We start from the raw sequence: 47,488 nt of genomic DNA, 5'->3' as shown, positions 1-47,488 counted from the left end.
GACTGGTACTACACAGGCATCAACCAGAGGGCAGCCTAGATGAGAAGGACTACGATAGGGACACCATCAGGCATGGGCTTTCGCTAGCCAACGCTCGTTCGTGTCGAAGGATCTCAGCCAGTTCACCCAATTTTTGGATTCGCAAGACGATTGGGGGCTCGGTGTCGTATACTGTGTAGCCGTCATGGAGCATGCGTGGAGACACAAAGCAGAATTCGTGGAGGCCTCTTCACATATTCCATGGTAACTGTCGGTAACACGAGAGATTTGTAAGGAGGAAAGATGGTCAGTATCGTTCTAGCTAGCCACGGCAAGTTCGCCGAGGGAATCATGGAGTCCGGTCAGATGATTTTCGGGCCGCAGCAAAATGTTGCTGCAGTCACCCTGACCCCCGACATGGGCCCCGACGACCTTAAGGCAAAGCTGACGGCTGCCGTTGCCTCGTTCGATGAGCAGGAGCACGTGCTCTTCCTCGTCGATCTGTGGGGCGCTACGCCCTTCAACCAGGTCAACGGTCTTCTCGCTGGCGATCACGAGGACTGGGTCATGCTCACGGGTCTTAACCTGCCCATGCTGATTCAGGCCTACGGCGATCGCATGGACGACGGCGCCACCGCAGCGGACATCGCCAAGGACATCTTCACAGAGGCCCGTAACGGCATCCGCATCAAGCCGGAGGAGCTGCAGCCCAAGGATGAGGCGCCTGCCGCCACAGCTGCTGCTGCTCCCGCCGCTCCGACTGGCGCCATCCCCGAGGGGACGGTATTGGGCGACGGCCACATCAAGGTCGTCCTTGCCCGCTGCGATACGCGCTTGCTTCACGGTCAGGTGGCTACCACTTGGACCAAGCAGACGAATCCCGACCGCATCATCGTTTGCTCCGATGGCGTGTCGAAGGATCAGCTGCGCAAGACCATGATTATTCAGGCTGCGCCTCCAGGAGTTCACGTTCACGTCGTCCCCATCTCGAAGATCATCGAGGTCGCTCACGACCCGCGCTTTGGTGCCACCAAGGCGATGCTGCTCTTCGAGACCCCGCAGGACGCTCTGCGCGCCATTGAGGGCGGCGTGCCCATCAAGACCCTGAACCTGGGCTCGATGGCGCACTCCGTGGGCAAGGTCGTCGTCAACCAGGCACTCGCCATGGACCAGGCCGACGTCGACTGCCTCAAGAAGATCCAGTCTCTGGGCGTTGAGTTCGACGTCCGTAAGGTCCCCGCAGACAAGGCAGAGAACTTCGACAGCCTTATCAAGAAGGCCGAGGAAGAGCTCGCCGCTCAAGCTCAGTAAAAGGAGGGAATAATGTCAGGAATTTCCGTTCTGCTCGTCATCATTGTCGCGTTCCTCGCCGGCATGGAGGGCATCCTCGACGAGTGGGAGTTCCACCAGCCGCTGGTCGCTTGTACGCTGATCGGCCTCGTTACCGGTCACCTTACCGAGGGCATTATGCTGGGTGGCTCGCTTCAGATGATTGCCCTTGGCTGGGCTAACATCGGCGCAGCCGTCGCCCCTGACGCCGCTCTCGCTTCCGTCGCGTCCGCCATTCTTATGGTCCTCGCGCTTAACTCCGGCGGAGACGCCACCGAGGCCATCAACACCTCCATCGCACTGGCCGTTCCTCTGTCCGTCGCAGGCCTGTTCCTCACGATGATTTGCCGTACCATCGCAACGGCCATCGTGCACGCAATGGACGCCTGCGCCGAGAAGGACGATATGCGCGGCATCGAGATCTGGCAGATCGTCGCTATCTGCATGCAGGGTCTTCGTATCGCCATCCCCGCCGCTGCCCTTTGCTTCATTCCGTCCGAGGCCGTTACCGCAGCCCTGAACGCAATGCCTGTCTGGCTGTCCGGCGGCATGGCCGTCGGCGGCGGCATGGTTGCTGCAGTCGGCTACGCCATGGTCATCAACATGATGGCTACCAAGGAGGTCTGGCCGTTCTTCGTGCTCGGCTTCGTCCTTGCTGCTCTGTCTGAGCTCACCCTTATCGCCCTCGGCGCCATCGGCGTTTGCATGGCTCTGATTTACCTGGGCCTCAAGGATTACGCCAAGGAGCAGGCTGGCGCTGGCGGCGGCGGTGGATCCGCCGACCCGCTGGGCGACATCTTGGACAACTACTAATCCGCGAAGCCAGAAAAGGAGTGTGAAAAACATGGCAGATAAGAAGGACGCAGCAATCGAGACCACTGAGGACGGCAAGATTAAGCTTTCGAAGTCCACTCGTCTCAAGGTCTTTAACCGCCACCAGTATCTGCAGGGCTCTTGGAACTACGAGAGAATGCAGAACGGCGGCTGGTGCTACGCAATGATCCCGGCCATCAAGGCCCTCTACAAGGATCCTGAGGACCAGAAGGCGGCCCTTAAGCGTCACCTCGAGTTCTACAACACGCACCCGTACGTCTCCGCCCCTGTCATCGGCGTCACGCTGGCAATGGAGGAGGAGCGCGCCAACGGTGCCCCCATCGACGACGTCGCCATCCAGGGCGTTAAGGTCGGCATGATGGGTCCTCTGGCCGGCGTCGGCGACCCTGTGTTCTGGTACACGGTTCGACCGATTCTCGGCGCTCTTGGTGCCTCCCTGGCAATGGGCGGCTCCATCATGGGCCCGATCCTGTTCTTCGTGCTCTGGAACGTCATTCGTCTTGCCTTCCTGTGGTACACGCAGGAGTTCGGCTATAACGTCGGAACCTCCATCTCTCAGGACCTCTCCGGCGGTCTGCTCGGCAAGGTTACCGAGGGCGCTTCCATCCTTGGTATGTTCGTCATCGGCGCACTGGTCGAGCGCTGGGTCTCCATCTCCTTCACCCCGGTCGTCTCTACGATCCCGCAGCAGGAGGGCGCCTACATCGACTGGAGCACCATCACCGGCGATGCAGACGGCATCAAGGAGGCACTGACCCTTTACGATCAGCTCGGCTCCGCTGGCCTCAATGAGTACAAGACCACGACCCTTCAGGACAACCTCGACTCCCTGATCCCTGGTCTGTGCGCTCTTGGCCTTACGCTTCTGTGCTGCTGGCTGCTCAAGAAGAAGGTCTCCCCGATCACCATCATCCTTTGCCTGTTCGCCTTCGGTATCCTTGGTCGTCTCTGCGGCTTCATGTAAGCCTCGACGACGGGTACGCCTAGCGACGATATCCGGTAAAGCAAGGACCGCACCACGCAACTGGTGCGGTCCTTTTTTTGTGCCGCGACAAGCGCCGAGATGGCGTTCCGGTCCCACACAACGGTCAGCTCGCGGTCCCGCTGCCAGCTTCCGCGACTTTTGCAGCATCAGAGGTCGCGTAACCTGGCAGGTGGACCGACCCATGCCAGCTTCCGCGACTTTTGCAGCATCAGAGGTCGCGTAACCTGGCAGGTTGGGCATCAGAGGTCGCGCAAGTTGGCAAAACGGGCATCAGAGGTCGCGCAACCTGGCAGCGCTTAGCATCAGAAGTCGCATCACCTGGTAGGTGGACCGTCGGGACGTTTTCAGAAGCTAAGTAACTTTGTTGAACTGAGTGTCTGGGATTGCTTGTCTTGACGATAGGGAAGGTCACAATTGCGAAAAGACTCGCGGTTACTTCGAAGTAACCTTCAGGGATGAGATCACGTCCGCCTTCGTTGACGACGGTGTGCTCACGTAGTTCATCGAAGGGATGAGAATGCGCGACCGTGACGGTGGCATCCAGCCGCCGTCCCTATTTCTATTGCTCGTCGTGGTGCTTCCTGTCGCAGTACCTTCCCTCGTCCCCGCCGTTCCAGGCGTTGATTGCCTCCCACGGGCGCTCGAAGAAGCATGACTCGGTTCTGGCTAAGCAGTCGACGCACGTGACCCCGTAGTACGTCGCGCTCTTCGCGTCGGCCTTATTCTCGACGAGGTAAATCTTCTTGCTCCCGCAGAACGGGCACTCCTTCGCCACGTCCCCGAGCATCGTGAGCTTCTGCATGTTCCTGCGCTGTTCCATTCCAACCCCAGTCTGTTGTCATCGTCTCGATGGCTCTCGAAATCTTCTGCCGCGGCGCAAAGCCGCTGTCCCTGTTCCTACTGCTCGTCGCGATGCGCCCGGTCGCAGTAGCGCCCCTCGTCCCCGCCGTTCCAGGCGTTGATGGCGTCCCATGGGCGCTCGAAGAAGCACGACTCGATGTTTGCGTGGCAGCTCACGCACCTCACGCCGTAGTACGTCGCGCCGACGCCGTTGACCTTCCTCTCGACGAGGCATATGTCGGTGCCCCCGCAGAACGGGCACTCCCTCGCAACGTCGCCAAGGCTCGTAATCGTTCGCTTGTCCCTGTACTGCTCCATCAGAGTCTCCATCCGACGTCATCTCAATGATTTTGAAAAAGCCTAGCATCAGCGCGTAGAACCTATCGCGATCATCTGTTTCACGTGCTTACTTCTGAGTCTCCTCGTCTGTGCCACCCTTCTTGGATTGTCTTCAGATACATTCTATTGTTCCATGAAAGCCTTGAAGGGCTAGGAGGGTCGGCTTCGGTCCCAGCGGGGAAATTCCCATGTTATTAGGCACGCTGAGTGGGGCTGCTTGCAGTGTGACTAGGTACTTTGGCTGCATTTTTATTGACTTTTCCCGCGAGAAGATCATTTCAGGGCGAAAAGCCCCACACGAAAAAGCCCCACACGATGGGGAGCATTCTGGAGAAGCTGCAGATAGGGAAGGGGCTACGCTTTTCGTCGCTGCCAGGTTGCGCGACTTTTGCAGCATCAGAGGTCGCGCAACTTGGCATGCCGGGCATCAGAAGTCGAATAAACTGGCAGATTGGGCATCAGAGGTCGCGCAACTTGGCAAGCCCAAGCATCAGAACTCGCGCAACTTGGCAGCGCACGTCCTGTGGGCATCAGAACTCGCGTAACTTGGCAGCGCACGTCCTGTGGGCATCAGAACTCGCGCAACCTGGCAGCGCGGTCCGCGGAGGGGCGGGGCTTCGCGGTGCGTTGTGTGGGCATCAGCGGCCTTGAACGACGTATACTATCAAAGTTCCAGTACAGCCGACCTCGGGGGTATCCTAGTGGCTCAATCCCAGAACACAAAAGTCGAATTCACCATCAAGGCAACGTTCTTGCGCGGGCTATCAAGCTACGGCGACGTGATGATTGGCGACAAGGCCTTCGAATACTACAACGAGAAGAACCCCGAGGACTACATCCAGATCCCCTGGGAAGAGATTGACTACATCTCGGCCGAGGTCGTGGGCAAGAAGATCACTCGCTTTGCCATCTTCACCAAGTCGGCCGGTCATTTCGACTTCTCGACGCGCGACAACATCGCTACGCTGCGAGCCGTTCGCGAGCATGTGCCCGAAGACCGCCTTCAGCGCTCCCCCTCGTTTGCGAAGATCATTGGCTATGGACTCAAGGGCGTTTGGAATCGCACTGGTGGTCGCATTGGCAAGCGGGGCGACGAGGCGGAGGAGACCGACGCCTCCGAGACCGATGCCGGTGACGATTCCGAGGACTAATCCTCAGCACCTTCGCGGCAACTAAAAAAGTGCAGCTCAAGCGTAAACGTAGGCATCGTGTGGGATTTCGTGCGAATTTTCCGCAGCTCGTAACGTGTGGAGCGCATATCCCTACTGCATGCCTATAATTTTGTACCGTTCTGTCGACTGACCCCCCGAAGAGGGTCGTGAGGGGAGAGACACCAATGGCAACCATCAGCACCGCAGATTTCAAGAACGGCATGGGCCTCAAGATCAACGGCAAGTACTACACGATCGTGGAGTTCCAGCACGTCAAGCCTGGCAAGGGCGGCGCCTTCGTTCGTTACAAGATCAAGGACCTCAAGGCCGGTCGCACCATCGAGCAGACCTGCAACGCAGGCACCAAGTTCGAGAGCGTCCAGCTGATCACGAAGGAGATGCAGTACCTCTACAACGACGGCGACGCATACTACTTCATGGACAACGACACCTACGAGCAGATCCCTGTCTCCACTGACTTCATTGGTGACAACGCCCAGTGGCTGAAGGAGAACGACAACTGCCAGCTTCTCTACGCCGACACCGAGCTGCTCGGCGTTCAGCCGCCCATGTTCATCGAGGTCGAGATCACCAAGACCGACCCTGGCTTCAAGGGCGATACCGTCCAGGGCGGCACCAAGCCTGCTACTATCGAGACCGGTGCCACGATTCAGGTTCCCATGTATCTGAACGAGGGCGAGAAGATCAAGGTCGACACGCGCGACGGCAAGTTTGTCTCCCGCGTCTAAGCCCTTCGCATTTGTAGATTTTGGGCCCGCACGGTGTTCGCCGCGCGGGTCCTCTTGTCAAGCGGTGCTTGGATGGAACATCATCTTTCAACCGCTATACTGACAGGTGTTTGAAGTTGTCGGCCCGGCTGACATGAGCGGGCAGTGAGCAAGGAGGTTTGCAATGGCCGAAAACGAGCTCTACGTTTCTGGCATCGGCATCTCGAAGGGCGTCATCTCAACGGTCGTCTCGCTTGCCGCTAAGCGCGTCGAGGGAGTCGCCTCTGTCGGCGGAAACGACATTGCTTCGAGCCTGATCAACGTATTCACCAGCCGTTCAGTCTCGCCGGAGGCTGCCGTTGAGTCTGAGGTCGTCGATGGTGCCCTCAAGGTGACGGTGCACCTGGCGGTCTTCTACGGATACCCCTTCACCAAGCTTGCGGCTGACGTGCGCGCCGAGGTTGCCGAAGCCGTGACCGAGCAGATTGGCGTCGATGTCTCAGCGGTCGATGTCTGCATCGACAGCCTCGTCTTTCCCAAGGAGTAACTTGTCCATTCATTTTGGCGGGCGCACGCTCGCACGCAGTCAAGCCCTTCAGCTTCTCTTCCAGGCTGAGGCAAATCGTCGCACGGTCGAGGACGTCCTTTCCGGCGACTATGCTCTTTCCGAGTACCCGCTCGACGACTATGGTCGTGAGCTGGCGCTTGGCGCGGACGCTATGAAACACGACCTCGACGCAGTGATCGCCACCCGATCCACTAGCTGGAGCCTGGACCGCATGCCGGCCGTCGACCGCAACCTCTTGCGCCTGGCCCTCTACGAGATTCTCGAAGAGGATGACGTCGAGCCCGCCGTCACGATCAACGAGTGCGTCGAGATCGCCAAGGCGTTTGGCGGAAACGAGTCCCCGCGCTTTGTGAACGGGCTTCTCGGCCGTGTGGTTGACGACCTGAGCGCGGGAGTCGATGTTGTCGAGAAGGCAAAGCTTGAGCTGGCGGCGACGGGTGGCGAGAAGGGCGAGGCGAGCGAGCCAGGAACGCCTGCGGAGCCCGCCGCATCGGAGCCTGCCTCTACTGTCTCTGCAGACACCTCCGCATCCGTCGAGGAGGGCGAGCCGCGTGGCGAAGACTGATACGTCAAAGTACCAGACCTTCGACCAGATAAGCGATCGTCTCGACGATATCGTCGACGCTGTTCGCGCGAAGGACGTGTCGCTCGAGCGCTCCCTCGACCTTTTTGACGAGGCCATCGCGCTCGGCTCGAAGGCGGTAGAGCTTGTGGATGCGACCGACTTCACTCCCGAGGAGGAAGCGCGCCTGGCCAACCCCTCTGGCGCAAATGGCGCCTCTGCCACGTCTGGCAAGCCAGAAGAGCCCGACAACAGCGCTGAAGGCAGCGGCACCGAAGACGCCCCAGAAACCGCGGGCGCTGACTCATAGTGGCAAAGCGTCACCGGCTCGACGAAGAGCTCGTCGAGCAGGGTTTCTTCCATACGCGAGAAGAGGCCATGCGCGCCGTGCTGGCGGGCGAGGTCTCGACGACCGACCGTCGCCTTGAGTCTGCCGGCGAGCAGGTGCTTCCAGGAATTGCTCTCCACGTGCGCGGTCGAACCCCCTACGTAAGCCGAGGTGGCCTCAAGCTGGAGCGTGGTCTTGACGCCTTTCGCGTAGACCCGGCCGGCCTTGCCTGCTTGGACGTTGGCTGCTCGACAGGAGGCTTCACCGACTGCCTCCTGTCGCGCGGAGCAAAGTCGGTCCTCGCCGTGGACGTGGGGTACGCGCAGTTTGACTGGACGCTTCGCCAGAACCATCGCGTGACGCTTCTTGAGCGCACGAACATCGTTGACGTGCCCACACCCGAGCGTGTTGGCACCATACAGCTCGCCGTGTGCGACGTCTCGTTCACTTCAGTCATCACGGTGCTTCCGGCTGTGCTCGAACTTCTTGAGACGGACGGGGCGTTTCTCACCTTGGTCAAGCCGCAGTTCGAGGCCGCTCGCGACGAGGTGGGGGAAGGCGGCGTCGTTCGTGACGAATCCGTTCGGCTGGAAGCGCTCAGGCGCGTCGCCGAGGCCTTTTCCGAGGCCGGCCTTGGACCCGTCGCCTGCTGCCAAAGCCCCGTGCGCGGTCACAAGGGAAACGTCGAGTACCTGCTATTGGGGCAGCGCGGGTTTGCTCCGACGGCACTTGATCTCGAGCGCGTCGTGTCCGAGGGCGCTGTGGTCGACGCCCGAGGAGCCCTCTCTTAGGCGCCTCTGCGCGGCGCTCCGGCGGTGCCTCGCATTTCCGTTCATCGCTTGATGGGGGAAGCCGGCGGCCTTTCGCCAACATCCGGGGTATACACTCTGATGTCGTCGCGCTTTTTTCGCGTGGCATTTTTGGCACTAGGTTGGAGGCTCTGCGTGAAGGTCCTTATCATTCCGAACCATTCTCGTCCTGACGCAATCGAGGGCGCAAACGTCCTTGAGGAGTGGCTGGAAGGGCAAGGCATCGAGACAAAGCGCGCGAGCAACCTCAAGAGGTTCTCGGATGAGGACGAAACCGCCAATGACTGCCAGCTCGTGGTTTCCCTTGGGGGCGACGGCACGCTTCTTCGTGCCGCGCGCATCGTCGGCTACTCGCAAATTCCAATCCTGGGCATCTCGTATGGGCACCTTGGCTTTCTTACCGCCGACGGCCCTGACCGCCTGATTCAAACCGTCAGCGATGCGCTTGCGGGAAAGATGCACGCATCGCATCGCGCCACGCTGGACATAGAGTCCGTCTTTGAGTGCTCGGACGGCACCAGCTACACAATCAAGAGCTTTGCGCTGAACGACTTTGCCCTCTCGCGCGGCGGGATGGGCGACATGGTGCAGTTTGACGTGTCCGTCTCGGGCAATCACATCGACACCCTGCGTGGCGATGGCTTTGTGGTCTCGACCGCAACGGGCTCTACCGGATATGCGTTGGCAGCGGGCGGTCCCATCGTGACCCCCGAGTTCAATGGCATGGTGTGCGTGCCCATAGCCCCGCACACCATCATGGCCCGCGCCTTCCTTACCGCCCCTTCGGACGTGGTCGTGATTGAGATGAGCCCCGAGCGTCCCGTAAAGCGCCACTTCTTTGCAGACGGGCAGAACGTGCGAAACAATCCTTTGGGCGTTCCCGTGCGCGCAACCGTGCGCAGGGGGCCCGGCGACATCATCTTGCTGGACCATAGCGCCCAGAGCTTCTATGGGTCGGTCTCGCGAGTCTTCTACGGCAGGGTGGGCAAGTAATGCTTGACGAGCTGCACGCAACGAATGTTGCCCTCATCAAGGACGCAACCATTGAGCCGGCGAGCGGCATGACCGTCTTGACGGGCGAGACGGGCGCAGGCAAGTCTGCGCTGCTCTCGGCCCTCAAGCTTCTGGTTGGCGAGCGCGCCGATGCCGGCGCCGTTCGCGAGGGGTCGGACGCCCTTGTGGTTGAGGGCCGCTTTTACGAGCGCGGGGGAGACCCGGACGGCACGGTCGTGCGGCGCCGCGTCTCCCAGGACGGCCGAAGCCGCGTTGAGGTGGACGGTCGCATGGGGTCGGTCCGCGAGCTGGCAAGCGGCGTGGGGTCGACGGTTGACCTCTGCGGTCAGCACGAGCACCAGCGCCTGCTTTCGGTGCAGTCGCATGTTGAGATCCTTGACTCATGGGCAGGAGACGAGGCTCAGGAGGCGCTTTCCGCCTACCGGGAGGCCCTTTCCGCCGCCCGTGACGCGGCCCACGAGCTGGATCGCGTCCGCGAACTGGGGCGCTCCGCCAACGAGCGGCTGGACGAGGCCGAGTTCACGCTCAAGCGCATCGACGAGGTTGACCCCAAAGAGGGGGAGTACGAGCAGATCGAGGCCGCGCTTCCTAAGGTGGAGCACGGCGAGGCGCTTGCAAGCGCCGCTGGCGACGCGCACGAGGCGATATCCTCCGAGGGCGGCGCGGCAGACGAGCTGTCAGAGGCGATTCGCTCGCTTCGTAGCGGCGCGCGTTTTGACGAGGAGCTGGGAAAGTACGCAGACACGCTTGAGAGCTCGCTCATCGATATTGAAGACGTAGCCTCTGAGCTGCGCGAATATGCTGAAGGCGTGGAGTTTGACCCGGAGGAGCTCGAGCGCATGCAAACGCGCCTCTCGCGCCTCGAGGGTCTCAAGCGCAGCTTTGGCCCAACCATGGCGGACGTCTTCAAGCGCCGCGCCAAGGCGGCCGAGGTCGTGGCAGCCAGCGAGGACGACGGCGAGGCGGAGCGCCGCGCGCAAAAAGAGCTCAAGCGCGCGGAGGAGCGCCTGTCCAAGGCGGCGGCGTCGCTCGATGGCGTGCGCAGGCGCGAGGCGCCGCGGCTGGCAAAGGCTGTCACCAAGCAGATGGCACGCCTCGAGATGGGAACGGCCGCCCTTGATGTCAAGGTAGAGCAACTTCCACGCGAGCAATGGACCGAGGCGGGGCCCAGCCGCGTCGAGTTCATGTATCGTCCGGCTGCGGGGCTGAGCGCAAGGCCGCTTCGAAAGATCGCCTCTGGCGGCGAGGTCAGCCGCGTGATGCTTGCCTGCAAGGTTGTGCTGGGCGATGCCGACCGCGTCGAGACGCTCGTGTTTGACGAGGTGGACGCTGGGGTGGGCGGCGCGACCGCCGTTGCGCTTGCCGAGGTGCTCGCTGACCTTGCCCGAACGCACCAGGTGATCGTCGTCACGCACTTGGCGCAGGTTGCCGTGGCTGCCGATCGCCACTATCTGGTGCACAAGTCTTCCGGCGACTCGCCTGAGACGCTCATCGACGAGGTCACGGGGGAGGACCGCGTGGCAGAGATCGCTCGTATGCTTTCCGGGGACACCAGCGAGGCCTCGATGGCGCACGCGCGCGAGATGCTCGGCAACGCGCGAGGATAGAAAAGGGGCGCGCAAGGGGCGCGCGTTCCATCGTGTGGGGCGCTGCTCTTCCGCTGTGTGGGACTTGCTCGCGTTTTTGCAGGTCGTTGCCCCCATCGTGTGGCTCTGCTCGGCGGGTCTTTCCATCGTGTGGGGCTGCCGGGCGACCAGCGCGTCGCCCTTCTCCCTATCGTGAGGGGATTCATGGTATTTCCGCAGGTCGAGAGCCATGTCGTGCGGAACTTTTCGAGAGGTCCCGCACAATGGGACGAGCCGAATCCCACACAATGAAACGTTTCCTTTGACCATGCTGCCGTCGTGTGGGTCTTAGAGGCGTTTCCGCAGAAAAGGCCTTCCATTGTGTGGGTTCGCGCAGGACCGGCGTTTGGTCAGGTCCCGCACAATGGGCCACAGCCCAGTACGGTCCCGCACAATGGGCCACAGCCAATCGATGAGCGTCGCCCCAGGCGCCGCCATGCCTGTCCCGCCCGGGCGTCTGCGGCCGCACCGCTTGGGGCCTTGCCCGCAAGCCTGATCGTTCGAAAAGTGGTAGGGTTTCTGCAGGTTCGAGACGTTTTTCAGCTCTGCGGAGGGGGATTTCATGCCGAGGGACAACAGGCGTGGCGAAAGCCAACAGGGCCATCGAGGGGGCAGGCGCGGTCCCAGCCGCGCGCAGCAGGCAACGGCGCACATCGCGGCGATGGAGAAGTCATGCGCTGGCGAAATCGCGTCATCGCTTGCTGGCGTCAAGGAGTTCTCAGAGCTCCCCGCCACTCCCGAGCACGAGCCCAACGTGCCGACCGTCGAGGTCGTCGACGAGAGCAGCAGCTCGGCGGTGCTTCGCTTGGGCCGTGGCATTGCGAGCCGCTGCGACATGGCAGTGCTCGACTTTGCGTCGTTCGTGAGCCCGGGCGGCGGCTATGAGCGCGGCGCTTGGGCTCAGGAGGAGGCGCTTTGCGCTGATTCGTTCCTCTACAACGTGCTCTCTCAGAAGGCAGACTGGTATGCCGAGAACCGCCGTCACAACATCAATTGCGAGCTTTATCGCAACCGTGGCCTGGCAGTGCCGGCGGTGCGCTTTGAGCGCGAGAAGTTTCACTCGTATTCAGACGTGATCGTGGTTGCGGCCCCGAATGCCAAGCTCGCTCGCGAGCGCTATCACGTGAGCGATGCGCAGCTTTCCGAGCACATGCGCTCGCGCATAGCCTTCGTGATGGGTATCGCCGACTCCCTTGGCCATGACAAGCTGGTGCTGGGCGCGTATGGCTGCGGAGTCTTTGGATGGGATGCGGCCGAGGTGGCCGAGATGTTCCGCGAGGAGCTCGCAAGCGGCAAGCATGTGGCCACGAAGGTGACCTTCTCGATTCCTCGTGGTCGCGCTGACGAGAACCTCGAGGTCTTCCAGCATGCCTTCGCGACCTTCCCCGAGAAGAACGATGCCCCCTACAGAAGTCGCGCCGAGCTTGAGGCCGAGCGCTCTCGCGAACGCGCCGAGCAGCAGGCAGACGAGGACGAGGAAGAGGACGACTGGCGCAAGTACCTCTAGAGAGACCGCCTCGTCTAGAAAGTAACCGCAGCCGGTCGCGCAACGTTGCGCGACCGGCTGCGGTTTTCTGGTTTGAGGGGCGACCTTCTCGCCTACGCCGTGGCGGTCTGCCTTCTCGCTCGGCCGACGGCGATGCCAACCAAGGCGATCGCGGCGGCGAAGAGCAGGATGATGCCCACGTCTGCCGCGATTCTCTGGGCGTTGGGGGTCGTGAGCGCGGAGTCGACGGCGCGCTTGAGCCAATAGGAGGGCGAGAACATCGCGGCGGTCCGCATGCCGTCGCTCATGAGGTCAAGCGAGATCCACGCGCCGCCGAGAAACGACATCACCATGCCGAGGATGTTGCCGATGGCATTGATGAGGTCCTCGCTTGCCGAGAACTGCGACAGGAGAAATGCCACTGCCAGCGGCACCATCGCATAGGCAAGCATGGCGAGGACCGCAAGCGCTACCTGTCCTGCGGTGACGTCCGTGAGGTAGCCCATGAGGCCAAGTATTCCGACGCCGCAGGTAACGGCCCATGCGACGACCGCCATCACGATGCCAGCCCCGAGCGTCGAGGCGTTCGTCTCGCGCGGGGTTATTGGCGAGGCGAGCATGCGGCGCCGAAGGTCGCTGTCGGCAAGCGTCGAGAAGACAACGCCTGCGCACACCACGACGCTCGAACAGAGCGCATAGCTCGAGAAGGTCAGGTACGACCCAAACGCGCTCGCTCCGGTAGTGGTCTGGGTGTTGGCCACGACGCGGGTCTCGACCGACTCGTCGGCGGCGCTTGCCACGTTGTCCACGATATCGGACACGCTCGCCTCTGGCTGGAGCGCCATGTCGGCGCCTATGAGGCGCAGCCACGCGCTGAGCTCGGTGCTCACGAGGGCAGTGGCGTCCTGGCGCGTGCCGCTTGCAATCTGCAGGGCGGGAAGCTCGCCGCCGTCCTTTGCCGCTTGGGCGAAGTCGTCCCCAAAGCCTTCCGGAATCACGACGATGCAGTTGACCTGGGAGGTTGCCAGCGCATCCTGCAGGGCGAAGTCTGAATCTCCCACCTCCACGATGGTCCCGTCCTCGCCGATCTTGTCATAGATGGCGTGCGAGAGCTCCGAGTTGTCCTGGTCGACAACCGCGACGCGGGCGTCGAAACTGTCATGGGTGGTTAGAGCGACGTTTCCGAACGCTGATAGGATGACGAACAGCCCCATAAGCGAAAGCCCAACAAGGTAGACGCAGATGTAGATGGGGTGGTGCGCCGCGACGCGAAGCGCAGCCTTAAAGGTGCTCATAGCGCTGCCTCCTGAAGATGAGAGCCGACACGCCGAGGGTCAAGACGGCAAAGATAAGGCATGCGACGCAGCGTGACCAGAAGGGCGTGAGGACGTCGTAGTAGTACAGGCTGTAGAAGAGGTCCGACGAGAGCTTGACGGGATTGACCCATGCTTCCCAGGGCATATCGCGCACCAGCTGGTCGGAAAACTCCATGACGGCCTCGCCATAGAGACCGGCAAGCGCGCTGCACACGATGTTGATGACGGTCATGATGCCCGATCGTGCCATGGCGTTGCCGATGGGGAGGGCGCCGACCAAAGTTCCGATGCCCGAGGCCATGAGGCTTGCTGGCACAAGGCCGAGAAGGACGAGACCCTCCCGCCCGCCGAAGCCCACGTCGCCAACGAAGCGGATGTAGGCAAAGGCCAGCACCATGCACGCGTAGGAGACGGCCCAGCTGCCGAGGACGATGCCGATGAGCTGCACGGCTCGGCTCGTTCCGGCCACGCAGCGGCGCGCCCCGAGGGCGCTTTCCTGCGGAAGCACGCGGCACACGGCCACAAGCGCGCTCTGGGCGCAGAACAAGGCAACCATGCCGAGCAGCGCGTAGTAGTAGCGCACGGTCTCGTCGGGCACCTCGTGGGTTATCCGGGCGCTCTCGATCGACGTCTCGAGGCCGAGTGCGCTCTCGACCTTGTCTTGGTCGGCGAGCGCCATGGGATCCTCCTCGGCGATGCTGGTGAGAAGCGCCACGTTCTGCAGGTAGGAGTCCGCGACAGTCTGAAGGATGGTGCTGTCGATCTGTATGCTGTTGTCGCTGGCGTCAGGGGGCAGCGTGAGCTGGGGGTTGCCGTCTGCGTCCACCGAATAGACGCCGGCGACCTCTTCGGAGGTGATGAGCTCCTCGCCCTCCTCGAGGCTCGCCACCTCATGAACCACAAAGAGCTGGTCGCTGTCGTCTTCGGCGAGGGTGTCGACGACCTGCGAGAAATCGGACTTGTCCCATGCGTCGTCGGCAACGACGGCGACGTCCACGGGCTCGTCCATGTTCAGCGTCCTTAGCCCTCCGAACATGGAGAAGAAGAGCGTGGCCAGGACCACGGGAAACCCTAGGCACCAGATGTAGGTGTTGGGGTTTCTCATGAGCGTCTTGACCGTGACCTTGAAGGTGCTCCACATGGTCCTCACCTAGTCCCTGAGCTCGCGACCGGTGATCTCGAGAAAGACGTCGTTTAAGGTCGGAGGCTCGCAGGTGATGCGACCGTACGCGACGCCCGCGTCCGTGAGCGCGCTCACGACGTCCACGAGGTTGTGCTCGGCGGTCTCGCAGGAGCACATGAGCTCGCCGTCCGCCCAGCTGGCGGTCAGCACATGCGGCAGCGCGCGCACCTTCTCAAGCACGTCTTCGGCGAGCGGGTCGCACTCGACGGTGATCTTCTCGCCGGTGCCAATCGAGCGGCGCAGCTCGTCGGGGGTGCCCATGGCAAGAGAGCGGCCGTGGTCCATGATCATGACGCGGGTGCAGATCTGCTCGATCTCCTCCATGTAGTGGCTCGTGTAGACGATGGTGGAGCCGGCGTGGTTGAGCTCGACGATGCCCGAGAGGATCGACGCGCGGCTCTGCGGGTCCACGGCCACGGTGGGCTCGTCGAAGAAGATGAGCTCTGGCTTGTGGGCGATGCCGCAGGCTATGTTGAGGCGCCGCCTGAGACCTCCGGAGAGCTTCTTGGGGCGGAACTTCTCAAACTTCTCGAGCCCCACGAACTCGATGGCCTCGTCTACGAGCGCGCGGCGGCGCTTTGTGTCGCTTACGTAGAGCGAGCAGAAGTAGTCGATGTTCTCGCGGGCGGTGAGCTCACTAAAGAGGGCCACCTCCTGCGGCACGATGCCGACGCGGCGCTTGAGCTCGTAGCTGTCGGCCGTCATGGGCTCGCCGAAGAGCTTGATGTCTCCGCGGTCGTAGGTCAAGAGCTGCAGGATGCAGTTGATGGCCGTGGTCTTGCCCGAGCCGTTGGGGCCGAGAAGCCCGAAGATCTCGCCTTGCGCGATGTGGAGGTCCAGGTGGTCAAGGGCCACCAGCTCTCCGTAGCGCTTCACCAGCCCGTCCACTGAGATGATGTCTGCCATAGTCGATTCCTTCCCATCGTGTTGTCTGTAGCGTATGCCCGGGGCGGGCTGGAGGGGAGTGTGCGGCGTCACCTCGTACCTCTATGCAGCCATGACATTTGTCACGAGTTTGCGGGGCTGGCTTGGGGCGTCCTACGGGCAACCTGTGCCGGGAGGGCTTGGCTTACAGCTTGCGGGAGGCGGCAGAGCAAGTATTTCTTGGGTGCTGTTGCATTTGATCAACTTATGTATAGATTTCTTCGCGGTGATGCTCCGAAGCCGTGCACTAAGCGAGCAATACGCCTGTTGTCTGGCTTCTTCAGGTGGTCTAGGACGTCTTGCGCCCAGAAAAATCCATACATAACTTGCTCAACTGCAACTCTGCGCTGGGAAAGTTGCGTTCCGGTGCCTTTCGGCTCGTCGAAAGGGCTTCGATGCGCGGTCGCTGCCTCGCGAATCTTGCGCCCGTCCCGTCACGCTACAATTTCAATCATGGAAAGACTCATCGACAAGGTCATCGTGCTGCTCTGCTGCCTGCCGGCGCTCGCGCTCGTGTCGGTTGACGTGGGGATGGTAGTGTCGTTTCTCGTTGCCGTGGGCTTCTCTGCCCTCGTGGAGGTCTTTGGGCTGGGCGAGCAGCACCGCGCTTCTCGCGTCGCATGCGACATCTTGCCCCTAGCGTACTGTGCCCTTGCCTGTCTGTTTCCGCAGGGGATCGCATTTCTTCCCCTCGCCACCTACGATCTTGCCCGTTCGTCGCGAGGACCTGCCGTCTGCTGCGTTGTGGCCGTGCCGCTTGTCCTTGCCGCCGCGCGTGGCGTTCCGGCTGTCGAGCTCGCCTCGGCGCTGCTCACCTCTGCGGCCTTCGCCATGCTCTCGCTGCGCACGGGTCATGTGATTGGTCAGCGCGAGAAGAACCTCCGCGACCGAGACGAGCTCAGCGCGCGCTCGCAGAAGCTTGAGGAGCGGATGAGCGACCTGCAGGATCGCCAGGAGTACGACGCACGACTCGCCACCCTGACCGAGCGCGCCCGCATCGCGCGGGACATCCACGACAATGTGGGGCACCTTATCACGCGTGCCATTGTGCAGGTGGAGGCCTACAAGGTGGTGCATGCAAATGACTCACGGGTAGAAGGCGAGTTCTCAAACGTGGCGGACACGCTGCACGAGGCGCTCGACACGCTTCGGACGAGCGTCCACGGCATGGCGGACGACGCGTGCGACCTCTCCGTGCAGCTTCGTCACGTTGCCGAAGAGGCATGCGCTGGCACGGGCCTCTCGCTCACCTGCCAGATTGCGGCGGGCGAGGCGAGCCCTGCCGTCGTGGCGTGCCTGCTCGCCGTCACGCGCGAGGCCATCTCTAACACGCTGCGCCACGCGGAAGGCGCCACGAGCGTGCGCGTCGAGCTCGTAGAGCATCCCGGCTTCTGGCGGCTATCCGTCGCCGACAACGGAAAGACGCCGGCGCCTGGCCAAGACGGCGGGCGCGCGGGCGGCATGGGGCTGCAGTCGATGGAGGAGCGCGTGCGCGCGCTTGGCGGCACGCTGAGCGCGGACTTCTCGCCTACTGCCGGTGGCTTTGTGGTGTATGCGAGCATCCCGAGGAAGGGGAACGACCGATGAGAGTCATTATCGTGGACGACGACGCCGTGGTTGTGAGCTCGCTTGCCATCGTGCTGGGCGCGCAGCCGGATATCGAGGTCGTGGGGCAGGGCACGGATGGCTCCGACGCCGTGCGGCTGTGGCCCGAGGTCTCTCCCGACGTGGCGCTCATGGACATCCAGATGCCCGGCATGAGCGGGCTTGACGCGGCCGAGCAGATCCTTGCGTCTGACCCTGCGGCGCGCATCGTCTTCCTCACGACGTTTTCCGACGACGAGTACATCGTGCGAGCGCTGCGCCTCGGCGCGCGCGGCTACCTCATCAAGCAGGACGTGGCGACGATTGCGCCGGCGCTGCGCTCGGTGATGCGCGGGCAATCGGTGATGGAGGGAGAGGTGCTCGAGCGGGCGGTGTCGCTGCGCGGGCGCACGGAGCGCGAGGAGCCCGACCTTGCGAGCATGTTCCCGCAGCTCACGGACCGCGAGCGCGAGGTCGTGCGCCTGGTGGCGGACGGCCTTGACAACCACGAGGTGGCCGAGGCCGCCTACATGGGCGAGGGCACCGTGCGCAACCACATCAGCGACATCCTTGCCAAGCTGGGCCTCAAGAACCGCACGCAGATTGCGGTGGCGTACTGGCGCGCGCTCGCGAGGTAGCACGGGTCGCGCCGATGGGGGTCGCGCCGATGGGGGTCGCGCCGATGGGGGTCGCGCCGCCTGCCGCCCTTCTTGCCGCGCCATTTCTAGACACCCGACAAACAACTTGTGTCCACTCGGTGAGCGGAGCCCCGCGCCCCTTCGTCTCGCGCTAGTATTAAGACCCGTAGAAAAGACAACCTCTTACGGGAAGGCCCCCACATGACAAAGCATATTTTTGTGACCGGCGGCGTCGTATCCTCTCTCGGCAAGGGAATTACGGCGGCTTCGCTTGGTCGCTTGCTCAAGGCTCGCGGCTACAAGGTCATGATGCAGAAGGCAGACCCCTACCTCAACGTTGACCCTGGCACCATGAGCCCCTTCCAGCATGGCGAGGTCTTTGTGACCGAAGACGGCAAGGAGACCGACCTCGACCTTGGCCATTACGAGCGCTTCATCGACGAGAACCTTACCCGCGAGTCCAACTTTACGACCGGCCTCATCTACCAGTCGCTGATCCAGCGCGAGCGCGCCGGAGACTTCTTGGGCGGCACCGTGCAGGTCATCCCGCATGTCACCAACGAGATCAAGAACCGCTTCCTGCGCATTGAGGAGCAGACCCAGGCGGACGTCGTGATTACCGAGCTTGGCGGAACCATCGGCGACATCGAGGGCCAGCCGTTCGTGGAGGCCATGCGCCAGTTCCGCAAGGAGAAGGGCCACGGCAACACGCTCGTCATCCATGTGAGCCTGGTTCCCTACATTGCCGCAGCTCACGAGGTCAAGACCAAGCCGACGCAGCATTCCGTGAAGGAGCTGCGCTCCATGGGCATCCAGCCCGACCTTATCGTGTGCCGCTCCGACCACGAGGTCGAGGCGCCCATCCGCGCCAAGATCGCCCACTTCTGCGACGTCGACGAGGATTGCGTGTTCGAGAACTCCGACTGCCCGTCCATCTACGACGTGCCTATGCACCTTGCAGAGCAGGGCTTTGACGAGATCGTCTGCAAGAAGCTCGGCCTAGACCCGCGCGAGCGCGACATGACCGACTGGAACAACTTTACGCGCTCCCTTCACGCCGCGAACGAGCTGCCCGAGAAGACCAAGATCTCCGTCGTGGGCAAGTACACGCAGCTTCCGGACGCCTATCTCTCCGTCATCGAGGCGCTGCACCACTCCGGCGTCTTCTACAACCGTCACGTCGATATCAAGCTGGTCGACGGCGAGACGATCACCGAGGAGACGGTGAACGACATTCTCGACGGCTCCGACGGCATTCTGGTTCCTGGCGGCTTCGGGCTGCGCGGCACCGAGGGCAAGATTCTCTCCGCGCGCTATGCTCGCGAGAACAAGATTCCGTATCTGGGCGTCTGCCTTGGCCTGCAGATGGCGGTATGCGAGTTTGCCCGAGACGTCGCCGGCCTTCCTGGCGCCATGTCCAGCGAGTTTGAGCCCGAGTGCAACTATCCCGTGATCGACCTCATGCCCGACCAGGAGGACGTCACCGACAAGGGCGGCACCATGCGTCTGGGCGCTTACCCCTGCAAGGTCGTTCCCGGCACGCTTGCGGCCGAGGCCTATGGCGAGGAGCTCATCTACGAGCGCCATCGTCACCGCTATGAGGTCAACAACGCATTCCGCAAGCAGCTCACCGACGCCGGCATGGTCATCTCGGGCCTCTCGCCCGACAACCGCCTGGTCGAGATGATCGAGCTTCCCGAGTCGATGCACCCGTGGTTCGTCGCATCTCAGGCGCACCCCGAGTTCAAGAGCCGCCCGACCAAGCCCGCGCCGCTGTTCCGCGAGTTCGTGCGCGCGAGCATCGGCCACCATGAGGGCGTCGACCGCCACGAGGTAAACCCGACCGACTAGCGTCAGGCGCATCGGGCGGCAGCTGTTGCCGGCAACACGCCGGCTGAATGGATCGAGCCGTTATGGATTTGTCGCAGGCGCTTCAGGAGTATCTGGACTATCTGAGCGTCGAACGAAATTGCTCTGCGAATACGGTCGCGGCCTATGGTCGCGACCTTTCGCGTTATCTGGCCGACCTCGCCGACCAGGGCGTGACCCAGCCCGAAGAGGTGACGCGCCAGATGATCGAGGCCCACGAGGCCGCGTTGGAAGACGTGGGGCTTGCCCCGGCGTCCGTCGAGCGCGCGGTCTCTGCGATAAAGGGCTTCCATCGGTTCATGGTCGCGGATGAGATTTGCCAAAACTTTCCGACCGCAGACCTGCCGCTGCCTTCAAAGCCTCAGCGCCTTCCTGACGTGATATCAATTGAGCAAGCAAGCGCCCTGCTCGACCAGCCTTGGCCCCAGACGGCGGCCGGCCAGCGGGACCGCGCGATGCTCGAGGTGCTCTATGGCTGCGGCGTTCGCGTCTCGGAGCTCTGTGGGCTCGACCTTCGCGACGTCGCGCTAGACGAGGAGGTCATCCGCGTTTTTGGCAAGGGGTCGAAGGAGCGGGTCATTCCCATCTTAGGCACTGCCGCCGAGGCCCTTGGATCATATCTGGGGAGCTGGCGAGGCCTTCTGGTGGGACGCACTCCCACGCAAGCGGTGTTTTTGAACCAGCGCGGGGGGCGCATTTCTCGCCAGTCGGTCCACAAGATTGTCGAGCGAGCAGGGCGCATGGCTGGGATTGAGGGGCTGCACCCCCACACGTTGCGTCACAGCTTCGCGACGCACATGCTTGAGGGCGGCGCCGACCTGCGCGTTGTGCAGGAGCTTTTGGGCCACGCCAACATTGCGACGACGCAGCTCTACACGCACGTGGACCGCACTCACGTGAGGTCGGTGTATCTGGCGGCGCATCCGCGAGCGCACGTTTCGTAGGGAAGGCGGCCGCTGTCGCTGCGGCCGCCTTCACGTACTTCTCTCTGCTATGCCGCCTGGGCACCATCTTTGGATTTTGCCGCTCCTGGAGGCAAATGCTTTCCAAAGTTGGCGCCCAGGCGCCTGGGGGCTACGCTTGCGTGCGAGGGCCCCTGCCCCGTTCGCTTTGGGCTAGTGCTGCTGGCTGTAATCGTTGTGCGCGAGCACGAACGCAGGAGCCTCGTCGGGGACTTTGTAGTAGGGCTGCTGGGGGATTGCGTTGATGCGAGCCATCTCGTCGTCGGTCAGCTCGAAGTCAAAGATGTCCAGGTTGTCGCGCATGTGGGCGGGGTTGTTGGTCTTCGGGAAGACGACGTTTTGCTCCTGCACGTGCCAGCGCAGGATGATCTGCGCCGTTGACTTGCCGTACTTCTCGGCAAGCTCGGTGAAGACGGGCATCTGGAGAAGCGCCTTGTCGCCATGGCCGAGCGGGTACCAGCCCTCGAAGACGACGCCCTTGGGTGCCAGCCACTCCTTCATTGCGTGCTGGTTGTTGCGGGGATTGATCTCGATCTGGAGCACCTGCGGCGTGATGTCCGCCACATCAAGTATTTGCTGCATCTTGGCGCGGTTGAAGTTGGAAAGGCCAATCGAGCGAAGCTTGCCGGCAGCCTTCGCGCGCTCCATTCCCTTCCAGGCCTCGGTGTAGGCGCCGTAGGGCTGGTGGAGAAGGAGCAGGTCAAGGTAGTCAAGCCCAAGGCGCTCGAGCGTGGCGTCAATCTCGGAGTCGATTACGTCCGCGCCGTAGCTCTGGGGGAAGAGCTTCGAGGTGACGAAGAACTCCTCGCGCGGGATGCCGGACTCGCGGATTGCCTTGCCGACCGCGACCTCATTGAAGTAGGCGTTCGCCGTGTCGATGTGACGGTAGCCGGCGGCGATGGCCTCGGGCAGGTGCTCGGCGACCTCGGCAGAAGACATCAGGAATGTGCCGTAGCCGAGGGCTGGGATGCTGTTGCCGTCGTTCATTTTGTAGCTGATCATGTTTTTCCTCCTGTTGGGGACGCTTCTTCGTCTTTCTGTCTCCAATTCTGGTTCAGCGGATGAGCAAAGTACAATGCACATCTCTGCTTTTCGCTATGCACCCGCTGCATACTGAGACGCCGCGCATTCGTCAGTGCGCCGTGGCGTTCCGGTGCCCCCGCGCCCTACGCGCCCTACGCGACCGCTGCCAAGTTCTGCGACTTCTGATGCTCGTCGCTGCCAACTTATGCGACTTCTGATGCCCGTCATGCCAACTTGCGCGACCTCTGATGCCCGTCATGCCAACTTGCGCGACCTCTGATGCTGCAAAAGTCGCGCAACCTGGCAGCGGTCCGTCGTGTGGGGCTGCAAAAGAATTGATATGGCCTGTCGTGTGGCGAAGCCCTTCTTGCCCAGTCCTCCTATCAGCAGCTTCCTTAGGCTAGGCTCCATAGTGCTGGCTGCGGCAAAGGGCGCTGGGCGATTCTTGCATTGCGAGGGGCTTCTCGCCCCGAAGCAGACTCTCGGCGGAATGGCCTCCACAATACCGCAGGCAGAGAATTGGCATGTGGCGCGTAGCATTCTGGGAGAGACCATACGATAGAGTGATGCCTTGCCGCTGCTCGGGCAGTCTCTCGCGGCTAAATGCCTGGCCAGCATGGCTCCTAAGATTCCAAGCTTTTCAGGCAGAGACCTGCGAAGGCGGGAACTGACTTACGAGACGGCCGAGGGGGGGGAGTCGCCAACGATGAGCAGGCTTTCGTTGATAAGGATGAGGCAATCTCTGCTTTGTGGGGCAAGCCTCCACCGCCAGGAAGAAGGGAAGCGCGCCTGAGGTGGCTCGCGCCCTTGCAGTCCGTATTGTGCGGGATGGTCGCGTCGCCTGCATGCGACGCGGCTAAATGTACCTGCATACGTAATAAGACGCGCGCCAATCGCCACGGCAGGGAGGTCACAGGCAAAGAAGGCAAACCTAAGGAGGGCGGGAAGCGCCTGCCTCCGCTGCGTACCCGAGAAGTGCGCCCGCCTCACTTGCCAAGTTGCGCGACCTCTGATGCACGCGTGCAAACGTGTGGGACCGTCGAAAGAATGCCGCTGCCCATTGTGCGGGGCGCAATTATCAAATAGCTCGTCTACCTGCCATCTCGTCGTTTCTCAAACCCTATCGTGTGGGGTTGTCGCGGTGCTTGCGTCTGGCGTTTCTATTGTGTGGGGCTTTTGGCTCGCTCGATGAGCGCCTGGCTAGAAAGGCTTTGAGAAACCGCAGGTAGAAAAATGGCACAGCGAGGATGGCATTCAGGACGGTCCCACACTATAGAGCCGGCAGCCGAGACGAATCGCGCGACCACACACGACACGACTTCCGACCTGCGAAAACGTTGCGGACTTCCACACTATTGAGCAAGCCAATTCGGCGCCGGTCCCACACGATGGCAAAGGGCGTCCCGCGTGCCAACTTCTGCGACTTCTGATGCTCGTCGCTGCCAACTTATGCGACTTCTGATGCCGCTTCTGCCACTTTGCGCGACTTCTGATGCCGCTCCTGCCAGGTTCTGCGACTTCTGATGTCGCAAAAGTCGCGCAACCTGGCAGCGGTCCGTTGTGTGGGGCTGCAACCTCCGTCGCGTGGGCGCCGGGGGCTGCAGCCCCGTCGCGTGGGGGCGGTGGATCTTGGCGCGCCGATGTGTGGAACTTTCGCGACGTCGGCAGGCGGCATCTCAACACAGCTCCGACACACATCTCCCACCGCCTCCCACCTCAAAGCAGGCTAGGGGAGGGGCCACCGCTTGTGAGCCAAACATCTGTTCTCGCAACATCTTGTATTCAAACAACATACAGGTAGCAGCCAGTGTTAAACCTTCCCGTTCGGGGGAGAAAAGTGGGTGGAAGTGTTGAGAAGTGGGGCAGAAATCCCTATAGTTAGTTTCACGCAACGTGGGGGCATGCCCCGCAACCGCGACACCGAAAGGAGGGTGAGATGTACCTGACCGACCACTACAACCGCACACTTGACGCCAAGTCTCGTCTCACCCTCCCTGCGGATTTTCGCAAGCAGTTCGATGATCGCGTTTGCCTGGTTCCCTTCCACGGAGCGCTGTGCGGCTTTACCCCCGAGGGCCATCAGAAGTGGGTCATGAGCTTCTTCCCCAACGGGTTCAACCCCATGGACCGCGAGCAGGACCAAACCCGCCGCAAGCTCTCGGCGCTCACGACCACCGTGGACATCGACTCCGCCGGCCGCATCGCCATGAGCAAGGTCTCTGAGGCCATTCGCAAGAAGTTTGGCCTGGGGAAGGACCTCGAGATCGTGGGGAACGTGGACCACTTCGAGATCTTCTCGGCCGAGAAGTGGGCAGAGCTCCAGTCCAGCTACCTGGATGAGGACCTCGACTCGCTCCTGTTCGACTAGGGGGTGGAATCTTGACAAGCGAATATCGGCACATTCCCGTGATGCTCGACGAGACCCTCGCCGAGCTCGACCCAAAGCCGGGCGAAGTCGTCTGCGACTGCACCTTGGGCGGGGCCGGGCATTCGGTGGAGCTTGCCAAAAGGATTGCCCCCGACGGGCTCTCCATTGGCATCGACCAGGACGACATGGCGCTATCCGCCGCTGCCGCCCGCTTTGACAAGGAGGTCCCCAACGCGGAGTTTCTTCCGTTGAAGGGCAACTTCCGCGACCTGGACGCGTTGCTTCTGAAGGCGGCCGTTCCCGGAGTGGATTGCTTCCTCTTTGACCTTGGCGTCTCGTCGCCGCAGCTCGACATCCCCGAGAGGGGCTTCTCGTACAACGAGGATGCCCCGCTTGACATGCGGATGGATCCGGGGAAAGACACCCCAACCGCAGCAGAGGTCATTAACACCTACAACGAAGCCGACCTCTCCCGGATCATTCGCGTCTACGGAGACGAGAAGTTCGCGTCTCGCATCGCCCACCAGATCGTCGAGACCCGCAAGAAGGCGCCCATCGAGACAACGTTTCAGCTGGTCGACGCCATCAAGCGAGCAATACCCGCGGCGGCTCGCCGCCACGGCGGCCATCCGGCGCGCAAGACCTTCCAGGCCCTGCGCATCGAAGTGAACCACGAGCTCGACGCACTGGAGGAGGGGCTTCGCGCGGCAGTCCGCTGGGCGAACACGGGCGGCAGGATCTGCGTCATCTCCTACCACTCGCTCGAGGACAGGATCGTGAAGCACGTCTTCTCAGACCTCTCCCAAGGGTGCATATGCCCGCCGGACCTTCCGGTGTGCGTATGCGGGCACGTGCCGATAGTCGAGGTCAGGACCAAAAAACCGCTCGTCGCGGACGAGGCAGAGGTCAAGGCCAACCCGCGAGCACGGAGCGCGCTCATGCGCGTGGCGGTCAAGTTGGACGTCACGAGCGCGCCAACAGAGGTGCACCCGGTCGCAAGACCGTATGCATAGCACGGCAAACGCAGCATCACGAAACAAAAACGCAGCTTAAACGCACCACCAACGCACCACACACGCAAGACCGTCATTGAAACACGAGCAGGGGACGCAGGTAACAACATGAGGTATCAAGGCTCAGAGGCACTGAACGAGGCCGGTCTCGAGAGAAGACGCGCCAATCGCGCGACAGAGCTCGAGCCCGAGCAGAGCCCGTCGTTCTCTGTCGTCCCCGGCGGCGGTCTGGACGCCAGGGCTCGCGCGGGCGTCAGCCAGCAGTTCCTCCTTAACATCAAGCGCTTTGCCGTTTGCTTTGCCGTCTTTATCTCGCTGTGCTTCGGCCGCGTGTATCTGTCGACCGCGACGGTCACTGCGCTGAAGAACAACGCCACGCTGAAGGAGCAGATCACTGACGTTCAGGCAGATAATGACAACCTGCAAGTTGAGCGCTCTGTGCTCTCCTCGTCCAGCCGAATCAACACTATCGCAACCCAGAACTACGGCATGGTCCTGTCCACGGATCGCGAGGTCATCGACCTGAGCTCGACCGACGCCACCACCGACGCCACCACCTACGCCACCACCGACACCACTGCCGATTCCACCGACACAACGGCTACCGACACAGCTACGACTGACGACTCGACGACTAATGGGGATGCTGCGCAGGCTTCTGATGCCAGCCAATCGTCGTCCTCCGAAGCGTAGACTTCTATCTGTGATTTACGACAGGGGACAGAGCCGTCCAAGTAGGCGGAGTATGCCTGAGGCCTCGTACGACGAGGCCTCTCGTGCACGTTGGCGCACTCGTACGTCCATTCCGGGCGGTTCGGGCCCGGGCGGCGGCGAGCGTGGGCCGCGCATGATCCTTATCTGCATGCTCGTGGTCTTTGCGTGCGTTGCCGCACGCCTCGTCTATCTGCAGGTGATTGACGCCAGCGAGCTTTCCGCTGCCGCCCAGGAAAACCGTACCAACGTGGTGACGCTTCACGCAAAGCGCGGCACCATCTACGACCGCAACGGCAACGTGCTTGCCATGAGCGTCGACTGCGAGACTATCTACTGCAACCCCCAGGCGGTCTCCAATCCCTCCGCGATTGCCGAGATCTTGGCCGACGAGCTTGGCGGGGAGGTCTCGGACTACACGTCAACGCTCACGAGCGACACCACCTTTGCCTACATTGAGAAGCAGGTGGACACTGACATCGCTGACGAGATCGAGCAGCGCCTTGATGACGAAGACTTGGAGGGCGTCTACTTCCTGGACGACACCAAGCGCGTCTATCCCTATGGAGACGTGGGCGGCCAGGTGCTGGGCGTCGTGGGCTCGGAGGGCAGTGGCATCACTGGCCTTGAGTATTACTACGACGACGTTCTCTCCGGCACTGACGGGCAGATGACCATCGAGACCGGCGCCACGGGCACCCCCATTGCCGGCGGCGTCTCTGAGATACAAGAGGCCCAGGACGGCGAGGACATCGTCATCTCAATCGACATCTCGATCCAGCAAAAGGCCGAGGAGGTCATCCCCGAGGCGGCCGAGACCTACAACGCGGACTCCGGCTCGGTCGTGGTCATGAACCCCAAGACCGGAGAGATCTATGCCATGTGCTCTACTCCGCTGGCCAAGATCACAGACCTCTCTAACACCAGCTCCGAGTCGCTTCAGCTCAAGCCGGTCACCTCGTCGTACGAGCCTGGGTCCATGTTCAAGGTGATTACCGTCTCCATAGGAGTCGAGCTGGGGCTCTTTGATGCTGACACCGTCTATAACGTGCCGGCGGCGCTGCTTGTCGGCGACGACTACGTAACCGACGACGACGGTCGCGACTACGACATGGACATGACGGTGCGCGAGATCCTGCGAAGATCTTCCAACCCAGGAGCCGCGCTCTTGGGACAGGAGGTCATCGGCGCCGAACGGTTCTCTGAAGGCGTCGCGAAGTTTGGCATCGGCCAGCTGACGGGCATCGACTATCCCGGCGAATCCACTGGCATTGTCAAGAGCCTGGACGAATACGACGGCTCGACCTGCGGACAGATGTCGTTTGGCCAGGGGCTTGCCGTCCCGATGATACAGATTGTGCGTGCATTTGCCGCTGTGGCCAACGATGGCATCCCCAATACGCCACACTTCTTGATTTCGAAGGGAGGCGAAGAGGTCGACTGGCCTTCGGGTGACAGGATCATCTCGAAGGAGACGGCCGACGAGGTCACCGACATGATGCGCACGGTTATGACCGAGGGCACTGGCCAGAACGGCCAGGTTGACGGCTACGACATCGCTGGCAAGACCGGCACGGGCGAGCAGGCAAGCGAGGAAGGCGGCTACGCCGAGAACAAGTACGTCTCGTCGCTCTGCGGCTTTGCGAATGCCGACGACCCCTCGGTCCTTGTCTACGTCGGCCTTAACGGCACCCCGCACCTTGCGCTTTCGTCCGCTGCGCCGACCTTCAAAGAGATTATGACGGAGGCGGTCAGCGACCTAGGGATTGCTCCGTCCACCTCATCAACGTCTTCAACGTCTACGTCTGAATAGGCTTGGGAGGAACTTTGATTCGGATTTCGGTCCAGGACCTTGCGCTCGTCACAGGCGCCAGCATCCTCGAGGGTGCCGGCGTTTCTGTGAGCGGGTCCGTTACCATTGACTCTCGCTCTGTCGGGAAGGGAGACGTCTTCGTGGCGTTCCCTGGCGAGAAGGTCGACGGCAACGCGTTTGCCGCCAATGCAATCAACGCTGGCGCGAGCTGCGTCGTGCTCTCTGCGGAACCAGCCGAGGGAGTCTTGGGTCTCGCTCGGGAGAAGGGCTGCGCCGTCGTGCGTGCCCAGCGCGACGACTGCACGGAGTTCTTGCTCCGGCTTGCCCACGAGTGGAGGAGCCGCCATCCAAAGTGGCTCGTCGTAGGGGTCACGGGCTCGGTCGGCAAGACCACCACGAAGGAGTTCCTGCGCGCTGGCATCGCGTCGGGCAAGCGCGTTCACGCCACTGAGGGGAACTTCAACAACTTGATCGGCCTTCCGCTTACGGTGCTGAGCGCGCCCGATGACGCCGAGGTGCTCGTCTGCGAGCTGGGCATGAACCATCCCCACGAGATCGACCGCCTTGCTGCCTGCTGCGCGCCGACGCTTGCCGTTATCACGAACGTGGGCACGAGCCATATCGGCCTTCTCGGCTCCCGCGAGAACATCGCGCGCGCAAAGGCCGAGATCGTCACGGGCATGGTCGAGTCTTGCGGGGTGAAGCCTCTTCTGGTTCTTACCAGCGCAAACGACTACACGCAGTTCATAGTTGACGGCTTTGCGAAGCCTGCGGGGATCTCGACCGAGCTCGTCGGATCCGCCGCGACCGACGCCGTCCGTGCGTCCGACGTCACGGTGACGCCTGAGGGCACGGCCGAGCTTACGGTCTCGATGCCTGACGGCTGGAGCCGCCACGTAGCGCTTTCCGTGCGGGGCAAGCAGGCCGTCCCAGACTTCCTGCTTGCCTTGGCCGTGGTCGACGCGCTTGGCCTTGACCGCGACGACGCCTGCAGCGCCATGGAGAAGATGCAGGCAACGAGCATGCGCCTGGACGTCCAGACCTCAGCGTCTGGCGTACGTGTGATTGACGATTCCTACAACGCGAGCCCTAGCTCGATGGGCGCCGCGCTCGATGTTCTCTCTGAGATGGCCGCAGATGGGCGCCGCGTGGCTGTGCTGGGCGAGATGGGAGAGCTCGGCGACGAGGCAGAGCGCCTTCACGGCTACGTGGGCGCCTATGCCGCAGCCAAGGGGCTCGACATGCTCGCCTTCATTGGCACTGACATGGCAGCCCAGATGGCCGAGGCCGCCCGCACGATGGGCGCCTCCGAGGACGCCATCAACATGTTCCCGACAGTTGAGGCCGCAACCGAGGCACTTGCCCCCGCGTTCCAAAAGGGCGACCTTGTTCTGGTGAAGGCATCGCGTTCAGCTGGCTTGGACGCATTTGCGAGGGGAGTGCTTGCTCGATGATCGGAAATCCCGCCTACCCAACCTACCAGGTGTTTCTTGCCGTAGGCATCTCGGCGCTCATCTGCGCCATCATCATGCCGTTTTTCATCAGGCTCATGAAGCACGAGGGGGTCGGCCAGCAGATTCGCGCTGACGGCCCGCAGCGTCACCTCATCAAGCAGGGCACGCCTACGATGGGCGGCGTCATCATCCTGCTTTCTGTGGTCTTGACCTGCGCCCTTCTCGCGGACTGGACCTCTGATTTGATCTTGGCCGTGCTTGCCACGCTGGTCACCGGCTCGCTCGGCCTTCTGGACGACATCGAGTCAGTCGCCCACCATCGCTCGCTCGGACTTACGCCCTCGCAGAAGATGATCGGCCTGATCTTGATCTCGGTCGTCTTCTGCCTCTGCGCGGTCAACATCTGCAACATCGACCCCGCCATCCGCTTCCCGGGTGGTGGCTCGATTGACTTGGGCGTGCTCACGACCGACTTCCACATAGGCGAGACGAACATCCGCGTCCCCTGGCTCTACGTCCTCTTTGTCTTTCTGCTTATGGCGGGCATGTCCAACTCCGTCAACCTGACCGATGGCCTGGACGGCCTTGCCGGCGGCTGCGTGCTCGTGGTCATGCTCATGATGGCCATGGTCGCCTTCAGCTATGACGAGGTCAACCTCGCCATCTTCGCCGCGTCCATCTCGGGTGCCTGCGTGGGGTTCCTCTGGTACAACAGCTATCCCGCGAGCATCTTCATGGGCGACACGGGGTCTCTTGCCATGGGCGCTGCCTTTGCGGCGCTCGCGGTTCTCACCCGCACCGAGATCTGCTCTCTTGTGATGGGCGGCATCTTCATCATCGAGGCCCTCTCGGTCATCATTCAGGTGATCAGCTTCAAGGCGACGGGAAAGCGCGTCTTCCTCATGGCGCCGCTGCACCACCACTTTGAGAAGAAGGGCTGGAGCGAGACGAAGGTCGTCATCCGCTTCTGGATCGTCTCCGCCGCGTTCGCGGCCCTTGGATTTGCCCTGTACTTCCAGCTTGCCTAAGGGAGGCGTATCTCATGTCTGCTCGTGACGAGAAGAGCGCGCTGCCTCAGCTCGGCGACGTCTGCGTCTTGGGAATCGGTGGCACCGGAGCCGCCGTGTGCCGCTACCTTGCTGCGGTTGGAAGGCCGCGGGTGAGCTCGATTACGCTCTATGGCGGGAAGTCCTCTCACGAGGGCGACGTCACCCGCGAGCTCGAGGCCCTTGGCGTGCGCTGCGTCTTGGGAACCGAGCAGATCGAGGGCTCCTACGACCTGGCGATCGTCTCTCCGGGCATCCCCGAGCCTTCGGCGTTCTTCCGCGCGGCCAAAGAGCACGCCGCTGACGTGGTCGGGGAGCCCGAGTTCGCCTATCGCGAGAGCCCGAGCAACTGGGTGGGCATCACCGGAACCAACGGCAAGACCACGACGACCACGCTCGCCACGCAGATTCTGCGCGCGGGCGGCATGGACGCCGAGGCTGTAGGCAACATCGGCACCATCATCACGAGTCGCCTGGCCGGGCGCCCCGAGAGCTCTTGGTTCGTGGGCGAGCTCTCGAGCTTCCAGCTTGCAACCACAAGCAAGCTCCATCCGCGCGTGGCCGCCATCATGAACGTCACGCCCGACCACATTGAGTGGCACGGCTCCATGGAGGCCTACGCCGCCGCCAAGGAGAAGCTCTTTGCAAACCTGACGCCCTCTGACCTCGCCATCGTCTATGACGGAGACGCCTGGTGCCGCGCCATCGCGTCTCGCCTCGAGCAGCGCGGACTTCGCGTGTGCCATGTTGACGTTGACAAGGACCCCGGCACGCCCTGCGCCGCGTTTACGCATAACGGCAAGCTCGTGGTGCGCCTAGACGGTCACGACACCGCCTTGGTCTTCGTCGACGAGCTGCCCATCAAGGGCGAGCACAACGTGGAGAACGCGCTCGTTGCCTCCGCCATCGGCCTTGAGCTTGGCGTCGACGCCAGCAAGGTTCGCCAGGCGCTTCTCGCCTTCTCGGCGCTCGAGCACCGCATCGAGCCCTGCGGCGAGGTGGGCGGCGTGCGCTTCGTGAACGATTCCAAGGCCACCAACACCGATGCGGTCGAGAAGGCCCTGACCGCGTTTCCGGCTGGCACGGTCGACCTGCTTTTGGGCGGCCACGACAAGGGCACCGAGCTTGGCTCGCTGGCGCGCTCCGTCGTGTCGCATTGCCGCGTGGCGGTCTGCTACGGAGAGGCTGGCGAGCGCATTGCCCAGGCGCTCGAGAAGGAGATTGGCCGCACGCACTCAACGAGCCTCGAGGTCGTGCGCGCGCCGCACATGCGCGAGGCCTTCTCAGAGGCCTGCGAGCGCGCCCACGAGGGAGACGTCGTTCTTCTCTCGCCGGCATGCTCGTCGTTTGACGAGTTCCACAACATGGAGGAGCGCGGCGAGCTCTTTAAGAAGCTGGTCGCCGAGCGGGTGAGCGCAGGAAAGGTACGTGCGTGAGGAACTACTATGACGGCATAGGGGAGGGTGCAGCTGCTCTTGGGAGGAGTGGCTCTACCAGTCGTGCCCGCTCGAACTCGTTTGAGCGCAGCACAACGCGCAGCCGTTCGGGCAGGTCAGGCCGCTCGGCCAGGCGTGCGTCCCGCGACCGTTCTAGACGCGAGGAAGACGTCGACCGTGAAATATTGGGCGTTCCGGCGCGTTTCATGAAGCCGCGCATCATTCTGATCGTTGTTGCGGCCGCCCTCATGTGCTTTGGCTTCGTCATGATCTATTCGGCCTCCTCGATAACGGCGATGAGCTCGTCCAGCACCAACTACGACCCCGCCTACTACCTCAAGCGCCAGGTCTTTTTCGCCATCGCCGGCATTGTCCTCGCATTCATCATTGGGTCGCAGGACTATCACCTGTGGTCGCAGCGCCTGATCTATACCCTCTACGCAATCACCCTCGTGCTTTTGGCCGTCGTGTTTTCCCCAATCGCGGGTCAGGATGCCTATGGCGCATCTCGCTGGATCTCGATCGGGCCCTTCACTTTGCAGCCCTCCGAGTTTGCCAAGATAACGGTCGTGCTCATGGCAGCCAACCTTGCGTCGCAGTACTACGACAGACACGAGCTGGACGGAGCAACGTTCGCGAAGAGGCTCGGCGTCTTTGTCGGCGTGCCGCTGGTCATGATCTTGGTCCAGCCCGACAAGGGCTCCACGATCATCATCGCCATCTCGCTCCTCGTTATGGCATACCTTGCGGGCATGGACCGCAGGCTTGTGATCGGGATTCTCGTCTTGGGCGCAGTGGGCGTAGTCGTCATGTCGCTCAAGGACGACTACTCGCGCCAGCGCATCCTTACGATGCTCGATCCCTGGGAAGACCCCTATGGATCGGGCTACCAGCTCATCCAGGGCTTCTATGCCTTTGGGTCGGGAGGGCTTTTTGGCGTCGGCATCGGCATGAGCCGCCAGAAGTACTCCTACCTCCCCATGGCCTACAACGACTTCATCTACGCCGTGATTGGCGAGGAGTGCGGCCTTGTGGGAACGCTCGGCGTGCTCGTCGGCTTCGGCATCTTTGCCTGGGCGGGGTTCCGCATCGCGCGGTATGCGCCCGACATGTGCGGCAGGCTCATCGCCGCGGGCTGCACGTCGCTCATCATCGTCCAGCTGCTTGTCAACGTCTGCGGCGTGCTCGGCATAATCCCGCTCTCGGGCAAGCCCATCCCGTTCCTCTCGTACGGCGGCTCCACGATCATCTCGTGCGTCATGATTGTGGGCATGCTCGTGTCCGTCTCGCGCTCGTCGAGCCTGCCGGAAACCGACTATGAGAGAAGCAGGAGAAGCTGGCAGATGGCGCGCGGCGACGAGTCGGGGGAGCCTGACATCGACGGCTCGTTTGTCGGCACGCCGACCCCGCGCTCCTCTCGCTATTCGCATGGCTCCGCCGACTACTACGGCAGCGCCGGCACGCCCAGAGGCCGCAGGTCGCTTCCTGATGATTCCGCCAGAGACCGCAGCCGGTCTGATGACGACAGCGAGAGAAGGCGCAGCTTCAGGGTCGTGAGCGGAGGCGCGTCGAGATCTGGATCAAGCCGCTCCGGTCGCTCTGCTCGGAGCTCGACGTCTGCAGGCAGGCGCGAGCGCATAGACCTCGGGCCAAGCGCAACCGAGCGCCTGCGGGGGAGCAGCTCGTCAAGTCGCCGCAGCACTAGGAACAACGGAAGGGGAGACAGGCGTGACAGATAGGAAGCTCGAGGTTGCGATTGCCGCTGGAGGTACGGCTGGCCACATCAACCCTGCGCTCGCTCTTGCCGAGGAGCTCAGCGCGCGCGGCCATCACGTGCGCTTCTTTGGGCAGACGGCAAAGCTTGAGGGAACGCTTGTCCCGCAGGCTGGATTTGACTTCACGCCCATCGTCGTGACTGGTTTTGATCGGTCGCGGCCATGGACGCTCGTCTCGGCCCTCGTGCGCGAGCATCACGCCCGCTCCGTTATTGAGGGCACGTTTGACAAGCTCGGCGTGCCCGACGTGGCGGTTGGCTTTGGCGCCTATGTCGAGCTTCCGCTGATGGACTCGTGCCGCCACCGCAAGGTGCCCTACGTGCTCCACGAGCAGAACTCCGTCGCCGGTCTTGCCAACCGCACGCTTGCCTCCCATGCCAGTCGCGTCTGTATCGCGTTGCCGCAGGCAAAGAGCGCCTTCGAGGGCAAGGCTGCCGACTCTGCCATCGTAGTCACCGGAAATCCCGTGAGAAGGAGCGTCCTTGGCGCCTCTCGCGAGGCCGGTCGCTCTGCGTTCTCAATTCCCGACGACGCAACGATGCTTCTCGTCTTTGGCGGAAGCCTTGGCGCCAAGCACGTGAACGACGCCGTGGCTGCGCTCAAGGACAAGATCTTGGCGCTCCCAGACGTCTATGTGGTGCATTCGACGGGCAAGGAGCTCTACGACGACGTCGTGGACGAGCTGGCGCTCTCTGACCAAGAGAGGAAGCGCTGGCAGGTCGTGCCCTACATCTCGAACATGGGGGAGGCGCTCGCCGCATCTGATTTGGTGCTTTCCCGCGCCGGCGCGTCCTCGATTGCCGAGATCGCGGCCCTTGCCGTCCCGAGCGTGCTCGTTCCCTACCCGCTGGCGACGGCAGACCACCAGACAACCAACGCGCACTTCTTGGTGGACGCTGGCGCGGCGGTCCTTGTGCCTGACGACAAGCTCGACGGCCCCGCCTTTGGCGAGGGGCTTCTGGAGCTTCTTCAGGACGGCGAGAAGCGTCAGCGCATGCGCCAGGCCGCGCGCGGCCTGGGGCAGGCTCGGGCTGCAGCGGCGCTGGCAGACGAGGTAGAGCGCGCAGCAGGCTCTCGCTCCTAGCACGCCATTGCCGGCGCTCAGCTCTTTTATTGCTGCTAAGTCCGTGTTGCCTGCCCTCCGCGAGTAGGAAGGCAGGCATTTTCGGCTAGAGTAGATAGGCTAGATGATAGGTTCCCCCGACGCGGCCGCGTCGGGGTCTCAACTTCAGCAAAGGGGCTTCTCACATGGCTGATACCACCTCTGACCAGAGAATTTCCAAGGTCCACTTCATCGGAATCGGCGGCGCTGGCATGAGCGGCATCGCACTTGTGCTCAACTCTCGTGGCTGCACCGTCACGGGATCTGACCTCAAGAACTCCCACTACGTGCGCGAGCTTGTGGATGCCGGAATAGAGGTCGCCATCGGTCACTCCGCGGCAACTATCGACAACGTTTCGCCCGACGTCGTCGTCACCTCAAGTGCCATCCCCGAGACAAATCCCGAGGTCGTCCGTGCGCGCGAGCTAGGCATTCCCATCTGGCCGCGAGCCAAGATGCTCAGCTACCTCTCGCTCGATCGCGTGACCGTGGCCGTTGCCGGCACGCATGGGAAGACCACCACGTCCTCCATGATTGCGACGATGCTCGACCGCCTTGGCTGGGACCCGTCCTTCCTGATTGGCGGCGTCGTCGAGGGCTATGACACCAACGGCAAGAACGGCGAGGGAAAGTACTTCGTCTGCGAGGCCGACGAGTCCGACGGCTCCTTCCTCTACCTTGACCCCGACGTCGTCGTGATCACCAACATCGAGGCCGACCACCTCGACCACTATGGCAGCCTCGAGAACATCGAGAAGGCCTTCTGCAAGTTCATGAGCCTCGTGGGACCTGAGGGCACCGTCGTGGTCATGGGCGACAACCCCCACTTTGTCGAGCTTGCCCACTCTACGGGCCGCCACGTGGTCACCTACGGCTTCAACGAGGACAACGACTACGTCTGCGTGCCGCGCCCCAAAGAGACCCCTCACTCGCTTGCCATGAGCTTCGACGTGAAGCTCCCTTCTGGCAAGAGCGTGCCTGTCACTATCAAGTCCAATCCCGGACGCCACAACATGCTGAACGCCACCGCCGCCATTGCCGTGGCGGATGTCCTCGGCGCCAACGTGGAAGACGCAGCGCGCGAGCTCTCCGAGTTCAAGGGCGCCCGCCGTCGCTTCACCCACGTGGGAGACGTCGACGGCGTCACGGTCGTGGACGACTACGGTCATCACCCCACCGAGATCGCCGCCACGCAGCAGGCCGCCTCAGAGCTTGGCTTCAAGCGCATCGTCTGCGTCTTCCAGCCGCACCGCTACAGCCGCACCAAGGCGCTGGCGTCACAGTTTGCCCACGCCTTTGACAATGTGGACGTCCTTCGCGTCATGGACGTCTTTTCGGCCGGCGAGATGCCCATCCCCGGCATCTCGGGCAAGACCGTCTACAACGAGGTCAAGTCTGCGGGCGTCGTGCCCGACGTCAAGTACGTCCCCAATCGCCGCGAGCTTATCGAGAACCTCTGCAACACCGTGCAGCCTGGCGACTTGCTGATCACCCAGGGCGCGGGCGACGTCACCCAGATTGGCCCCCTGTTCATCGAGGCCATGCATGAGCGCGACGAGAAGAGCGGTTCGGAGAGCAAGTGATGGGCGTCTATAACGCATACATGAGCCTTTCGGGGGCAATCGAGGCGGACGTTGTCAGAAACGAGCGCCTCTCTCGTCGCACCACCTATCGAATTGGCGGTCCAGCGGCGCTTCTCGTGTGCCCGCACACCTATGAGGCCCTGCTCAAGACGCTTGAGGTTCTGCGAGAAGAGCGCGTCGAATGGGTCATCTTGGGGCGAGGGTCCAACGTGCTGGTGTCCGACCGTGGGTATGGGGGATGCGTGATCGTGCTCGGCCGCGAGTTCTCGCGCATGAACTTCGCAGACGATGGCACGGTCTGCGTGGGCGCCGGCATGGCCCTGATAAAGGTCGTGACCGAGGCCATGAGGCGGTCTCTTTCGGGCCTTGAGCCGCTTGCCGGCGTTCCCGGCACGGTCGGAGGCGCAATCAGCATGAACGCCGGCACGCGCCACGAGTGGATCAGCGAGGTCGTGCAGGACGTCGTGTGCCTCCGCCCTGGAATGGGGCTCGTGCGCTATCCCGCCTCGCAGGTCGAGTGGGGCTACCGAACGACGTCGCTTCCCACCAACGAGATCATTCTTGAGGTAACGCTCGCGCTCAAGCCCGGAGACCACGCCAAGATTTCTGCCGACATCGAGGAGCGCATCCGTCGCCGCAGGAGCACCCAGCCCATGGGCAAGCCGTCCTGCGGTTCGGTCTTCAAGAACCCCGGCGACCGCTCTGTCGCCCTCATGATCGAGGGCTGCGGCCTCAAGGGCTATCGCCAGGGTGGCGCCGTCGTTTCTGGCACGCATGCCAACTTCATCATCAACGATGGGGGAGCGTCCGCAAACGACGTCATTGCGGTGATGACCCACATCCATAGCTGTGTGCAGGAGAAGTACGGCGTTGATCTTCAGCCCGAGGTAAAGCTTCTTGGATTCGGTGCGTAGGGGGATTTGTGGCAAGCGACCAGAGCAGAAAGCCCACGCCGCGTAAGGACACGCGCGCTACCAGGCGCGGCTCGACCTCCTCGTCAAGCCGCTCAGCCTCAACGCTGAAGATGTCTTCCTCCGCAACGAGGAAAAGCTCTCGACCCCAGCGCCAGAAGCGCTCGTCGTCGCTGGAGCTGCCCAAGCGGCAGAGCGTTGCCAGCGCGGCGCGAGGACGCGGCACAGCGAGCAAGCAGGCGCGGCCGGTCGCACAAGACGGCTCTTCTCGCAAGGGCGGCGGCACGCGCCCTGCGTTTCTTGACAACAAGTCCAATCGCGCGAGCGCGCCTGTGACTCGCCCCCAGAGCGGTCGCGAGGCCAGGCAAGCGCGCGCCAGACAGGTAAAGACCGAGGGGCTCGTCAACATCGTTGGCCGCGTGCTTGCCGTGGTGGTCGTTGTGGCCGTGATTGGCCTAATCGCCTATCTCATCCTGAGAAACACCTCTGTCTTCGAGATCACCACCATAGAGACGGAGCCCTCCGAGCACGTGAGCGTGGAGGACATCCAGAACCTGGCAAAGATAGAGGAAGGAACGACGCTTCTCAACGTTGACGAGGAAGCGATTAGCAACAGCCTCAAGAAGAATCCTTGGGTCGAGTCGGTTACCATCACGCGAGAGTTCCCCAACACGCTCAAGATCACGATAAACGAGCGCAAGGTTTCCGCCGTCGTTGTCATGAGCTCGCGCTCTGTTGCATGGTATTTGGGGGAGGGCAACATTTGGATCGAGCCGGCCCAGATCGAGGTCTCTGACGGCCAATCGACTGACGACGCGGCGCTTGAGATGGCCTCGTCGGTGGGTGCCATCCTCATCACCGGCGTGCCCTCTACGGTGAACCCCGTGGCAGGAGCGACCGCGACGGATGACGTGATTGCTGCGGTAGACGAGTACCTCGACGGCTTCTCCTCCGACTTTGCCTCCCAGATCGTGAGCTTTGAGGCGACGAGCGTCGACAGCATCTCGTGCGTGCTCTCCAGCGGGATTGAAGTCTCGCTCGGCTCGCCAACGAACATCTCGGCGAAAGAGACCGTCATCGAGGAGCTCATCTCCGAGTACTCTGGGCAAATCACCTACATCAACGTCCGCGTGCCGTCGAACCCCTCGTACAGAAAGATTGACTCCACCAACGTGACGTCCGGTTCTGGCGCCCTCGGAGGGACGACATCGACCGACTCGTCGAGCACCTCTGACACCAGCACGACCTCCGACACGACGGACAGCTCGACTACGAGCTCGGACACGAGCTCCACCTCAACCACGGACTCGAGCTCGTCTGACACGTCGGACAGCTCGAGCACGTCTGACTCGGAGACGTCCACGACCGACTCAAGCACCACGAGCGACTCCTCGACAGACTCAACCTCAGCCTCTGGGAGCACCGAGTAAAGCCTCAACTTCTGGAGAATTGACGTCCTCCGAAAGGCCCTGCGCGAAGGTCTTGGGAATGGGTACATTCAACTAATACTTGAAACTTTTTGCCGCCTAAAAAATAGGTATCTAGCAGGGGTTTTCACCATTTGCACAAAATTGTTGACGAACGGGGTTGGGTTGTGCAAATATACGCTGCTTTGCAACAGCCATCTGGTTTAACTTGAGGTTTAGGGTTTCTACCAGCGACTCTGCGGGCAGTTTTAGTTGGACCGTAAGAGACGAAGCAGCAGTGCGCCACAGAAAAGATGGCTATGGGGCCAAAGGGGCCCAGCCAACGAGGAGGAAACGATGAAGGACACCGAGGTCCCCAGCAACTATCTCGCCGTGATTAAGGTCGTCGGCGTCGGCGGCGGCGGCACGAACGCAGTCAACCGCATGATTGAGGAGGGCATCCGCGGCGTCGAGTTCGTCGCCATCAACACTGATGCCCAGGCTCTTGCCATCTCTGATGCGGACATCAAGGTGCACATCGGCACCGACATCACGAAGGGCCTTGGCGCTGGCGCCAACCCCGAGGTTGGCCAGGAGGCTGCCGAGGAGAGCCGCGACGAAATCAAGCAGGCTCTTGCCGGCTCCGACATGGTCTTCATCACCGCAGGCGAGGGCGGCGGCACCGGCACCGGGGCAGCCCCCATCGTCGCTGACATCGCCAAGAACGACGTGGGCGCGCTGACCGTCGGCGTCGTCACCAAGCCGTTCACCTTCGAAGGCCGCAAGCGCGCAGGCTCGGCTGCCGAGGGCATCAAGAACCTTTCCGAGAACGTCGACACGCTCATCGTCATCCCGAACGACCGACTGCTCGACCTCTCCGAGAAGAAGACCACGATGCTCGAGGCCTTCCGCATGGCAGACGACGTGCTGTGCCAGGGCACCCAGGGCATCACAGACCTCATCACCGTCCCCGGCCTCATCAACCTCGACTTCGCAGACGTCTGCACCATCATGAAGGGCGCCGGCACGGCCATGATGGGCATCGGCACCGCCTCCGGTGACTCCCGCGCCACCGACGCGGCCGCCGAGGCCATCTCCAGCCCGCTGCTCGAGACCTCGCCCGAGGGCGCGACGCGCGTCCTGCTCTCCATCGCCGGCAACAAGGACCTCGGCATCCAGGAGATCAACGACGCCGCCGACCTCGTGGCAAAGAACGTCGACCCCGAGGCAAACATCATCTTCGGCACCGTCGTCGACGAGTCTTTGGGCGACCAGGTTCGCGTGACGGTCATCGCCACGGGCTTCAGCGACTCCAACATCCAGCAGCCGCTGCCCACCATCACTCCGGCCTCGCGCCCGAGCTCTTCGAAGGGCTCTTCTCGCTCCCAGCAGCGCAGCTACAACAATCCGCCCGCGGCCGCCTCTCGCCCCTCTTCCGGCTCGTCCAACGACAACAAGGAGTTCGACATCCCGGACTTCCTGAAGCACAGCCGCATCTAGAGCCATGACCAGCCCCTCGCTCACACGATACGTCTCGCGCGGAGTGACCCTGATCGGAGACCAGTCGGTTCCCGATGGGGTCACCCTCGCCTTTACGGAGCGAGAGGGAGGCGTCTCTTCAGGTGGCTATTCGTCGCTCAACCTAGGCGACGCATGCGGCGACGACCCTGCCGCCGTTGCCGAGAATCGCCGCCGCGCGCTTGCCGCAATCGGGGCAGAGGGCCTCGAGCAAAGGCTCGTGAACCCCAAGCAGGTCCATGGCGACAACGTGGTCGTCGTGAGGGCAGGCGACGATGCGAGCGTGGCCGCCGCGCAGCGCTCGGCTCGCTCCGGAGCCGATGCCGTCGTGGTGACGGCAAGGCGCGTGCCCGTGCTTCTGTGCTTTGCTGACTGCGTTCCCGTAATCATCGTGGCGCCGGGAGGATTTGCCGTCGCGCACTCCGGGTGGCGGGGGACGATAGCCAAGATCTCGGCCAAGGCCGCTCGCACGCTCATGGACGAGGTCGGCTGTGGCCCCTCCGAGCTTCTCGCCTACGTGGGGCCGCACATTGGCGGCGCCGACTACGAGGTCTCGGAAGAGCTCGCCGTGCGCTTTTCGGACGCATTTGGCAGCCATGTGCTCGTCTCGCCGCGTCACCTCGACCTTGGCGCTGCGGTCATGGATGCTCTTGCCGAGGCAGGCGTCTCGCGCGAGCAGGTCTCTTGCGTCGACGCATCGACGGCCTCGGCGACAGACAGGTTCTTTTCCTACCGCGCCTCCGGCGGCTCGTGTGGCCGCCATGGCGCGATAGCTGCAATGCTTTAGGCGCGCGAACGTGCGCGCAGGATTGGGGGTTTGTTTTGGATAGCGAGAATGCGGAGGAGTATTTCGCGTTTCTCTCCTCGCGCAGACGGCAGATTCTTCAGGCGATCGACGAGGCGGCGCGCCGCGCCGGTCGTGACGCCAAAGAGATTGAGCTTCTCGCGGTGTCCAAGACGGTGGACGTCGACGCTGTCGCGCTTGCTTGGAAGGCCGGATATCGCGCGTTTGGCGAGAACCGCCCTCAGGAGCTTGTGCGCAAGCTTGACGGCGTGGCCGCCCACCCAGAGATGGCCGGCGTGCGCTTTGACATGATCGGCCACCTCCAGACCAACAAGGTAAAGGAGGTTGTCGGAAACGTCACGCTGATTCACTCCATCTCATCCATGCACCTTGCCGAGGCGGTCTCAAAGCGCTCTGTGATGAAGGGCGTTGTGAGTGACGTGCTCGTCGAGGTCAACATACTGGGGGAGCAGTCCAAGTCTGGCTTCTCGCCGGAGGAGGCCCGCCAGTCAATCGAGGCCATGGCCGCGCTTCCAGGCATGCGCATCCGCGGTCTTATGAACATGGCTCCGGCGGCAGATCCCGATGCGGCGAGAAGGTCGTTCTCTGGCCTTCGCGAGCTTCGAGACGAGCTGGCAACAAGGAGCGGGCTTTCTTTGGACGTGCTTTCCTGCGGCATGAGCGACGATTTCCCCATCGCAATTGAAGAGGGGTCCACGATCGTTCGACTTGGCAGGACGGTCTTCGATCCCAACTATGCACCGGTAACGCGTTAGACGGACTTTATGGCAAGCGGGGGCTCAGGCGCCCGCGCGGAGGAATGAGGGCATCATGGGTTTCCTCGATAACATCAAGAATCGTTTGCACCGAGACGACGACTACTACGATGACGACGAATATTACGACGACGAATACGACGACCAAGACGCCCCGCGCGACCGCGGCTACGGCCAGCCTCGTCCTACCAGCAGCGCCACCAAGCTCCTGGGCAACACCTCGCGACCCGAGGCGGAGAGCGTTTCGGTCTATACGCGCTCCGGTCGCCCCGTGTCGCAAAATGGAGGCAGCGACTATGACCGCGGGCAGGACATGCCCTCGCGCGCCTCTCAGTCCGGCTGGCAGGACGATGGGTATAGCGGCGGTTACACGCCCTCAAGCTCCTCTTATGGACAGCCCTCGTCGGGCTCTTCGTACACGGCGCCAACCTACGACGCGTCCTACTCCACCAGCGTGGGCACGCCTACGGCCAGCGAGCCCAAGACGTCCTCGCGCGTGACGTCTGGTCAGCTCCCTGCATACGTTCTGCGCCCGGTCTCCTACGAAGACGTGCAGTCCGTCGTGCGCCGCGTGCGCACCAACCAGCCCGTCATCCTGATCTTCAAGGGGACCAACATCGAGACCGCAAAGCGCATCCTCGACTTCTGCTACGGCCTGTCCTTTGGCATCGGCGGCGAGGTCCAGGCGCTCGGCGACCGCGTGTTCGCCGTGCTCCCCAAGGGCATCCAGCTCTCTCAGACCGACATTGACAAGCTCGTCAATGACGGCGACCTGGAGAGGTAGCTCATGGGACAACTCATCAATGCCACGGTCGGCGTCATCGGCGCTGGCTCCATGGGCTCCGCCATCGCTTCGGGCCTTGTCGCTTCCGGCGCAGCCGATGCGGCCAACGTGCTCGTCTCTAATCCGTCTGCGGGGCGTCTCGAGCCGCTTGCCAAGCTCGGCATCCGCACCTTCCAGGACAACAACGAGATGCTCATGCAGCAGCCCGACGTCGTCGTCCTTGCGGTGAAGCCCCAGATTCTTCCCGACGTCCTCTCCGCGCAGAGGGAGGGGCTTTCCGGCAGGCTCGTCATCTCAATTGCCGCGGGCGTCGCCATTGCCTCTCTCGAGTCTTGCCTTCCCGAGTCGAGGGTCATTCGCGCCATGCCTAACCTTCCCGTCCAGGTGCTCTCTGGCGCCACGGCGGTGTGCGCGGGCACCTGCTCTACAAAAGAGGACCTCGACCTGGCCGTGGAGATCTTCTCAGCGCTTGGCACGGCGTCCGTGCTTCGCGAGGACCAGCTTGATGCCGAGGGAGCCGTCGTGGGCTGTGGCCCCGCCTACGTGGCGCTGCTCGTAGACGACCTGACGCGCGCGGGCGTCGAGCACGGCCTTCCTGCCGCTGCGTGCCGGCAGATGGTGCTCTCCACCATGCGCGGCGTGGCCGAGCAGCTCCTGCGCTCTGGCGAGAACCCTCGCGCCTATATGGAGAAGGTCACCTCGCCGGGTGGCACCACCGCCGCTGGTCTTCGCGCCATGGAGTGCGGCATGTTCAAGTGTGCCTGCGACGGCGTCGATGCAGCTCTTGAGCGCACGCGCCAGCTGGCTTCCCCATCCGACAAGCAGTAGGAGCGTTGATGTATCAGCTTGCCAACCTTGTGGTTAACCTGTTCAGGATTTACAACATCTTGATTATTGTGTGGTGCATCCTCAGCTGGATTCCTCGCGGAGCGGGCATCGTCGATGACTTTCGTTATGCCATCGGAAGGCTCGTCGAGCCTTGGCTGAGCATCTTCAGAAGGTTCATCCCGCCGCTTGGCGGCATCGACTTCTCGCCCATCGTGGCGATTCTTGCGCTGGAGCTGGTTGAACGACTTATTCTGATGATCTTGGTGTAGCGCCTGGGGCTCGGATATGCGCAACGAGTCCTTACAGCAAGTTTTTGGTTGCGCGTTTCGTTAATGAAGTTGCATGTAGATGCATTTGCCGCATATCGGGTATCATGCCCAAAGGGCTATACTTGTTCGATGTGATGACCCGCTTCAGGCGGCGTCTGAAAGAGATAGCGAAAGGGAAAAAGATGGCAATCACACCAGCAGATATCGAGCAGCAGACCTTCTCTCCCTCCAAGCACGGCTATGACACCGAGGAGGTTGACGCGTTTCTGGAGCAGCTCTCCAGTGAGGTCGACGCCATGCTTCAGAAGATTGCAGACCTTAAGGGCCGCCTGAACAACTCTGAGCAGCAGCTTGCCGCCGCGCAGGCTCAGGTCGCAAACCTTCAGGAGCAGGTGAGCAACGCCGCGTCGTACGAGAACGTCGAGGTCACGCCCGCACCGGCGCCTGCGCCCGTTGCCCAGTCCGACAGCATGATTCCTACCGAGCACCAGATCTCTCAGGTTCTCATCGTTGCCCAGCAGAGCGCCGACAAGATGGTTGCCGATGCGCGTGACAACGCCGAGCAGATTCGCTCCGAGGCCGAGCAGAAGGCCCGCGAGGTCATTCGTCAGGCGCTTGCCGAGAAGCAGAACGAGCTGGACGAGATCGATCGCCTGAAGCAGTCCCGCGAGGACTTCCGTTCAGAGTACAAGAAGCTTTTGCAGCACTTTATGGATGATGCTGACGCCGTGTTCCCGCAGCAGACGCTTTCCTCCTCGCTCAATGGCTCTGGCTCTATGGCGTCTTCGTCCTCTTCTTCCGTGAACGTCTCCGCGCAGCAGCCCAAGGTAGCGTCTCCCACGCCGAACGGCTCTGCGAGCGACTTTGGCGACCTTGACTAGGCTCCGCTTCGCCACTGGTCATAACGGCTTGTATGCAAGAGAGGCTCCTGTAGGAGCCTCTCTTTTTTGTTGGCGAAGGTCTTGGCTAGGGGCTGCTGAGGCGGACTGACGCTCCGTCATTCGATCATGCCCCGCTTTCTGCCCGCGGCCTGGCCTGCCGCGTTGTCGCCACGGCTTCTGTTGGCGCCCTCATTTCTATAGCGCTCGGGCACATAGGTGCCGGGATTGTCTGTGCTCGGGTCGAGCTCGGGAAGGCCTTCCCAGAATCGCTTTGGCATGAAGTGCATTCTGAGGTCGTAGCCGCGCCCCTCGATGCCGCGCCCCTCAAAGGAAAGACCGTCGTAGACCCGCTTCCACATGGCGCGGACATAGCGCTCGTCGTCTGCGAGGTCGTTTCTGCCTGAAAGCTGCTCGGCAAGCTCATCGTCGAGTGTGACCAGCGTGGATTGCTTGCTCTTCTCCCTGTGAAACGCAGCGACGTGATGGCGAGGATCGATGATGCAGAATCGCTCCTCTGTCATGCGTCGCACGAAATGGCCAGCCGTCAGCGGGATGGTGTTGTCTTTTGGGCTAAACGTTGCCGCCCACGAGCCATCCGACAGATGCGAGAAGCGCACGAACTGCTTGGTGTGCTCCACCTCGCCCGAGACGCGCCGCGCAAGGTCGGTGAACGCGACCACCGTGGGGTCAGAGACGAGCCAGCGGACTTCCTTTCCGCGTGCGAAGGCCAACCGCAGGTAGCGATGCACTACCTCGGGCATTGACTCGTCATCTGCCGCGCATGCCAGCATGAGGTGATAGGTGGATGCGCCATGGGCTTTTGCGCCCTTGAGCACGCGCTGGGCAAGCCCAAGGGCGCCGTCGTCTATGGCGGGGCCCATGTCGACGGCCTCTTCTCCCAGCATGGGCTGGAAGCAGTCTTGCCGCGCAAGGCGTACGCGCGCGGGATCGGCGTGCGCAAGATAGGTTACGCCTACGGCCGAGAGCACCCCCTCCAAGGAGGGCTGCGTCAGAAGCGCCGCCTGCCCTTGCCTCTCAAGAGCCTGCCTGAGCTGAGTGATCTGTCTAGAACAAGGTGAGCTGCTCTGGCTGCTCAGCGCGCCTTCTCGCTTTGTTATAGGCGCTTTGCTTGGCATCGCTCACCACCCTCTGCCGGATGAGCCCCTCATCAAGCGGGCACGATGGGTCGCGCTGCCCCGAGCAGCTTAGGAAGTAGCGAGCGCGCTTGAGCGTTACGCGCATGCGCTTGAGGTCTTCGAAGGTGAGCCTTGCGCGCGTGCGGGCGGCAACAATGCGCCGCGCGCCTACCGGCCCTACGCCGGGCACGCGCAAGAGCAGCTCGAGCGGAGCGTCCATGACCTCGACGGGGAAGAGGTCAATGTGCCTGAGCGCCCAGGCGAGCTTTGGGTCTATGTCAAGGTCGAGCCAAGGCTCTTCTGGCGTTGCCAGCTCGTCCGGCTTGAACGCGTAGTAGCGCATGAGCCAGTCAGCTTGGTAAAGGCGATGCTCGCGACGCAGGGGAACCGGCGTTCCAACCTCTGGAAGGCGCTCGTCGTCCATCATGGGGATGTAAGCGGAGAAGAACACGCGCTTGAGGTCGAAACGTTGGTAGAGCGCGTTTGAGAGCGTCAGGATGCGGTTGTCGTCCTCGGGCGTGGCGCCGATGATGATCTGCGTTGACTGCCCGGCTGGCGCAAAGCGGCGCTTGCTGGGAGAGATGCCGGGGTTCTGCCGAAGCGTGAGACGAGAGCCGTTGGCGTACAAGGGCGGGGGAGCGCACTCGACTTGGGCGTTTGCGCTTGCAAGCACGCGCTTGCTGGCATTGTCGGCATCTGGCAGCCTCTTTCCTCCCTTGCCCTTAGGGGCGGCAGCCGAGAGCCGCGCGCGACCGCGCGTCTTTCCGTCCGAGAGCGCAAGCGCCTCTTGCTCGCGCGTATGGAAGATCTGCGACATGGGTCTTGTGACCGACTTGGCGTCTTTGTCGGGGCAGAGCAGCGTGAGCGAACCGGAGCTTGGCAGCTCGAGGTTTGAGGACAGGCGGTCGGCTAGGTGCCCCAGCTGGTCGATGAGCTCGGGAGAGGTGCCAGGGATCACCTTGGCATGCACGTAGCCATTGAAGCGCAGCTCTTCTCGCAAGATCTTGAGGCACTCTATCATGCGCTCTGACGTCTCGTCTGGGGTGCCGAGGACGCCGGACGAGAGAAAGAGCCCCTCGATGTAGTTGCGCTTATAGAAGTCGACGGTGAGCTCCGCAAGCTCGCGCGGGGTGAAGGTTGCCCGCTTGCATGACGCGGAGCGGCGGTTGACGCAGTAGGCGCAATCGTAGGTGCAGGCATTGCTCATGAGCACCTTGAGCAGCGTGACGCAGCGGCCGTCCGGCGTGAAGGAGTGGCAGCACCCGGCGGGCGTTGCGACGCCAATCTTGCCCTTGCGGGGCCCGCGGATTGACCCAGAGGACGTGCATGCGGCGTCGTACTTTGCCGCCTCGGCAAGGATGCCAAGCTTATCAAGGGTGTCCACGAAGCCTCCCCTCGGATGCGAACCTCTGTTCGAGACAGTGTACACCCTGCCACTCATACGTACAAGTGTTCTTATCTAAGAATCGGGCGCTAGTTGCCTCTGCGCTGCGCGGGCGTTTATTCCACTGCGACAAATCGGGCGTCCGTTCCTGTCTTTGCGAACAATGCGCCAGGTCCTTCCGGAGAGAACAATCAAGGCTAAAGAGCCCTCCGCTTCGCTCGGACGGGCATGTCGCTAGGGGAGCGCAAACGAAAGGAGAAAAGATGTCAGAGACAGGCGGCATTGACTACAAGAAGAAGGCGATGCGCTCGGTCGTTGCGATGTCCATCAGCTCGATGTTCTTGTGCAGCTTCGGCATCGTCGGCGTCGTTATGCTTGGCGACATCGCGACGCAATGCGGAACCGATACCACCCAGGCGGCATTCTTCTTCACG

The 47,488-nt window shown here is 62.4% G+C and carries 43 protein-coding genes; 35 read left to right on the top strand and 8 right to left on the bottom strand.

Going from position 1 to position 47,488, the window contains the following annotated elements:
• The first annotated feature begins 282 nt into the window (after positions 1-282).
• The 3 genes from ACOYJL_RS09655 to ACOYJL_RS09645 are packed head-to-tail and all read left to right on the top strand — an operon-like array spanning position 283 to position 3,106.
• Positions 283-1,290 carry a PTS sugar transporter subunit IIB gene (locus ACOYJL_RS09655; RefSeq protein ID WP_433570022.1) on the top strand — a complete coding sequence of 336 codons (1,008 nt, stop codon included), beginning with the start codon at positions 283-285 and terminating at the stop codon, positions 1,288-1,290.
• Between the two features lie 12 nt (positions 1,291-1,302).
• Positions 1,303-2,121, top strand: a complete 819-nt coding sequence (locus ACOYJL_RS09650) for a PTS mannose/fructose/sorbose transporter subunit IIC (protein WP_433570021.1) — start codon at positions 1,303-1,305, stop codon at positions 2,119-2,121.
• Between the two features lie 31 nt (positions 2,122-2,152).
• Positions 2,153-3,106 (top strand): PTS system mannose/fructose/sorbose family transporter subunit IID, encoded by a 954-nt coding sequence (locus ACOYJL_RS09645; protein WP_433570020.1) that lies wholly within the window; start codon positions 2,153-2,155, stop codon positions 3,104-3,106.
• Between the two features lie 580 nt (positions 3,107-3,686).
• On the opposite strand, the gene ACOYJL_RS09640 is transcribed toward ACOYJL_RS09645, so the two are convergent.
• Together ACOYJL_RS09640 and ACOYJL_RS09635 are read right to left on the bottom strand one after the other, a co-directional pair.
• Entirely contained in the window at positions 3,687-3,947 is a 261-nt protein-coding gene (locus tag ACOYJL_RS09640) for a Lar family restriction alleviation protein (RefSeq protein ID WP_433570019.1), read from the bottom strand.
• A gap of 77 nt (positions 3,948-4,024) precedes the next feature.
• Complete coding sequence (locus ACOYJL_RS09635) at positions 4,025-4,285, bottom strand: hypothetical protein (protein WP_433570018.1); 261 nt, start codon at positions 4,283-4,285, stop codon at positions 4,025-4,027.
• A 722-nt stretch (positions 4,286-5,007) separates the two neighbouring features.
• On the opposite strand from ACOYJL_RS09635, the gene ACOYJL_RS09630 reads away from it, so the two are divergent.
• The 9 genes from ACOYJL_RS09630 to ACOYJL_RS09590 all read left to right on the top strand — a co-directional run bounded on the left by ACOYJL_RS09630 (position 5,008) and on the right by ACOYJL_RS09590 (position 12,598).
• Positions 5,008-5,457 (top strand): DUF956 family protein, encoded by a 450-nt coding sequence (locus tag ACOYJL_RS09630; protein ID WP_433570017.1) that lies wholly within the window; start codon positions 5,008-5,010, stop codon positions 5,455-5,457.
• Between the two features lie 185 nt (positions 5,458-5,642).
• Complete coding sequence (gene efp / locus ACOYJL_RS09625) at positions 5,643-6,206, top strand: elongation factor P (protein ID WP_433570016.1); 564 nt, start codon at positions 5,643-5,645, stop codon at positions 6,204-6,206.
• Between the two features lie 163 nt (positions 6,207-6,369).
• Entirely contained in the window at positions 6,370-6,732 is a 363-nt protein-coding gene (locus ACOYJL_RS09620; RefSeq protein WP_433570015.1) for an Asp23/Gls24 family envelope stress response protein, read from the top strand.
• 1 nt (position 6,733) lies between these two features.
• On the top strand, positions 6,734-7,318 hold the full coding sequence (nusB, locus tag ACOYJL_RS09615) for a transcription antitermination factor NusB (protein WP_433570014.1): 585 nt from the start codon (positions 6,734-6,736) through the stop codon (positions 7,316-7,318).
• Entirely contained in the window at positions 7,305-7,625 is a 321-nt protein-coding gene (locus ACOYJL_RS09610; RefSeq protein WP_433570013.1) for an exodeoxyribonuclease VII small subunit, read from the top strand. The genes nusB and ACOYJL_RS09610 overlap by 14 nt, the downstream gene beginning before the upstream one ends.
• Positions 7,625-8,434, top strand: a complete 810-nt coding sequence (locus tag ACOYJL_RS09605) for a TlyA family RNA methyltransferase (protein ID WP_433570012.1) — start codon at positions 7,625-7,627, stop codon at positions 8,432-8,434. The genes ACOYJL_RS09610 and ACOYJL_RS09605 overlap by 1 nt, the downstream gene beginning before the upstream one ends.
• 153 nt (positions 8,435-8,587) lie before the next feature.
• Complete coding sequence (locus ACOYJL_RS09600; protein WP_433570011.1) at positions 8,588-9,445, top strand: NAD(+)/NADH kinase; 858 nt, start codon at positions 8,588-8,590, stop codon at positions 9,443-9,445.
• Complete coding sequence (gene recN, locus ACOYJL_RS09595; protein WP_433570010.1) at positions 9,445-11,073, top strand: DNA repair protein RecN; 1,629 nt, start codon at positions 9,445-9,447, stop codon at positions 11,071-11,073. The genes ACOYJL_RS09600 and recN overlap by 1 nt, the downstream gene beginning before the upstream one ends.
• A 580-nt stretch (positions 11,074-11,653) precedes the next feature.
• Positions 11,654-12,598 carry a TIGR02452 family protein gene (locus ACOYJL_RS09590; protein WP_433570009.1) on the top strand — a complete coding sequence of 315 codons (945 nt, stop codon included), beginning with the start codon at positions 11,654-11,656 and terminating at the stop codon, positions 12,596-12,598.
• Positions 12,599-12,690: 92 nt separating this feature from the next.
• Here the strand turns inward: ACOYJL_RS09590 and ACOYJL_RS09585 are convergent, their stop codons facing one another.
• Genes ACOYJL_RS09585 through ACOYJL_RS09575 form a run of 3 tightly spaced genes read right to left on the bottom strand, consistent with a single transcriptional unit; the run spans position 12,691 to position 15,982 of the window.
• A complete protein-coding gene (locus ACOYJL_RS09585) occupies positions 12,691-13,872 on the bottom strand; it encodes an ABC transporter permease (protein ID WP_433570008.1) in 1,182 nt (393 codons plus the stop codon).
• The gene (locus tag ACOYJL_RS09580; RefSeq protein WP_433570007.1) at positions 13,859-15,034 is read right to left on the bottom strand and encodes an ABC transporter permease; all 1,176 of its coding nucleotides are present in this window, start codon (positions 15,032-15,034) and stop codon (positions 13,859-13,861) included. Before ACOYJL_RS09580 ends, ACOYJL_RS09585 begins: the two co-directional genes overlap by 14 nt.
• 9 nt (positions 15,035-15,043) lie before the next feature.
• Positions 15,044-15,982, bottom strand: coding sequence for an ATP-binding cassette domain-containing protein (locus tag ACOYJL_RS09575; protein ID WP_433570006.1), 939 nt, complete (start codon positions 15,980-15,982; stop codon positions 15,044-15,046).
• A gap of 471 nt (positions 15,983-16,453) precedes the next feature.
• Between ACOYJL_RS09575 and ACOYJL_RS09570 the strand changes: the two genes are divergently transcribed.
• The 4 genes from ACOYJL_RS09570 (at position 16,454) to xerD (ending at position 21,035) form a co-directional block, all read left to right on the top strand.
• Complete coding sequence (locus tag ACOYJL_RS09570) at positions 16,454-17,587, top strand: sensor histidine kinase (protein WP_433570005.1); 1,134 nt, start codon at positions 16,454-16,456, stop codon at positions 17,585-17,587.
• Entirely contained in the window at positions 17,584-18,222 is a 639-nt protein-coding gene (locus ACOYJL_RS09565; RefSeq protein WP_433570004.1) for a response regulator, read from the top strand. Before ACOYJL_RS09570 ends, ACOYJL_RS09565 begins: the two co-directional genes overlap by 4 nt.
• A 201-nt stretch (positions 18,223-18,423) precedes the next feature.
• Positions 18,424-20,073: a CTP synthase gene (locus ACOYJL_RS09560; RefSeq protein ID WP_433570003.1), complete on the top strand. Its 1,650-nt coding sequence runs from the start codon at positions 18,424-18,426 to the stop codon at positions 20,071-20,073.
• A gap of 62 nt (positions 20,074-20,135) precedes the next feature.
• A complete protein-coding gene (gene xerD, locus ACOYJL_RS09555) occupies positions 20,136-21,035 on the top strand; it encodes a site-specific tyrosine recombinase XerD (RefSeq protein ID WP_433570002.1) in 900 nt (299 codons plus the stop codon).
• A gap of 171 nt (positions 21,036-21,206) precedes the next feature.
• Here the strand turns inward: xerD and ACOYJL_RS09550 are convergent, their stop codons facing one another.
• Positions 21,207-22,055 carry an aldo/keto reductase gene (locus tag ACOYJL_RS09550; RefSeq protein ID WP_433570001.1) on the bottom strand — a complete coding sequence of 283 codons (849 nt, stop codon included), beginning with the start codon at positions 22,053-22,055 and terminating at the stop codon, positions 21,207-21,209.
• A gap of 1,957 nt (positions 22,056-24,012) precedes the next feature.
• Between ACOYJL_RS09550 and ACOYJL_RS09545 the strand changes: the two genes are divergently transcribed.
• The 19 genes from ACOYJL_RS09545 to ACOYJL_RS09455 all read left to right on the top strand — a co-directional run bounded on the left by ACOYJL_RS09545 (position 24,013) and on the right by ACOYJL_RS09455 (position 44,534).
• On the top strand, positions 24,013-24,444 hold the full coding sequence (locus ACOYJL_RS09545) for a division/cell wall cluster transcriptional repressor MraZ (RefSeq protein ID WP_433570000.1): 432 nt from the start codon (positions 24,013-24,015) through the stop codon (positions 24,442-24,444).
• A gap of 11 nt (positions 24,445-24,455) precedes the next feature.
• Positions 24,456-25,457 (top strand): 16S rRNA (cytosine(1402)-N(4))-methyltransferase RsmH, encoded by a 1,002-nt coding sequence (gene rsmH / locus ACOYJL_RS09540; protein WP_433569999.1) that lies wholly within the window; start codon positions 24,456-24,458, stop codon positions 25,455-25,457.
• Between the two features lie 108 nt (positions 25,458-25,565).
• Entirely contained in the window at positions 25,566-26,150 is a 585-nt protein-coding gene (ftsL, locus tag ACOYJL_RS09535) for a cell division protein FtsL (RefSeq protein ID WP_433569998.1), read from the top strand.
• A gap of 52 nt (positions 26,151-26,202) precedes the next feature.
• A complete protein-coding gene (locus ACOYJL_RS09530) occupies positions 26,203-27,981 on the top strand; it encodes a peptidoglycan D,D-transpeptidase FtsI family protein (RefSeq protein WP_433569997.1) in 1,779 nt (592 codons plus the stop codon).
• 14 nt (positions 27,982-27,995) lie between these two features.
• On the top strand, positions 27,996-29,435 hold the full coding sequence (locus tag ACOYJL_RS09525) for a UDP-N-acetylmuramoyl-tripeptide--D-alanyl-D-alanine ligase (protein ID WP_433569996.1): 1,440 nt from the start codon (positions 27,996-27,998) through the stop codon (positions 29,433-29,435).
• On the top strand, positions 29,432-30,463 hold the full coding sequence (mraY, locus tag ACOYJL_RS09520; protein WP_433569995.1) for a phospho-N-acetylmuramoyl-pentapeptide-transferase: 1,032 nt from the start codon (positions 29,432-29,434) through the stop codon (positions 30,461-30,463). The genes ACOYJL_RS09525 and mraY overlap by 4 nt, the downstream gene beginning before the upstream one ends.
• A gap of 14 nt (positions 30,464-30,477) precedes the next feature.
• Positions 30,478-31,917, top strand: coding sequence for a UDP-N-acetylmuramoyl-L-alanine--D-glutamate ligase (gene murD, locus ACOYJL_RS09515; RefSeq protein ID WP_433569994.1), 1,440 nt, complete (start codon positions 30,478-30,480; stop codon positions 31,915-31,917).
• Positions 31,918-32,123: 206 nt separating this feature from the next.
• Positions 32,124-33,656, top strand: a complete 1,533-nt coding sequence (gene ftsW / locus ACOYJL_RS09510) for a putative lipid II flippase FtsW (protein WP_433569993.1) — start codon at positions 32,124-32,126, stop codon at positions 33,654-33,656.
• Complete coding sequence (locus ACOYJL_RS09505; protein ID WP_433569992.1) at positions 33,646-34,776, top strand: UDP-N-acetylglucosamine--N-acetylmuramyl-(pentapeptide) pyrophosphoryl-undecaprenol N-acetylglucosamine transferase; 1,131 nt, start codon at positions 33,646-33,648, stop codon at positions 34,774-34,776. Before ftsW ends, ACOYJL_RS09505 begins: the two co-directional genes overlap by 11 nt.
• 164 nt (positions 34,777-34,940) lie before the next feature.
• Positions 34,941-36,377, top strand: coding sequence for a UDP-N-acetylmuramate--L-alanine ligase (murC, locus tag ACOYJL_RS09500; protein WP_433569991.1), 1,437 nt, complete (start codon positions 34,941-34,943; stop codon positions 36,375-36,377).
• On the top strand, positions 36,377-37,291 hold the full coding sequence (murB, locus tag ACOYJL_RS09495; protein WP_433569990.1) for a UDP-N-acetylmuramate dehydrogenase: 915 nt from the start codon (positions 36,377-36,379) through the stop codon (positions 37,289-37,291). The genes murC and murB overlap by 1 nt, the downstream gene beginning before the upstream one ends.
• An 8-nt stretch (positions 37,292-37,299) precedes the next feature.
• Positions 37,300-38,718: a cell division protein FtsQ/DivIB gene (locus ACOYJL_RS09490; RefSeq protein ID WP_433569989.1), complete on the top strand. Its 1,419-nt coding sequence runs from the start codon at positions 37,300-37,302 to the stop codon at positions 38,716-38,718.
• Positions 38,719-39,051: 333 nt separating this feature from the next.
• Positions 39,052-40,194 (top strand): cell division protein FtsZ, encoded by a 1,143-nt coding sequence (gene ftsZ, locus ACOYJL_RS09485; protein ID WP_433569988.1) that lies wholly within the window; start codon positions 39,052-39,054, stop codon positions 40,192-40,194.
• 4 nt (positions 40,195-40,198) lie between these two features.
• Positions 40,199-40,999, top strand: a complete 801-nt coding sequence (locus tag ACOYJL_RS09480) for a polyphenol oxidase family protein (protein WP_433569987.1) — start codon at positions 40,199-40,201, stop codon at positions 40,997-40,999.
• Between the two features lie 35 nt (positions 41,000-41,034).
• Positions 41,035-41,772, top strand: coding sequence for a YggS family pyridoxal phosphate-dependent enzyme (locus ACOYJL_RS09475; RefSeq protein ID WP_433569986.1), 738 nt, complete (start codon positions 41,035-41,037; stop codon positions 41,770-41,772).
• A 55-nt stretch (positions 41,773-41,827) separates the two neighbouring features.
• Positions 41,828-42,556, top strand: a complete 729-nt coding sequence (locus ACOYJL_RS09470; RefSeq protein WP_433569985.1) for a cell division protein SepF — start codon at positions 41,828-41,830, stop codon at positions 42,554-42,556.
• Between the two features lie 3 nt (positions 42,557-42,559).
• On the top strand, positions 42,560-43,384 hold the full coding sequence (proC, locus tag ACOYJL_RS09465) for a pyrroline-5-carboxylate reductase (RefSeq protein WP_433569984.1): 825 nt from the start codon (positions 42,560-42,562) through the stop codon (positions 43,382-43,384).
• An 8-nt stretch (positions 43,385-43,392) separates the two neighbouring features.
• Positions 43,393-43,653, top strand: a complete 261-nt coding sequence (locus tag ACOYJL_RS09460) for a YggT family protein (protein ID WP_433569983.1) — start codon at positions 43,393-43,395, stop codon at positions 43,651-43,653.
• Positions 43,654-43,835: 182 nt separating this feature from the next.
• The gene (locus ACOYJL_RS09455; protein ID WP_433569982.1) at positions 43,836-44,534 is read left to right on the top strand and encodes a DivIVA domain-containing protein; all 699 of its coding nucleotides are present in this window, start codon (positions 43,836-43,838) and stop codon (positions 44,532-44,534) included.
• A gap of 116 nt (positions 44,535-44,650) precedes the next feature.
• On the opposite strand, the gene ACOYJL_RS09450 is transcribed toward ACOYJL_RS09455, so the two are convergent.
• Positions 44,651-45,532, bottom strand: a complete 882-nt coding sequence (locus tag ACOYJL_RS09450; protein WP_433569981.1) for a TIGR03915 family putative DNA repair protein — start codon at positions 45,530-45,532, stop codon at positions 44,651-44,653.
• A 67-nt stretch (positions 45,533-45,599) separates the two neighbouring features.
• Complete coding sequence (locus ACOYJL_RS09445) at positions 45,600-47,054, bottom strand: putative DNA modification/repair radical SAM protein (RefSeq protein WP_433569980.1); 1,455 nt, start codon at positions 47,052-47,054, stop codon at positions 45,600-45,602.
• Between the last annotated feature and the right edge of the window lie 434 nt (positions 47,055-47,488).

This window comes from Tractidigestivibacter sp. (assembly GCF_050946515.1).
Taxonomy (GTDB): domain Bacteria; phylum Actinomycetota; class Coriobacteriia; order Coriobacteriales; family Atopobiaceae; genus Tractidigestivibacter.
The sequence above is the reverse complement of the archived record's forward strand: the minus strand, read 5'-3'. Positions and strand labels throughout refer to the sequence as shown.

Coding starts and splice junctions, on each gene's coding strand:
- ACOYJL_RS09655 (WP_433570022.1), top strand. CDS start 283: ATGGTCAGTATCGTTCTAGCTAGCCACGGCAAGTTCGCCGAGGGAATC.
- ACOYJL_RS09650 (WP_433570021.1), top strand. CDS start 1,303: ATGTCAGGAATTTCCGTTCTGCTCGTCATCATTGTCGCGTTCCTCGCC.
- ACOYJL_RS09645 (WP_433570020.1), top strand. CDS start 2,153: ATGGCAGATAAGAAGGACGCAGCAATCGAGACCACTGAGGACGGCAAG.
- ACOYJL_RS09640 (WP_433570019.1), bottom strand. CDS start 3,947: ATGGAACAGCGCAGGAACATGCAGAAGCTCACGATGCTCGGGGACGTG.
- ACOYJL_RS09635 (WP_433570018.1), bottom strand. CDS start 4,285: ATGGAGCAGTACAGGGACAAGCGAACGATTACGAGCCTTGGCGACGTT.
- efp (WP_433570016.1), top strand. CDS start 5,643: ATGGCAACCATCAGCACCGCAGATTTCAAGAACGGCATGGGCCTCAAG.
- ACOYJL_RS09620 (WP_433570015.1), top strand. CDS start 6,370: ATGGCCGAAAACGAGCTCTACGTTTCTGGCATCGGCATCTCGAAGGGC.
- recN (WP_433570010.1), top strand. CDS start 9,445: ATGCTTGACGAGCTGCACGCAACGAATGTTGCCCTCATCAAGGACGCA.
- ACOYJL_RS09590 (WP_433570009.1), top strand. CDS start 11,654: ATGCCGAGGGACAACAGGCGTGGCGAAAGCCAACAGGGCCATCGAGGG.
- ACOYJL_RS09585 (WP_433570008.1), bottom strand. CDS start 13,872: ATGAGCACCTTTAAGGCTGCGCTTCGCGTCGCGGCGCACCACCCCATC.
- ACOYJL_RS09580 (WP_433570007.1), bottom strand. CDS start 15,034: ATGTGGAGCACCTTCAAGGTCACGGTCAAGACGCTCATGAGAAACCCC.
- ACOYJL_RS09575 (WP_433570006.1), bottom strand. CDS start 15,982: ATGGCAGACATCATCTCAGTGGACGGGCTGGTGAAGCGCTACGGAGAG.
- ACOYJL_RS09570 (WP_433570005.1), top strand. CDS start 16,454: ATGGAAAGACTCATCGACAAGGTCATCGTGCTGCTCTGCTGCCTGCCG.
- ACOYJL_RS09565 (WP_433570004.1), top strand. CDS start 17,584: ATGAGAGTCATTATCGTGGACGACGACGCCGTGGTTGTGAGCTCGCTT.
- ACOYJL_RS09560 (WP_433570003.1), top strand. CDS start 18,424: ATGACAAAGCATATTTTTGTGACCGGCGGCGTCGTATCCTCTCTCGGC.
- xerD (WP_433570002.1), top strand. CDS start 20,136: ATGGATTTGTCGCAGGCGCTTCAGGAGTATCTGGACTATCTGAGCGTC.
- ACOYJL_RS09550 (WP_433570001.1), bottom strand. CDS start 22,055: ATGATCAGCTACAAAATGAACGACGGCAACAGCATCCCAGCCCTCGGC.
- ACOYJL_RS09545 (WP_433570000.1), top strand. CDS start 24,013: ATGTACCTGACCGACCACTACAACCGCACACTTGACGCCAAGTCTCGT.
- ftsL (WP_433569998.1), top strand. CDS start 25,566: ATGAGGTATCAAGGCTCAGAGGCACTGAACGAGGCCGGTCTCGAGAGA.
- ACOYJL_RS09530 (WP_433569997.1), top strand. CDS start 26,203: ATGCCTGAGGCCTCGTACGACGAGGCCTCTCGTGCACGTTGGCGCACT.
- mraY (WP_433569995.1), top strand. CDS start 29,432: ATGATCGGAAATCCCGCCTACCCAACCTACCAGGTGTTTCTTGCCGTA.
- murD (WP_433569994.1), top strand. CDS start 30,478: ATGTCTGCTCGTGACGAGAAGAGCGCGCTGCCTCAGCTCGGCGACGTC.
- ftsW (WP_433569993.1), top strand. CDS start 32,124: ATGAAGCCGCGCATCATTCTGATCGTTGTTGCGGCCGCCCTCATGTGC.
- murC (WP_433569991.1), top strand. CDS start 34,941: ATGGCTGATACCACCTCTGACCAGAGAATTTCCAAGGTCCACTTCATC.
- murB (WP_433569990.1), top strand. CDS start 36,377: ATGGGCGTCTATAACGCATACATGAGCCTTTCGGGGGCAATCGAGGCG.
- ftsZ (WP_433569988.1), top strand. CDS start 39,052: ATGAAGGACACCGAGGTCCCCAGCAACTATCTCGCCGTGATTAAGGTC.
- ACOYJL_RS09480 (WP_433569987.1), top strand. CDS start 40,199: ATGACCAGCCCCTCGCTCACACGATACGTCTCGCGCGGAGTGACCCTG.
- ACOYJL_RS09470 (WP_433569985.1), top strand. CDS start 41,828: ATGGGTTTCCTCGATAACATCAAGAATCGTTTGCACCGAGACGACGAC.
- proC (WP_433569984.1), top strand. CDS start 42,560: ATGGGACAACTCATCAATGCCACGGTCGGCGTCATCGGCGCTGGCTCC.
- ACOYJL_RS09460 (WP_433569983.1), top strand. CDS start 43,393: ATGTATCAGCTTGCCAACCTTGTGGTTAACCTGTTCAGGATTTACAAC.
- ACOYJL_RS09455 (WP_433569982.1), top strand. CDS start 43,836: ATGGCAATCACACCAGCAGATATCGAGCAGCAGACCTTCTCTCCCTCC.